This window comes from Morganella sp. BCCO 40_0007 (assembly GCF_032989665.1).
GTDB lineage: Bacteria > Pseudomonadota > Gammaproteobacteria > Enterobacterales > Enterobacteriaceae > Morganella > Morganella sibonii.
Genome location: NZ_JAVBIN010000003.1, coordinates 115,344 through 173,014, shown reverse-complemented (window position 1 = coordinate 173,014; position 57,671 = coordinate 115,344). Strand labels below are relative to the sequence as shown.

Here is a 57,671-nt window from a genome sequence, read left to right as displayed (position 1 = left end):
ACCCGCACATTCGACATCAGGCTGACCACCACCAGGCCGAGAGACAGCGCACTGTGCGCCATAATACCCAGCAGTGTATCCACCGCCAGCTGCGGACGGCGCTCCAGCCAGACCAGCAGCATCGCCAGAATCAGCGTCACGGCAATCACCGCATAAAACGGACTGATATTCAGCAGCAGACCAAATGCGACCCCGAGCAGCGAGGCGTGAGCCAGGGTATCCCCGAAGTAGGACATCCGCCGCCAGACCACAAAAGAGCCGAGCGGACCGGCCGCTATCGCCAGCAGTATCCCGGCAAGCCAGCCCGGTAACAGTAATTCAATCATGGCGGCACTCCGGGGCGGATTTTACAGAGGTATCTGCCGGGGTATGATTCCCGCAGCAGGGGGCAGACGGCGACAATACCGCACTGCCGTTTTCATGGCTGTGATTGTGATGATGACGATACACGCCGATCTGTGTCGCGGCACGGGTGCCGAACATGGCCGTGAATTCCGGATGGGCGGCCACGATATCCGGCTCACCGGAGCAGCAGATATGGCGGTTGATACACAGCACGGTATCTGTTTTTGCCATCACCAGATGCAGATCATGGGAAACCATCAGTACCGCACAGTTAAGCTCATCGCGCAGCCGGGTGATCAAATCATACAGTGCCACCTGACCGTTGACATCCACGCCCTGAGTCGGTTCATCCAACACCAGCAACTGTGGCCGGACGAGCAGGGCACGGGCCAGCAGCACGCGCTGCATTTCGCCGCCGGACAGGCGCTGCATCGGTTTTGCGGTCAGATGTGCGGCATTGACCCGCTCAAGTGCTGCCAGACACTCATCTTTGCCGGCACCGCGTTTCAGCTGCAGAAAACGGATGACCGTCAGCGGCATTGTCGGGTCAAGATAGAGTTTTTGCGGCACATAACCAACCGTCAGCCCCGGCGCGCGGGTGACGGTGCCGGAAGTCGGTTCGGTAAGGCCGAGAACCACGCGGACAATAGTGGATTTTCCCGCGCCGTTCGGCCCGAGAAGGGTGATAATTTTGCCCGGGGACAGTGTAAATGAAATGTCCTCCAGTACCGTATTAGTACCGAAAGTGACAGAAACATCATTTACCGCGATAAGTGTTGACATAACAAATTATTATCTTGCAGAATGAATGAAACGTTATAATATAACATTCTCACCATCATGTCACGGAGTTTCCATTATGTCGCACCCATCACGGCACGGAATAAAAACAGCGTTTGTTGCTACTTTTTTGAGTCTGGCCGCACAAACCGCCAGCGCAGATGTGTTAACATCAGTACGTCCTGTCGGGTTAATTACCGCTGCAATTGCAGACGGTGTCACGGACACACAGATTTTACTGCCGGATGGCGCTTCTCCGCATGATTATGCACTCAAACCCTCTGATCTGAAAAAAATCCGGTCAGCGGATTTGGTTGTCTGGGTCGGGCCGGAGCTGGAAACCTTCCTGCAAAAGCCGCTTTCAGCTGTTCCGGAGCAAAAACAGGTTGTTATCAGTGAACTTGAGTCGGTCAGACCATTATTGCTGAAAAACGATGAAGATGATGCTCACGATGAGGACGGTCATCACCACCACGGAGAGTACAATATGCACCTGTGGATGTCGCCGGATATTGCCCGGCAGACCGCTCAGGCAGTGTATAATAAACTCCTGGTGAGTTATCCGGATAAAAAATCTGTGCTGGACGTAAACCTGCGTAAATTCAATGGACAACTTACTGAAACTGAGAAGAATATTGCTCAGCAGCTGGCACCGCTGAAAACACACGGGTATTTTGTTTTTCATGACGCCTATGGTTATTTTGAAAAACGTTTTGATCTTTCGCCTTCCGGGCACTTTACGGTCAACCCTGAAATTCAGCCGGGTGCGCAGACACTCAATAACATCAGATTAAAGCTGGCTGAGCAAAACGCCTTGTGTGTGTTTGCTGAGCCGCAGTTCAGGCCGGCAGTCATAAAAGCGGTGGCCAAGGGGACGAACGCGAAAATGGGCGTCCTTGACCCGCTGGGCAGCGGAATTGCAGTGGATCGTGACGGTTATACTAATTTCCTGTCACGGTTATCAGCACAGTACGCATCCTGCCTGGAGTAATAAATAAGGAACAGAACGCGTGCAATTGCAGCAACTGGCAAAATCCGCCGTTCTGGTATACAACCAGTTACCCAAAGCACATCGGATGATGCTGGGGATGTTAACTGCCGCAACACTGGGTGTCGCTGTCTGGCACCCGTTTGCTGTATACCATGAGCGGACTGCTGATACTGAACAATATATAGAACTCGATTATGCGCCGCCGGCGGATACTGCTGTCACGCAGACAGAAACCGGCACGGACACTGATACCGACGATATTATCACCGACAGCAGTGATCAGCTGCCGGATGAAGGTCTTGCCAAAGAATCTGATGATATCGATGAATCCTCCCCGACCGATACCGTTATCCCGACCTCACTTGAATACACGGTTGCCAGTGGCGACAGCCTGTCTGCTATCCTGACCCAATACGGGATAGACGCTTCTGATGTGGCATTATTATCCAATCAGTACAAAGGGTTACGTAACCTGCAAATCGGACAGACCCTTGCCTGGGAACTGAATGAAGACGGCGAACTGAAATCCCTGAGCTGGGCGGTAAACCGCCGTGAAACCCGCACTTATGCCCGCAGCGGCAACGGCTTCAAAGAAACCAAAGAGATGCGCGAAGGGGAATGGCAGACTAAACGCCTGACCGGCAAAGTCAGCGGCAGCCTGAATGCCAGTGCGTCAAAAGCGGGACTGACCCGCAGTGAAGTCCGTGATATTTCCAAGGCGTTACAGTGGCAGGTTGATGTCCGTAAAGTGAAAAACGGTGATCGTTTCACGGTACTGACGTCCCGTGAAATGCTGGACGGTAAACAGGAACAGAGCCAGATGCTGGCGGTTCGCCTGCATACTAACGGACGTGATTATTATGCATTCCGTGCAGAAGACGGCCGTTTTTATGATGCCAAAGGTGATGGCCTGGAGCGCGGTTTCCTGCGTTTCCCGACAACAAGACAATTTCGTGTGTCCTCACACTTTAATCCGCGTCGTGTAAACCCGGTTACCGGGCGTGTTGCGCCGCATAAAGGGGTTGATTTCGCGATGCCGGTCGGCACACCGGTACTGGCTGTCGGTGACGGCGAAGTGGTTGTGGCGAAATACAGCGGTGCTGCGGGAAATTTCGTGGCTATCCGTCACGGACGCCAGTTTACCACCCGCTATATGCACATGCGCAAACTGCTGGTCAAACCGGGTCAGAAAGTGAAACGCGGTGATAAAGTCGGGTTATCCGGTAACACCGGCCGTTCAACCGGACCGCATCTGCACTTTGAGGTCTGGAACGGACAACAGGCGGTGAACCCGCTGACCGCAAAACTGCCGCGTTCAGGCGGTCTGACCGGCAAAGATCGCACCGGTTATCTGGCGCTGGTCAAACAGTACCGTCCTCAGCTGACACTTGATTAATCCTCTCATTTCGCCGGACGGGTATGAAGAAACCCGCCCGGCGCATTTTCAGAATGCAGAATTTTAATGTACTTCTGAGTTCAGATAATCAATAATAATAGATCACGATATCTATAATATCATGATAAATAAGCTTAATTTAATACGGGTATCCCTCTGTGTATAAAGAAAATGATACAGACAGCAAAGCGGGCTATATCCCGACATTTCACCGCCATTACCTGCACCCGAAATACTGGGGTATGTGGGTTGCGGCAGGCGCACTGGCCGGTCTGAGCTACCTGCCGGTTAAATTACGTGATCCGATGCTGGCCGGTGTGGGCCGGATTGCCGGACGTTTTGCCAAAGGTGGACGCCGCCGGGCACTGATCAATCTGTATTACTGTTTCCCGGATATGCCGAAAGCGGAGCGGGAAAGGATCACGGATGAGATGTTTGCCAGTGCACCGCACGCTTTTGTGATGCTGGCGGAATTGTGTCTGCGCAATCCGCAGCGGGTGATTTCCCGCACGCAGGTTCACGGGCAGGACATTATTGACGGGTTACAGGCAGAAGGGCGCAATATCATCTTTATGGTGCCGCACGGCTGGGCGATTGATTTACCGGCGATGCTGTTTGCTGCGCAGGGAAATAAAGTGGCGGGCATGTTCCATCACCAGAAAAATCCGGTGGCGGATTACCTGTGGAATAAAGCGCGGGTTCACTTCGGCGGCCGCCTGCACTCCCGCGAGGCCGGTATCAAACCGTTTATCGCCAGCGTACGTAATGGTTACAGCGGCTACTATCTGCCGGATCAGGATCACGGTGAAGAGCACAGTGAATTTGTCCCGTTTTTCAGTACCTATAAAGCCACACTGCCTGCTATCGGCCGGCTGATGAAAGTCTGCAAAGCGGCAATTGTCCCGCTGTTTCCGGTGTACGATCATAAAAATCACCAGTTCCATATCCACGTCCGCCCGCCGATGGATGACATTGACGGACAGGATGACACGTATATCGCCCGCCGCATGAACGAAGAAGTGGAAGCGCTGGTGCGCCCGAATATAGAACAATACACCTGGATTCTGAAACTGCTGAAAACCCGCAAAGACGGCGAAGAAGAGCCGTATAAAATCTATAAACACAAAGAATTGCCCTGAGACGGGGCAATTCTTTGGCCTGAGTACATCAGGGTTTATAATAAAATCATAATGGATAGGCAATGATAATTATAAGTGCTTGCATGTTGTTATATTAATTTCTTATCGCAATAATTAAAGCAGAGTTATTTAGCAATAGCTCTGCTTAAAATGTTCTTTAATATTCATATAAAATACATATGCTTTTATTTGCATAAATCAATTAGAAGGTTTATTGATGTTCTTAAATCTTCTTCAGTAAATGTATTTCCTGAATCAGGATGGTGAATAGCGTTTCGGATGTAAGTACTAAGTGTGTCATATGTCGTACTGCCGAAGGATGAGTATTTTCTATGTATTGAATGATTGTATTAAGTGAAAGTATTCATTTTTGGCTTAATCCAATCAGTCTGGTTTGAACCAATACATTCATATCTTCATCGGTTGCATGTCCATCAAGTTTCCGAACTCCATATCAGCCAGCCGCTCTCGTAAATCCTCGCTAGCTTTCATCAGGGAAATACTGAATTGTGTGGGCGGAAATAAACACCTTAACATTCAGGTGAATCACCTGAGCCGTAAGTACAGGCGTTAGGGGCATTCCATTCGTTATTTTTACGGAAAAAATAGATAGTCTTTTTATCAGCGGTAGTGACATAACCCAGTCCGCTTGACTGGACTGTCCATCTTCCTGTTATTCCGTCATTAAATTTGATATGACCGGTTGATATGCAGGCAGAGTAGTATTCATGCATCCACTTATTTTCTACCGATTCTTCGGCAGTGTTAAAATAAGTTATCAACTGTGTTTGGCTTGGTTTAAATTGTTTGCATGCCTTTATTTCATTGATATTTGTACTGTCAGAATATGCAATACCAACCTTATTAACCTTAATTTTGGTAACTGTTTTAGCGTGTATAAAATTCGGAAGTAAGCAGAGTATAACCGGAACAATAACGGATTTATTGACCATGATGCTGTACTCGCTTCGGTTAAGTTCTTTCTTCCGATATCAGGATGCAGGTATACGGGATATTTTTCTGTAGCAATGTCAGCGGAAATTCCTGCAATTTCAATACCTTGATACGGTTTAATTTAACGATTCCGATGTCATCAATATAGAGCATATATCTCATCCATTAATTGCTATATTAATTTTTTATAACATACGGGGGCAGCAGGGGCTATAAGATTAGTATGAACATAAGGAGTATGTAAGATATTATTTTTAATAAAAATTACTTAACTACTCTCGCAATATCACAATTAAAATATCGGGCAATATAAGTCCTGAAACGAGACATAAAAAAAACCGCCTGTCATCAGACAGGCGGTTTCATTTTTTATCTGAAGAAAATCACTTCACTTCAAGAATACGGCTGGTATTGGTACTGCCGACCAGGCCCATCTGGTCGCCCTGGGTGACCATAACCAGGTCGCCGGTGCACAGATAGCCTTTTTCTTTCAGGCGGCTGATCGCTTCAGTGACCGCAGCCAGACCATCGGTGTGGGTGCTGCAGAATACCGGGGTGACACCACGGTACAGTGAGCACTGGTTCAGAGTTTTTTCATGGCGGGACATGGCGAAGATCGGCAGGCCGGAGCTGATGCGGGACATCATACGCGCGGTACGGCCGGATTCGGTCATGGCAATAATCGCTTTCACGCCGTTAAGGTGGTTTGCCGCGTACATGGTGGACATCGCAATCGCTTCTTCCGGATTGTCGAAGGTCATATCCAGGCGGTGTTTGGAGATATTCACATTCGGCATTTTCTCCGCACCCAGACAAACCCGCGCCATGGCTTCCACCGTTTCAGCAGGATACTGACCGGCTGCGGTTTCCGCAGAGAGCATCACCGCATCGGTACCGTCGAGCACGGCGTTTGCCACGTCCATGACTTCCGCACGGGTCGGCATCGGATTAGTAATCATCGATTCCATCATCTGGGTTGCTGTGATCACGACACGATTCAGTTGACGACTACGACGAATCAGCTTTTTCTGGACGCCGACCAGCTCCGGATCACCGATTTCCACACCGAGATCACCACGTGCAACCATCACCACATCAGATGCGAGAATGATTTCATCCATGACCTGGTCAGTGGCGACGGCTTCTGCGCGTTCCACTTTGGAGACAATCATTGCCTCACAACCGGCATCGCGGGCGAGACGGCGGGCGTAGTGCAGATCTTCCGCGCTGCGCGGGAAGGAAACAGCAAGGTAATCAACATTAATACGGGCGGCTGTTTTGATATCTTCTTTATCTTTTTCTGTCAGCGCGTCGGCAGATAACCCGCCGCCGAGTTTGTTGATACCTTTATTATTAGAAAGCAAACCACCGACGGTGACTTCCGTCATGATTTTAGAGCCTTTAACATCCAGGACTTTCAGCTGCACGCGGCCATCATCGAGTAACAGGATGTCATCTGCCACCACATCTTCCGGCAGCTTTTTGTAATCAATCCCGACGTGTTCACTGGTGCCTTCGCCTTTGCCCAGTCCCGCATCCAGAACAAATTTATCACCGACATTCAGCAGGACTTTATTATCTTTAAAGGTGGACACACGGATTTTCGGTCCCTGGAGATCACCCAGGATAGCGACCTGAACGCCGAGGCGGGCAGCGATTTCACGGACTTTATTCGCACGTTCAACGTGATCTTCCGGGCTGCCGTGAGAAAAGTTCATACGAACCACATTGGCACCGGCACGGATGATTTTTTCAAGGTTGTTATCGCGATCGGTGGCGGGACCCAGGGTCGTTACGATTTTCGTTCTTCTGAGGCGTATTGACATAAATTACTCCGTTGACCTGAATAAGGTGAAATGGTGTTGATAAAAAACTCCCCGCCGGGAAAATTCGTCCCGGCAGGAAAGTGTAAAATCGATTCACTCCTGTCTGATTATCGCGTATTTAAAATAAAAATCGAGTCAGCAAACGCAAAACAGTGAGTCAGACGTTATCCTACCATCCGTTATGTTACTAATTCGTGATGGTCATTACACCCGGCAGCAGTAAATGTGTCAAATTGACACAAATGGTTAAAAATCAACGGAGTTTGTCGATGCGGGAGTCTTTCAGGGCTTCTTTGACCCGGCGCAGGTTATCGCGGAATTTAGGGCCGCGGCGCAGAGTAAAACCGGTGGCAAGCACATCAATAATGGTCAGCTGCGCCAGGCGGGAGATCATCGGCATATAAATATCCGTGTCTTCCGGCACATTGAGAATGATGGTCAGTGAGGCTTCCGCTGCGAGCGGGGAGTTCTCGGAGGTGATGGCGATCACTGTGGCATCGTTTTCGCGGGCGATACGGGCTATCTCAACCAGGTTTTTGGTCCGGCCGGTATGAGAAATTAATACCACCACATCACCCTCGGTACTGTTGATACAGCTCATGCGCTGCATCACCACGTCGTCAGAATAAATCACCGGGATATTGAAACGGAAAAATTTATTCATCGCGTCATGCGCTACTGCTGCAGAGGCACCCAGGCCGAAAAAAGCGATTTTCCGGGCCTGAGTCAGGCAATCCACGGCACGGTTGATGGTCAGCATATCGAGGGTGCTTCTGACCGCATCCAGGCCGGCCATAGCGGATTCAAAGATTTTACCGGTGTATGCCTCAACCGAATCATTTTCGTCCACATTGCGGCTGACATACGGTGTGCCGTTTGCCAGGCTTTGTGCCAGCAGCAGTTTAAAATCAGGAAAGCCTTTGGTATCCAGGCGGCGGCAGAACCGGTTAACGGTCGGTTCGCTGACATCCGCCATTTTGGCCAGTGTGGCTATGCTGGAATGAATAGCTATCTGCGGTGCGCCGAGGATCGTCTCTGCAACTTTTTTTTCCGATTTACTCAGGTAATCCAGACTGTTACGGAGCCGGTCTAAAATATTCATGCCATCGTGCCTTTTATATTGATCTGTGTGACACACCGGCCACCTTCATTTTTTGAAAATATACTACGTAAGTCACGGTGGTACAGAGGGGAAATTCCCCTGAAAGCGGCTTTTTTTTGAAAGTTTGACCGGTGTCTGATTTTCATTTCAGTAAGTTTGCATCAAAAAAGTAATTAAATTACAAAATTGCACCCGGAAAGCGCTGCCGCACAAGCCTGTCAGAATGTGCGGTGGCCCGCATTTATGTTTACTGGCCGGGCGCAAACGAGTACATTATTCGTTATCTCTGTAACAAAATTACAATCCCACAGCCACGAGGAGAGGTTTTCTATGGCGCTGACAGCAACGGCTCCCGCTTGTGATTTGGTCATTTTCGGTACCAAAGGCGACCTAGCACGCCGCAAGTTACTCCCGTCTTTATATCAGCTTGAAAAAGCAGGTAATATTCATCCGGACACCCGGATTATCGGTGCAGGCCGGGCGGACTGGTCCCGTGAGGAGTATCAGAAATTTGTTGAAGATGCGTTCAATACCTTCCTCAACGAAGAATTAGACCCGGAGTTATGGGATCGATTCAGTGCACGTCTGCTGTTCTGTAATCTCGATGTGAATGAGACATCTCATTTCAAAAGCCTCGCCAATATTATTGCGGAAAACAAAAATACCGCTGTCTATTATTTCGCCATGCCGCCGGGAACGTTCAGCGCCATGTGCAAAGGGCTGGGCGAAGCGCATCTGAACAAAGAGCCGAGCCGCGTGGTGATGGAGAAACCGCTGGGTAATGATCTGGCCTCATCGCAGGCGATCAATACCGAAGTGGCGAAATATTTTAAAGAGAGCCAGATTTACCGTATCGACCATTATCTCGGCAAAGAAACCGTCCTGAACCTGCTGGCGCTGCGTTTTGCCAACTCCCTGTTTGTGAATAACTGGGATAACCGCACCATCGACCATGTCCAGATAACCGTGGCGGAAGAAGTGGGGATTGAGGGGCGCTGGGGCTACTTTGATAAAGCGGGGCAGATGCGGGATATGGTGCAGAGCCATCTGCTGCAAATCCTGACCATGATTGCCATGTCACCGCCGGATGATCTGACCAGCGACCGTATCCGCGATGAGAAAGTCAAAGTGCTGCGCTCGCTGCGGACCATTGATATTACGAATGTCCGCGAGAAAACAGTGCGCGGGCAGTATACCGGCGGGTTTGTTCACGGTGAAAAAGTGCCGGGTTATCTGGATGAAGAGGGTGCAAATACCGTCAGCCAGACAGAAACCTTCGTTGCTATCCGCGCGGATATCGACGACTGGCGCTGGTCCGGCGTGCCGTTCTATCTGCGTACCGGAAAGCGGATGCCGTCAAAATGTTCGGAAGTGGTGGTTTATTTCAAACAGCCGTCCCTGAATATTTTCAATGAAACCTATCAGCACCTGCCGCCGAATAAGCTGACTATCCGTCTGCAGCCGGATGAAGGTATTGATATCGAAGTGCTGAATAAAGCACCGGGTCTGGATCATAAACACCGCCTGCAAACCACCAAGCTGGATCTGAGTTTCTCGGAGACGTTTAACCAGACGCATATTGCGGATGCTTATGAGCGTCTGCTGCTGGAAGCCATGCGCGGTATTCAGGCGCTGTTTGTCCGTCGTGATGAGGTGGAGGAAGCCTGGAAATGGGTGGATTCTATTATGCACGCATGGGCGCTGGATAATGAACCACCGAAACCGTATCAGGCAGGCAGCTGGGGGCCAATCGCGTCTATCGCTATGATGGCCCGTGACGGTCACGCCTGGAACGAAGTGGAATAATTATCCATCTGCGGTATCAATAAAGGTAGTTAACCGGTTCAATATTTGCGTAATTATGACCATCTTCTGAATAAGAAGGTGGTCATTTTTTATAACTGTCTAAAAAATAAAATTATTTACTTAAAAATACCTCACGGCACCATTGCTGAAAACGGTTACTTGTGCTAAAAATAATATGAATATTAATAACCGGAGGATTCTTTCATTGTTGTCACCCGCCCGGGGACAGACAAAAGAATAAGACATCATGCAAAGCGACAGTAGTAGCAGGATTAAAATCCGACGTTCTACCCATGTACTTTTCCTTTCCGCTATCGTATCAAGCGAACACTACTGGTACGGCGAGTTATAGCTATTTCTCTTTTCGTCTGACGAACCAAACGCACCTGCGTTTTTGGTCACATCGTTACATTTAACGTTTTCGTTTCGCGATAAACGCACTCAGTCACGCAAACTTTCTGTTTTGTGCTGATGACCTGTATGCGTTGTCCATCAGGAGAAATAACTATGATTTACTGGATGTTTTTAGGCTTAGCCATTATTACCGAGGTGATCGGTACCTTGTCGATGAAATACGCGAGTGTTTCCGGCGGCAGCGCGGGAATGATTGTGATGTATATCATGATTGCCTCCTCTTATATTCTGCTCTCCATGGCGGTGAAAAAAGTTGCTCTCGGAGTGGCTTATGCGCTGTGGGAAGGGATTGGTATCCTCTTCATCACCGCTTTCAGTGTAATGTGGTTCCATGAATCACTGTCACCACTGAAACTGGGCGGTCTGACGCTGTTAATTGCCGGGATCACGCTGATTAAATACGGCACCAAAAAAGTGCAGAAAAAGCAGCCTGCTGCCAAACCGGTTCGTGCGCCACTGAATGAGATGCTGAAAGGGGCGTAATATGTTACCGACATTTGAATGGTGGCACGGGGCATTTTTGCTGCTGGCCGTGGTACTGGAAATTCTGGCGAATATCCTGCTCAAAATGTCAAACGGCTTTAAACGTCCGTGGCTGGGTATTTTATCGCTGCTGGCGGTATTAGGCGCGTTCAGTTGTCTGGCACTGGCTGTCCGCGGTATCGAACTTTCTGTTGCGTATGCGCTGTGGGGGGCATTCGGTATTGTGGCAACCGTGGCCGCAGGCTGGATTTTGTTTAACCAGCGCCTGAATTACAAAGGCTGGGGCGGGATTATTCTGCTTCTGCTGGGAATGGTGATGATTAAGTTTGCCTGATTGTCACCGGCAATTAAGGATCCGCACGGCGATCCTGTTGTTATCTGAATCCGGAAATACATCTGTATTTCCGGATTTTTTATGTCAGTAAAAAATTACACCTTTTCAGACATCTTCAGTCATACTGTCAGATACGTATAATCACGTATTTGCATCCTCATAACCAGATATACAGATTAATTTTCATTTCACTATTTATTTTACGGTTAAATTGTCAGGCTCTGATAAAACGGACAGCAAATTGTCCGAATCCGGACAATAAACGTGACAGTGCAGACAGAATTATCGGGAGAAAACACTAATCTAAAAAAATGAGGAACTGTATGAAGAAAAAAAACAGTCTTGCCTTTATCCGGAATAAATTAATTAAAGATAATGTTGTTTATGTAAAAGAACTCAGTGCGCTGCTGCATGTTTCAGAAAGAACAATAAGGCGCTATATCGGTGAATTACAATTATCAGGTGTGGCAACCAAGTTTCATGGCGGTGTTAAATTACAGAAAAACAATCCGGAAGAGGTTATAAACAGAACAGTTAATGAAGCCAGGGTTTTTAATGTTGAATCTGTGAGTCAGGATAAGAGGAAGACAAATGAAAATAAATGTCTGTTATATATCCTCGGATCATTTAATTTAGATGTGGTTACTGAAGTTGAACGATTTCCGTCTGTCGGTGAGACAGTCAGGGCAATATCAACCCGTTTTTATCCGGGAGGTAAAGGGGCTAATCAGGCTATTGCAGCATCAGAACTAAACAGTCATGTACATCTTTTTGTTAAAGTGGGCGATGATGCATTCGGTACGGATGCGGAAAAATACTTCAGTTCCACCAAGATAGGATCATATACCTTAATTAAGGATATTAAGGCAAAAACCGGCAGTGCATTGGTGATGGTTGAAAACCTTACCGGTAATAACAGCATTATTATTGATCAGGGGGCCAATGCCACGATAACGAAATCAGAAATATTATCAGATATTAACAATCTAAAATCTGCGAAGATATTTCTTACTCAGCTTGAGAATAATATGGATATTACCCTTTTTGCTGTTGAGATGGCAAAAATGTGTGGCTGCTATGTCATTCTTAATCCGGCGCCGTATTCACAGGATATTACTCCGTATTTATCCTCAGTGGATTTGTTAATACCTAACGTGACAGAAGCAGAACTTATATCAGGTATTAAAATCAGTAATCTGCATTCTGCGGAACAGGCTATAAGAGTAATACATGCTCTGGGCGTGAAAGAGATCATTATGACGCTTGGTGATAACGGCGCGCTGTATTTTAACGGTTTGGTGATGAAACATTACAACGCGATAAATGCGTCTGTGGTTGATACCAGCGGCGCCGGTGATGCCTTCACGGGGGCGCTGGCAGCCAGACTGGTCGAAGGCCGGAATATGGATGAGGCGGTGAAATTTGCGGTCGCGTACGCATCGCTGGCGGTTGAAAAAAAAGGTGCGTCGTCTATGCCGTCCGGGAGCAGTGTTGAAGTCAGACTGAAAAAGGAATGCATGTAAAGGAATATCACATAAATAATCCATACAACTAATATAAAAGATGACCGGGGTTTTTATGAAGTATTTAATTTTCATTATCAGCCTTATCGTAATTTTTATTACAGCGGCTTCTGTCAGTTTTAAGGCCGGAGATATCAAACGAAAATGTGTTCCGATAATCGTATTGTTATTACTGGAAGGCGCGGTGGCTTATGCACTTCTGCATACCTCTGCCGGACTGGCAATACTTCATACTGCATCAGGTGGTATTGAGTATTTGATTTACCATGCTAACAAGGGGATAGATTTTGTATTCGGTGATATTACGGCTAAAAAACCCATAATATTTGTTATTGCCGCACTGATGCCGCTGGTATTTATTTGTGCAGTTATCGGGATCTTAAAATATTTTGGTATTCTCAGGTTAATTATTATCACTATCGGCTATCTTATTAATAAAATAGCGAAAGTCGGCAAGCTTGAGTCCTTTTCCGCTGTCAGTGCTGTTGCGGTAGGTATGATGGCAGTTTATGTATCGATAAAAGAATATATACCCAATCTGACAAAACCGCAGATGTATACCATTGCGGCGTGTTCTTTATCAACAGTTGATATCGCAATATTGGGGGCTTATACACAAATGATATCACCGCAGTTTGTTATTATCGGTGTGTGCCTGAATTTTTTCAGTACGTTTGTTATTGTTTCTGTTATTAATCCCGGTGACCCGGTCGATATTCCGGAGAATTTTTCCGGTGTGAACGATGAACGGCACAGTTTTTTTGAGGTGATAACCGAACATATGCAGGATGGTTTTAAACTTATCCTGGCGATAGTTCCTATTATTCTGGGATTTATTGCGTTAATCAGCTTATTAAATGATGTGTTTTTACACATTGCAGGGATAAGTTTTCAGGGTATCCTCGGTTATATTTTTTCACCGCTTGCTTTTGTGCTGGGAGTACCGTGGGAGGACAGCATCCGGCTCGGGCAGATTATTGCCACAAAGGTGCTGGCCAATGAATTTGTGGCAATGATTGACTATATAAAAATAGACGATCTCAGCCTGAGAACAGAAACTATTATGTCCGTTTTTCTGATTTCATTTGCGAATTTCGGCTCTGTGGGAATGATTATCGGCTGCGTTTCCGCGATTAGCAAAAAACACGGAAAAATAATAGCGGCAAATACGTTCCGGCTGATTATCGGCTCAACACTGGTCAGTTGCCTGTCAGCGACAATGGCCGGTATTTTTGCAGGACAGAGTTAAGCCTGTATTGTGATTAAGTACATCATATGAGTGATCAGAGGAGAGGTTATATGACGAAAATTATTATGGATTGTGATCCGGGTGTGGATGATGCTATTGCGATTCTGCTTGCACTGGCTTCTCCTGAAATTGAGGTTCTGGGGATCACGACAGTGGCCGGTAACGTTGAGCCGGATAAGGTTTATGAAAACGCCCGCAGGATACTCGCACTTGTGTCGCGTCCGGATATACCGCTGGCCAAAGGCTGCGGGCGTCCTCTGCTGGCACGGCGGGGAAACAAAACAGCCGTACACGGCAGCGACGGCCTGGCGGGCGTAACATTACCTGAATCCCCTTACCGTTATCCGGAAAAACACGCGGTGGATTTTATTATTGATACCGTGATGTCCAATCCCGGTGAAGTCACACTGTGCCCGACAGCTCCGCTGACCAATATTGCAATGGCAATGCTGAAAGAGCCGGGGCTCAGAGATAATGTGAAAGATATTGTACTGATGGGGGGCGCAGCATTTCGCCGCGGAAATATCACACCGGCCGCGGAATTTAATTTCTATGTCGACCCGCATGCGGCACATATCGTTTTTGACAGCGCAGAGCATATTACCATGCTGGGGCTGGATGTGACCCACAAAGCGGATATCCGGGCGGGGTTATGCCGGGAATTAGAGCAGGGCGGCGCTATTGCCGGAATCGCAGCAAAAATGGCGCGCGGATATGCGGAATTTGATCCTTTCCTGCATGATCCCTGTGTGATTGCGTATTTAATCCGGCCTGATATTTTTTCAGGGGTCAGCGGACATGTTGATATTGAATATGAGTCACGCAGGCTCTTTGGCTTCAGCCATGCAATTGTGCCGGATGTGCAGAGCGGTGCTGAAAAACAGTGCCGTATCGATGAGCCTCATATTAATACCACGATCATCACTGATGTGCAGGCAGATGTGCTGATGTCGCTGATAGCGGAACGGATTTTGACATTATAAATTAAGATAACGGATCTGAGGTGCCACGTACAGGCGTGGCACTGGTCTGCTGTTTTTTTATGTCCGGAATTAAAATACACTGATGCAGGATGTACCAGACAAAATTCCGGATTATAAAAATGAAAATATTACTGATTGAAGATCATGAAAAGACCGGCAGCTGGGTTAAAAAGGGATTAGAGGAAGCCGGGTTTATTGTTGATATCATTGCGGATGGCAGGGATGGATTGTATCTCGCTCTGGAAAATAATTACCGGCTGGTTATTCTTGATATTATGTTGCCCGGTATGGATGGCTGGGAAGTGCTGAGAATATTGAGAACCTCCAAAATGGTACCGGTTATTTGTCTGACGGCCAGGGATGCGGTTGCTGACCGGGTAAAAGGACTGGAACTGGGGGCGAATGATTATCTGGTTAAACCGTTTTCATTCTCCGAATTACTGGCAAGAGTCCGGAATCAGCTGCGTACCTGTCAGCCAGATTCCGGGGTAATTGAAATTGCCGATCTCAGCATTGATCTTACCCGTCATGACGTACAGCGGGCTGGACTGAAAATACCGCTGACACGTCAGGAATATTCTCTGTTGCTCTTTTTTGCGCAGCATTCCGGGGAGATCCTGCCCAGAACTCTGATTGCCGGTGAGGTGTGGGGAATGGATTTTGAGAGTGATACCAATATTGTCGATGTGGCTGTCCGGCGGCTCAGAAAAAAAATAGATGACGGTCATGATCGTAAATTAATTGAAACTGTCCGTGGTATGGGATACCGCCTGAACGGATCTGAATGATGAAAATACGCTCACTGAGATTTAAAATTGTCTCATTATTTATGTTGCTGATGGTGGCAAACGCCGGGTTTGTCACACTGATCCTTTATCACTCTCTGAAAAATGAACTTGCCTCAAAAGATGATGACATCCTGATTAACCGGGCCGATCAACTGGCTAAACTGATTGTCAGTGGTATTGATATTAAATCGTTGCCTGTTTATTTCCGGCGGATGATGGATATGCGGCAGGACGTTATTAAGATAACGGATGCTGATAATCGTGTGATTGTGGATACCAACCCGGAGATTACCCTGAATACACGGGACAAACTTAATTATCCGGATAATCAGGAAACGCCTTCAATCTCATACCAAAATACCGATGATAACATGCCGGTTTCCGTGATTAATTTTGAGACTGAGGCCCCCGAAGGTAAGTTGTATGTCACGTTGGCAAAGCGTTCTGTTGATCGCAGCAGTGTTTTACGCGGATATTTACAGCAAAGCCTGATTGTTTCGGTTATCGCTATCCTCCTGATGGTCGTCTTCAGTATATGGCTTATCCGCCGGGGATTGCAGGATATTGCCCATCTCAGCCGGATCACTGCGAAAACAGATCTGCACTCTCTGGGACAGACAGTGGATATCAGCCGGTTACCGGATGAACTGAAAAGTCTGGGCGATTCACTGAATATCATGCGCTCACGGCTGAAAAATGATTTTGCCCGGCTGACACAACTTGCGGATGATTTAGCGCATGAATTAAGAACACCCATTAATGCCATTAAAATTCAGAATGAAATCACATTGCAAAAAACACGCACTGCGGATGAGTATGAAGCGATTATCGCCAGTAATACAGAAGAACTGGATAAACTGGCAAAAATAATACAAAACATTCTGTTTATCGCCAGGGCAGAGAATAAAAATATTATTCTGAAGCGGGAGCCTGTCGTTGTTTCTGAGCTGGTTGAGGATATTTATGAATTACTGGCATTTTATGCGGATGAGAAAAATATCCGGTTAATTAATAAAATACCGGATGTGACGGTGTCAGCCGACAGGGTCTTGCTGATGCAGATTATGATTAACGTGGTATCAAACGCGATTAAATACTCATATAACAATACAGAGGTTATTACCCTTGCGGAAAAAACTCATGGCAGCACCGTCATTTCAGTGATGAATGAAGGTGATGTTATTGAAAACAGTGAACAGGTCTTTACCCGTTTCTGGCGCGGAGATAATGCGAGAACGTCAGAAGGAAGCGGGTTGGGCTTATCGATTGTTCAGGCAATAACAGAACTGCATTCAGGTGAGGTGAGATTTGAGCGTACCGGCTCATATAATACGGTAACCTTAATTTTCCCGGATGTTCAGTCCCTTTCATGACAAATTTGTCATCGTCCTGTCAGCTTTAAATTCAGATTATGCGGTATAACAGTTACGGAATGTTATTACTGTGATTGTTGAATACAAGGACTCATCATGAAAAAAATAATACGATCATCTGAGATTACACCGGAATCTGTATTTATGATGAAGCGCAGGAATCTGCTTAAGTTATTAGGTGCCGGTACTGCCGGATTAATGGCCAGCCCGTCAGTCAGCGCCGGTCTGTTTTCGTGGTTTTCCGGCGATGATAAGCCCGGAGTTCCGGAGACAATCTTAAAAGACCTCAGTTATACAAAACCTGAACAGTATCAGTCCGGCCTGGTATTAACGCCGGAAGATAAAGTGACCGGTTATAATAATTTTTATGAATTCGGCCTGAATAAATCGGACCCGGCTGAAAACGCACATACCCTGAAAACGGATGAATGGACACTGACAGTTGAGGGGGAAGTTAACCGGCCTCTGGTATTAAATGCCGATGAGATCCGCCATAAATTTCAGGCCGAAGAGCGTATTTACCGGATGCGCTGTGTGGAAGCATGGTCAATGGTTATTCCGTGGGTCGGTTTTCCTCTGAGAGATTTATTATTATCAGCGGAACCGAACAGCAAAGCGAAATATGTTGCTTTTGAGACGGTGTACGCCCCGGAACAAATGCCCGGCCAAAAGAGCCGCTTTACCGGGGGCGGGCTTCAGTATCCGTATATTGAAGGGTTACGCCTGGATGAAGCGCTTCATCCTCTGACACTGATGGCAACAGGTGTTTACGGAAAAGAACTGCCGAAACAAAATGGTGCGCCTGTCCGGCTGGTGGTGCCGTGGAAATATGGTTTTAAAGGCATAAAATCCATTGTTAAAATCCACCTGACAGAATCTGTGCCGCCGACCACATGGAATCTTTCAGCGCCTCGTGAATATGGTTTTTATGCCAATGTAAACCCGCAGGTTGATCATCCGCGCTGGTCGCAGGCCACAGAACGTTTTATCGGCTCCGGAGGGTTAGGCCGGACAACACGGCAACCGACATTACTGTTTAACGGTTATGCAGAAGACGTGGCAGAATTATATAAAGGGATGGATCTGCGGAGATATTTCTGATGATGAAATTATTCCGTTACCCGGTGGTTAAACTCTTTTTTCATCTGACGGCAATATTGCCGCTGGTATGGCTTATTTATGCTGTTAATTATGGGGCGCTGGGAGCTGACCCTGCAAAAGATATTCAGCATTTTACCGGTATTACGGCACTTCGTTTAGTGATTATTATCGCAGTGATACCGGCGATCGCTTTTTATTTTAAGATGAACAGTTTATATCAGGTGAGAAAATTACTCGGATTATGGTGTTTTTTCTGGGCAACGCTGCATCTGGCCAGTTATTTTTTTCTTGAAATCGGCGCAGAAAATACAGCACTCTTTTTCAGTGAGATAGTGTCCCGTTTTTATCTTAATCTCGGTGCGGCGGGCTGGTTAATTCTCTGTCTGATGACGGTGACATCGTCTGACCGGATACGCAGGATATCAGGCCGGTGGTGGAAACGGATCCATAATCTGCTGTATCCGCTGCTGTTCATTGTAATTACGCACTATATTCTGGCAGCGAAGACTGATACACCGGAACCGGCCATTTACCTGGTACTGGTTATTCTGGCGTACTGTCACCGCCGGCAGCAGCGAAGTAAAGAACAGGCATTACCCGATAAAATCGGGTAATGCAATTAACATAATCGTATTCTGCTGTTATTTATTACTGTAATACTCATAAGTGGTACGGAAAGGGACTTCACCGGCAGGTTCGCCGTTAATATGCCGGAGCCAGACACCGGCGGTACAGTTCTGGTACGTATCCCACTCAGTACACTGAATATCATTACCGGTTACGATTCCGGTGGATTCCGTTCTTTCTGTTCCTTTATCCAGACCACCTTTCTCATTGTAGGTGAAATTAAAGTCACTGAGAGGAATTGGTGTGGTGTAAATACGGGTCAGCCGGTCTGCTTTATCATAATCAAAATTCAGATTGTAGGATTTGGCGAGAATTTCACTGTTTATCAGAACCGAATGTATATTGCCATCGCGGTATTCCACGGTGCCTTTCTCGGTCATGATGGTACTGTTACCCTCGATAAAATTTTCTGTCCGGTAGCCGGTGATAACCTGTTGTGCATCTTTGGACAGAAAAATCCGGCTGATAGTCGGGCGCGTTTTTTTCTTACCGATATAATCGGCAGAAAAGCGGTATTCCATACTGATCTCATCAGTAGTTTCCGCCCCGGTCACCCGTAAATCAAAGATCATATCGTATTGCATACTTCTGCGGGTGAAATCATAGTGAGTGATCTGCCCGCAGGGTGACAGTGTTATATTGCTGGCAGAAAAAATCTGAGTACCGCTGTCCTGCTGCCCGGCTGTTGTCACCATGGAGGTCGATTTTACCGGGCCGTTCAGATAAGAAAGCCCCATCATCCTCATATGATTAAGCCGGGTCTGTTCAGACATCGGTTTACAGTCCGTCTCTGCCGCATAAGACGGCAGGGCGAAAACAGCGGAAAATAGCGCCAAAGGCAGAACTGAACTGGTTACAGTGAGTTTTTTCACGATTTCTCCGGCTGATAACAGCACTTAATTGATTTGTGAGGGAAACGGAATCAGATAACCCGCAGTTTACCCCGGCAGGGCAATAAAAAAACCTGCCGCAGCAGGTTTTTCAGATAACAGGAAAGGATTATTTCACTTCCGGCATCAGACCGATAAATACCGTTTTCTTACGCGGGCCGGTCATCAGGTCTTCCAGCTTTTCCACACACTGTAAATAGTGCGGGGTTTTCTTATGTGCCGCCACGGCCGCATCGTCGGCATAGGCTTCATAGATATAAAAGCGGGTTTCCACTTCCGGGTCCTGTAACACATCAAAACGCAGGTTACCGGGCTCTTTTACCGATCCCAGATGGTTTTCACGGAAAACGGCAATAAACTCGTCCACTTTGCCGGGTTTCACATTAATTTCCACTAATGTTACGTTCAAAATTTACCCCTTGTTCTTTTCGCTCAGGAACAGCTGATAAGCCTGTGCGGCACTTTCACCGCCATGCACAACGGCACGGATTGCTTTCATCATGGCAACCGGGTCTTCGGACTGGAAGATATTCCGGCCCATATCCACCCCGGATGCGCCCTGGTCAATGGCGCGGAAACACATATCGAGTGCTTCGTTTTCCGGCAGTTTTTTACCGCCCGCAATGACAATCGGCACCGGACAACCGGCAGTGATACGCTCAAAACCTTCCTCAACAAAGTAGGTTTTGATGATATTGGCGCCCATCTCAGCAGCAATACGGCTGGCGAGAGAGAAATAACGCTGGTCACGCGCCATATCTTTACCCACCCCGGTCACTGCCATTACCGGCATACCCACACGCATCCCCGCATCCACCATTTTGATGATGTTTTTGATGGACTGGTGCTCATGCTCTGTTCCGATATACACCTGAGCTGCAACAGCGGACACATTCAGGCGAACCGCATCATCCATCGCTACCGCAACGGCTTCGTTGGAGAGTTCTGTCAGGATGGAGTTAGCGCCGGATGCCCGCAGAACAACCGGTTTATTGGTTGCGACCGGCACTTGTGCGCGCAGTATGCCGCGGGTACACATCAGCACATCAGTGTGTTCAAAGAGCGGGGCGATATTAATATCAATCCGCTCAAGGCCGGTGGTCGGCCCCTGGAAATAGCCGTGGTCAAAGGCCAGCATGACCGTTTTATTGTCCTGCGGATTAAAAATACGGGCCAGACGCGACTGCATACCCCAATCCAGCGAACCGCAGCCTTTGAGGGTATAAAGGGTATTTTTTTGCGGCGTGTTAAGCCCGAAGTCTTTGCCGTCACGGATATCATCTAAATCAGCCATGGAATTCTCCCCTGGTTAAACAGGCGCGGAGGGGGTCCGCGCCACTGGTTAAATCAGCAACTACATCAGAAATCATAGTTGTTAATATTTTCTTTGGTGAAGATTACGCGCTCAGGCAGTACCACAATCCCGTTGCCTTTTGCTTCGTAGTCATAACCCTGAACACTGTTCGGGGAGACTTCGACTTCACCCACACCGTCGACGGTGATCTTATCGCCGACATTCAGTTCGCCTTTCTTCATCAGTGCATCAGCCACGGCGACAGAAATTTCGCCTTGTTTGACCACATCCCATAACGCGAACTGGTTAACTGTGCCGCGTTCCACATACGGACGCATCACGTTCGGGGTACTGAACCCGACAACCGCCACATCATTGCGTTTCAGGTTCTCTTTGGCCTGTGCCGCCGCCGGCAGGGCGTTGGCGTCCGGTGCGATAATCACATCCAGATCACTCCAGGCATTGAGAATGCCTTCTGCTGTCTGTAAGGATTTGGTGGCATCGTTATAACCATACTGGGTGGTAACCACTTCCCAGCCCGGATGTTCGGCTTCGATTTTCGCTTTTGCTTCTTTAACCCACTGGTTCTGATCTGTCACCGTCGGGCTGGAATAGAAGAAGGCCACTTTGGCTTTCTCTTTTTTCACCTGATCCGCGGCCATATCCACCAGAATGCTGCCGAGCTGTTTTGGTGTGCCCTGGTCAATATAGATGGAACGGCATTCCGGGTTGGTATCGGAATCCCAGGTCAGCACTTTCACGCCGCGCTGCATTGCGCGTTTCAGGGACGGGCATAATCCGTCCGGCGAGACAGCGGAAACAATAATTGCGTCATAACCGCGGTTAACAAAGTTGTTGATCAGCTGTACCTGACCGGACACACTCGGCTCGGTCGGGCCGTCATAGGTGACATCGATACCGAGTTTTTTCCCGGCTTCCACAGCACCCTGGCCGCCGCTGGTAAAGAAGCCGACACCGACAAGTTTAGGAATAAAGGCGACTTTTTCTGCTGCATTCGCCCAGGAAACACATGCGAGACTTAATGCAGTGGCGAGCGCCAGTTTTTTCATGATGGGTTTCATGGTTTTCTCCATTTCGTCAAATCTGTGATAACAAACGTGTTTTACTCTGATACGAATTGCCTGTTGCGTTTACGCGCCCACCAGCCAAGGATGTGATGTCGGTGTAAAGAAACGGAACGACCAACAACGGCAACAATAAGCAGCGCACCCGAGAGTGCACTGGAGACCTGATTCGGTACGCCGATCATCTGCAATCCCTGCTGTAAAAAGCCGATCAGCAAAACAGCCAGCGCGGTGCCTAATACAGAGCCGGAACCGCCGTAAATATTGGCGCCACCCAGAACAACAGCGGTGATCGCAGGCATCAGGAAGGACGCACCGAGATCCGCGCGGGCAGAGCCGAAATAGGACACTAAAATGACGGACGCGAGTGCAGCGGAGACGCCGACCATCGCATACAGCAGACAAATAGTGCGTGTCACCGGGAAAGCGCTGTAACGGGCGACACGGGCGTTCTGTCCGATTAAAAAGACATTGCGGCCCGGATGGGTGCGGTGCAGATAAAACCAGAATACCAGCACACACAGGGCAAAAATAATCAGCGGCAGCGGAATACCGAGTAAGTCGAGGTTGGCAAAATCGGTAAAGGCCATCGGGAAGCCGCCGATGCCTTCAAAACCGGTCGCGCCGGATAACCCGGAGAGCAGCAGGGCGCAGCCGCCGAACAAATACATGGTGCCGAGTGTAATCACCAGCGGGTTAACACCGGTAAACAGGATCAGCAGCGCGTTAATCAGACCGCACAATGCGCCGGTCAGCAGCGTCAGCGGGATCGCGGCAATCATCGGTACACCCGCCTGATTGAGTATGCCGAGCACAATGGCCGTCAGTCCGATGGTGGAGCCGAAGGAGATATCCATACCGCCGCTGACAATTACCAGCGTCAGCGGCAGTGCGACCAGGCCGATACAGATAAAGTCACTGGTACTGAACAGCAGTACATTGACATCCAGCAGACGCGGGTTACCCATACCGAATAACAGGATTTCCAGAACTATCAGCAGCGCGAGGGCAATTTCCCAGCCGTAACGTTTGGTGATACTCATTTTTTCGCCTCCTGCTGCGCGGAAGGATTAAGGAACCGTGCATAACGCTGGGCGCGGAGGTTTTTCTCCAGTGCCACACGCAGACGACCGTCAAAGACCAGAACAGCGAGTAATACAAATCCGGCGATAAAGTCATTCCACCAGGCCGGCAGTTTAAGCAGCACCAGCACGCTGTCGATTTGAGTCATAAAGTAAGCACCGAGGATAGCACCCACAATCGTTCCGGTTCCGCCGAGCAGGCTGATCCCGCCCAGCACACAGGCGGCGATGGCTTTCATTTCCAGGCCGTTACCGGTCTGATTCGGAATAAAGCCGATTTGTGAGGCGAACACAATTCCCGCGAGCGCCGCCATCATACCGTTTACCGAGAAGGCAATGATGCGGGTACGGTCAACCGGAACACCCAACTGGCGTGCACCCTGCAAGTTATCGCCGGTGGCATAGAAACCGCGTCCGGCAGTGGTACGGGACAGGAACAGGGTCATCAGAATAATCAGCAGAATAATAAACCAGCCAATCGGTGACAGTCCGAGGAAGACCGGTTTTGACAGATCTTTCAGTTCTGCGGGTAAACCTTCAATCCATTTACCGCCGGTGAGTAACAGCATAATGCCGCGATACAGACCGAGAGTACCAAGGGTGGCAACAATGGCGGGTATCCGCAGCCAGGTGACCAGGATACCGTTGAACAACCCGGCCAGCAGCCCGGCGGCAACGGTCAGCAGGATCGCCACAGTGAGGGGCAGTCCGGCATTCAGTGAGATCCCGACAATCACCGCACATAACCCGGTGGTGGAGCCGACAGATACGTCAATATTACGGGTCAGCATCACCAGTGTGGCACCGATAGCCAGCAGCATCTGGATCTGGGCACTGCCGAAAATCATGGTGACGGTTTGCAGGCTGAAGTAGCGGGTTTCCATACCGCCGAGCAGCACAAACAGACAGAGGATAGCCAGCAGTGCGGTGACTTCACGGTTATTCTGAACATATTTCAGCATGATGCGGCCTCCTGTAACGGGCTGCTTTCTGTTTCTTTTTGCGGGCGGTGCTCACCGAACGCCATATGCATAATGGTGTCGGTATCCAGCTCGTCGTGCTGCAATTCCCCGGAGAACTCGCCCTGATGCATGACCAGTACGCGGTCAGCCAGAGCGACGACTTCATCGAGGTCAGAGGAAATCAGTAAAATCGCCACATTTTGCTGTGCGATGCTTTGTATCAGCTGATAAATATCATTACGGGCACCGACATCGACTCCGCGTGTCGGTTCGTCAATAATCAGCAGTGACGGATTGGCTTCCAGGCATTTGGCAATCAGAATCTTTTGCTGATTACCGCCGGACAGCGTACGCACGATCTGTTGTCCGTCACTGAATTTGATATTGAGCGCGCGGCGGTAACGTTCGAGCAATGCATCATCACGCGAGCGGTTTACCAGCAGCCCCTGGTGATTGTGTACCAGCGCACCGATATTCCAGGTGAGCGGGGCGTCAAGGAAAAGTCCGGAGGCCTGACGGTCTTCAGGTAAACAGACCAGCCCCCGGGTGAGGCGTTTTTCACTGCTGACACCGCGCAGATTTTCACCGTTGAGGAAAACCTCTCCGGCGATCAGCGGGCGCAGCCCGTATAATGTTTCAGCGAGTTCGGTCCGGCCGGCGCCGACGACGCCGGCCAGTCCGACCACTTCCCCCGGGTTGACAACAAAACTGATATGACGGAATCCTTCGCCGCAGGCATTGCGGACGTCCAGCACCGGCGTATCATCCTGCGGATTATTACGGGTGGCAGACAGATCCAGCCAGAGCTTCTGTGTCTCTGACAGCGGCTTTTTCTTCGCTTCCGGCGTGATCGCCTGAATAATTTCATCCGTGGAAAATTGTTTTGCCGGACCGGCCAGGGCGATATTACCGTCGCGCATCACACTGAGATAATCCGCAATAGCATGGATTTCCGGCAATTTATGAGAGATAAAGACAATCCCGACACCCAGTTGCTGTAATTCCCGTACCCGATCAAACAGGCGTTCGGTTTCAGCCGGGGTCAGCGAGGCGGTGGGTTCATCCAGGATCAGAATCCGGGAGTCACGCATCAGGCCGCGCATGATCTCCACCAGTTGCTGATCCGCCACATTCAGGCTGCCCGCCCGGGCACTGAGATCAAAATTGCAGCGCAGTGATGTCAGCATCTGCTGTAATTTGGCTTTGCCCGCCTGATGTTTCGGCAGGCGGAACAAAATATTTTCCTGTACTGACAGATTCGGGTACAGCAGCGGCTCCTGCGGTACCAGATACAGTCCGAGCTGATGAGCTTTCGCCGGTGTCAGGTGCGATACCTCCTGACCTTCCAGCATCAGAGTGCCGGCATCAGGCTGTTCAATCCCTGCAATAATTTTCATCAGCGTGGATTTTCCCGCGCCGTTACCGCCCAGCAATGCGTGAACCTGTCCCGGCAACAGTGTGAAATCGATGTGTTTAAGGACAACCACACCGGAGAACTGTTTGGCTATGCCGCGGGCGGTGAGCAGCGGCTGAATCGGGTGTTGCTTCTCTGACATAACGGCACCTCTGGTGTTATGGGTATTGCTGCCGGATGTTATGTGATGAAGAAAACATCAAAAATGAACATTTATAATTTATAAACACATTTGTTCATAAATGTAAGCCATAAAAATCAAATAAGACAATATTTCGGCCATATTTTGTGAAAAAATCAGATCTGCGTTAGAATTTGTTCAAAATTTTGGCCCGCACCTCTGGCAGATTTCTGTAAAAGGTGCTTATCTGTAAAAACGGAAAACAAAAGTTCACATGACAACAGTTTCAAAAAACACGAAAGCAGCCCCGGTAAGCTCCGTTTCTTCGATGGACTATGACGCCTCAGGACTTAGTATGAATGAAGAAGAGTTATTGGCCCGTATTGCCTGGTTTTATTACCACGATGGTCTCACGCAGGGAGATATCGGGGATCTGCTCGGTCTGACACGGCTGAAAGTTTCGCGTTTGCTCGAAAAAGGACGTCAGTCCGGCGTCATCCGGGTACAGATAAATTCCCGGTTTGAAGGCTGCCTTGAACTTGAAGATATCCTGAAAAAAAGATTTTCGTTAAAACAAATTCGCATTCTCCCGGCGCTGAACGGCCCGGAGATCCACACCCGTCTCGGCGTGGCCGGTGCACATCTGCTGATGTCACAGCTTTCGCCCGGCCAGTTGCTGGCTGTCGGGTTCGGGGAAGCGGCAATGGCGACATTGCAGCATCTGAGCGGGTTTGTCTCTTCACAGCAGATCCGTCTGGTGACACTCTCCGGCGGTGTCGGACAGTATATGACCGGTATCGGCCAGCTGGATGCCAATTGTCCGGTCAGCATTATCCCGGCACCGCTGCGGGCATCGAATGCCGCGGTAGCCGCGACATTCCGGCAGGAACGCAGCGTGCAGGATGTGCTGATGGCGGCCAGCGCGGCGGATATCGCGGTGGTCGGCCTGGGCGCGGTGAATCAGAAACAGGATGCCACCATTATGCGTTCCGGCTATATCAGCAGTGGTGAACAGCTGATGCTGGCACGGCGGGGAGCGGTCGGGGATATTCTCGGCTACTTTATCGGCCGCGAAGGGGAACTGACAGAAGAGGTTGAGATGCACCGCGAACTTATCGGTATCACACCCGCAGAGCTGAAAAACATTCCGACAGTGGTCGGGGTGGCGGGCGGTGAGGAAAAAGCCGAGGTGATTGTGGCGGCACTGCTGGGGGGGTATATCAATTCCCTGGTAACGGACGAGCAGACGGCGCGGGTAATGCTGACATTATTAACCTGATGCATTATTAACCTTATGCACTGACTGCCCCGCAGACGAAAAATCACGCTGTATTTCATGGTGTAACGGTATCGGTCCAATTTAATTTGTGAGGATGGCGACATGAATCAGATTACGGGCAGCGGCTCATCAGAAAAATACCTGATGGCGCTGGATGCGGGAACAGGCAGTATCAGGGCCGTTATTTTTGATCTTCACGGTAACCAGATAGCGGTCGGACAGGCGGAGTGGCGTCACAATGAGCTGCCGGATGTGCCGGGTTCGATGGAGTTTGATCTGCCGGTTAACTGGCAACTGGCGTGCCACTGTATTGCGCTGGCACTGAAAAATGCCGGATTACCCGCCTCCGCGATCGCCGGTGTGGCAGCCTGCTCGATGCGTGAGGGGATTGTGCTGTATGACCGCAACGGCGAACCGATCTGGGCCTGTGCCAACGTGGATGCGCGCTCAAGCCATGAAGTCAGTGAATTAAAAGAACTGTACGATAACACTTTTGAATATGATGTTTACCAGTGCTCAGGTCAGACGTTAGCGCTGGGCGCGATGCCGCGTCTGCTGTGGCTGGCACATCACCGGCCGGATATCTACCGGCAGGCGGGCACGCTTACGATGATCAGCGACTGGCTGGCCTGCAAGCTGACCGGTGAGCTGGCCGTTGATCCCTCCAATGCCGGCACAACCGGGATGCTTGATCTGAAAACCCGCGACTGGCGGCCGGGGCTGCTGGAAATGGCCGGACTACGCGCGGATATTCTTTCACCGGTCAAAGAAACCGGTACGGTTCTGGGCTATATCACGGCGAATGCCGCGAAAGAGTCCGGTCTGGCAGAAGGCACGCCGGTGGTGATGGGCGGCGGGGATGTTCAGCTGGGCTGCCTCGGGCTGGGCGTGGTCAGAGCCGGACAGACGGCAGTACTCGGCGGCACGTTCTGGCAGCAGGTGGTGAATTTACCTGCACCGGTCACTGATCCGGATATGAATACCCGTATCAACCCGCATGTCATCCCGGGGATGGTACAGGCAGAATCCATCAGTTTCTTTACCGGTCTGACTATGCGCTGGTTCCGTGATGCGTTCTGCGCGGAAGAAAAAATTATTGCCGAACGCCTCGGTGTGGACACTTACTCGCTGCTGGAAGATATGGCGGCCCGTGTTCCCGCCGGTTCACACGGTATTATGCCGATTTTTTCCGATGTGATGCGCTTTAAATCCTGGTATCACGCCGCGCCTTCCTTTATTAACCTCTCTATTGATGCGGAAAAGAGTAATAAGGCTTCGCTGTTCCGCGCACTTGAGGAGAACGCCGCGATCGTTTCCTCCCTGAACCTCGATCTGATTGCCAAATTCAGCGGCGTGAAAGCGGATTCACTGGTATTTGCCGGTGGTGGTTCGAAAGGCAAATTATGGAGTCAGATCCTGGCGGATGTTACCGGTGTGCCGGTACGGGTGCCGGTGGTCAAAGAGGCCACGGCGCTGGGCTGTGCGATTGCCGCCGGAGCGGGTGTCGGGTTATATGATGATATGGTGACGGCAGGTGAGCGTCTGGTGCAGTGGCAGCATGAGTATCAGCCAAATCCGGCGCACCGTGAGGTTTATGATAAGGCAAAACAGAACTGGCAGAAGGTGTATGCGGATCAGCTTACGCTGGTGGATTCCGGCCTGACAACATCGATGTGGAAGGCTCCGGGACTAAAGTAACCCCTATCAGTAAAAAGCAGAGATACAGGATGTCCGGGGAAACCTGCAATGACGGGCAAAGGAAACGAAAAGCATGCGCGTCATGGATGACGCGCCTGAGCGCACAGGGATGTGTTTACAGCGACTTTTCGTTTTTGCCCGTCATCAGCAGAGACACTGAATTAACAGAGATCTCTGCTTTCTCAGCACTCAGACTGCTGCTATAACTTTAATTTCGACTTTATAATCCGGGTGCATCAGCGCAGCTTCCACGGTGCAGCGCACCGGTGCACTGCCTTTGGCGACCCATGCATCCCAGGCGGTATTCATACCGGCAAAATCCGCTTTATCTGCGAGGAAAATGGTCGCATCGAGGATTTTGCTTTTATCTGAACCGGCGCGGGCCAGAATTTTATCAATTGCGTGCAGGGCACTGGTGGTCTGGGCAGTGATATCGCCGCTCAGATCTTCCGGAACACTGGTGTAATAAACGGTGTTGTTGTGTACTACCGCTTCAGACCAGCGGTCTTCCGGATCAATTCGCTGAATTGTCATTCTCTCTCCTGTAAATATATCCAGTTTCTTACACAGCAAGGTGGTGCTATTGCTCAAGCCTTGGCATAATTACCGCCTATTTTGTCAGAAGAGAACGCGCGTGTCAGACGATTTTGCAAAAAACGGCCGCTTAGCCCGTGTCATTCCCGGTTTTCAGCCGAGGGAAGCTCAGGTGACGATGTCGGCAACGATCAGCCGGATAATTGAAACGCAGGGGCAACTGGTGGCGGAAGCAGGAACCGGGACCGGCAAAACCTTCGCCTATCTGGTACCTGCATTGCGTGCCGGAAAGAAAACGATTATCTCCACCGGTTCCAAGGCGTTGCAGGATCAGCTCTATAACCGCGATCTCCCCACAATTGTTCAGGCGCTGGACTATGACGGTAAAGTGGCGCTGCTTAAAGGGCGTTCAAACTATCTCTGTCTCGAGCGGCTGGAGCAGCAGACCCTCGGCGATATTAATATGGAGCCGGAAACACTCACGCAGATAGTGGCCGCACGGCGCTGGGCAAGTGTGACTGAGCTGGGGGATATCACCACCTGTCATGATATTCCGGAAGACAGCCCGGTCTGGCCGCTGATCACCAGTACCAACGATAACTGTCTCGGCAGCGACTGCCCGCAGTATAAAGAGTGCTTTGTACTGAAAGCCCGGCGCAAGGCGCTGGACGCGGATGTGGTGGTGGTAAACCATCACCTGTTTATGGCCGATCGCGTGGTAAAAGATACCGGTTTCGGGGAACTTATCCCCGAAGCGGATGTGATCATTTTCGATGAGGCACATCAGATCCCGGATATTGCCAGTCAGTATTTCGGCCAGCAGCTCAGCAGCCGTCAGTTATTTGATCTCACCCGTGATATCACGCTGGCGTACCGCAGTGAACTGCGTGACCAGGCGCAGTTACAGAAATGTGCCGACCGCCTGACCATGAGTGTTCAGGATTTCCGGCTGGCACTCGGTGATACCGGTTTTCGCGGTAATCTGCGCGAACTGCTGGCACAGCCGCAGTTTCAGAGGGCACTCACGCTGCTCGATGATGCACTGGAACTCTGTTATGACGTGATGAAACTCTCCCTCGGCCGCTCCGCGATGCTGGATGCCGCATTCGAACGGGCGACCCTGTACCGCAACCGCCTCAAACGGCTGAAAGATGTTTCCATCCCCGGTTACAGTTACTGGTTTGAAAGTTATGGCCGCCATTTTCTGCTGGCGCTGACACCACTGACCGTGGAAGACAAATTCCGCGAAATGATGAGCAGTCAGAAGATGGCATGGGTGTTCACCTCGGCCACATTGTCGGTGAATGACGATTTGCACCATTTTACCCGCCGCCTCGGGCTTGATCATGCCGAAATGCTGATCCTGCCGAGCCCGTTTAATTATCAGGAACAGACGCTGCTCTGTGTGCCGCGTTTTCTGCCGTCCCCGAATCAGTACGGCGCGGCAAAACAGCTGGCGGAACAGTTGCGGCCGCTGATCAACCATAACCGTGGCCGCTGTTTCTTTTTATGCACCTCACACCAGATGATGCGCGATCTGGCCGCCGAATTCCGCCAGTCACTGACACTGCCGGTTCTGGTGCAGGGGGAAACCAGCAAAACGCAACTGCTCAGTGAGTTTATCTCCTCCGGTAATGCACTGCTGGTGGCCACCGCCAGTTTCTGGGAAGGGGTGGATGTGCGGGGCGATGCGCTGACCTGCGTTATCATCGATAAACTGCCGTTTACCGCGCCGGATGATCCGCTGCTGAAAGCACGGATGGAGGATTGTCAGGTGCGCGGCGGTGACCCGTTCCGTGATGTTCAGATCCCGGATGCGGTGATCAGCCTCAAACAGGGGGTCGGGCGGCTTATCCGTGACACGGAGGATTACGGCGTAATTGTGATCTGCGACAACCGGATAGTTATGCGGCCTTACGGGGAAATATTCCTGAAAAGTCTGCCGCCGTCGCCGCGGACACGCTCACTGACCAAAGCGGCGGAATTCCTGGCAGCCCGGCAGTCACAGCGCCGCACAGCAGACTAAAACTGAATCCGTTTTGCAATAAAAGTCACTGTTACGATGATTTTTTTGTTACCATAAACCTTATTTATTTGCCGGAGTTATGGCATGTCCAGCCGAATTTTAGCCTTAGATACGGCAACAGAAGCCTGTTCTGTTGCGCTTTACAACAATGGTGAGATCACTGCCGATTTCGCCGTCACCCCCCGCGAACACACACAGCGTATCCTGCCGATGGTGCAGGCGGTACTGGCTGCGCAGAATCTCACTCTCCGTGATCTTGATGCGCTGGCTTTTGGTCAGGGGCCGGGCAGTTTTACCGGTGTCCGGATTGGTGTCGGGATTGCTCATGGACTGGCGCTGGGCGCTGAACTGCCGATGATCGGTGTCTCATCACTGGAAACCATGGCGGAAGGCGTTTTTCGTACCACCGGGCTTTCCCGGGTACTGGTCGCCATCGATGCCCGTATGGATGAAGTCTACTGTGCCGCCTATGTCCGGGATGAGCAGGGTATTTTCCGGCAGGAACTGGCGGAAGCGGTGCTGAAACCGGCTGATTTTGTCACGCGCTGTGCTGAACTTTCCGGGGAATGGGGACTGGCCGGTACCGGCTGGGCCGCATATCCGCAGATGCAGGAAGCACTGACCATTAAGACGCTGATGACAGAGATTACCCTGCCGCATGCACAGGATATGCTGCCGCCGGCACTGAACGCACTGCGTCGCGGGGAAACATCAGCCCCCGAATCCGCCGAGCCGGTATATCTGCGCAACGAAGTGACCTGGAAGAAATTACCGGGCCGGGAATAACGTAAAAAACAGGTTGATCGCAATTCCGCCTTAATCCGCAGAAAGCGGCAGCCGGAGCGTTCAGGTTTGTGTCAGTGAAAGCGAATTCTTCAGTGGCGGGTCAGGTCTGATGTATCCCTCAGTGTCAGCATAGTTGCCACTGAGGGATTCAGGAAACAGTATTAAAAGGTCTGATTTCAGTACAGAAATCAGACCCCGGCTAATATCTGTTATCAGGCAACTAACGCAAAGTGCTGATTATCCTGGTTAAAGAGGTTGTTGATAAGATCGCTGTGGCTGGCTTCAGTGACATCAGTTTCTGCAGAAACAGAACTGAATGCAACCTGCTCAGCCGGCCCTAACAATTCAGTTGAAATATGACCATTATCAATGACCAGATCGCTGTCTGACAACATATCAGGCATTGCATTATCTGCTGAAGATACATGATCTGCTGTCGTTTCAGTTAAGTCAGACATTGCTGATTTATCCTGAACAGCTTTATCCGCTAACAGCTTGCCGAGCAGGGTATCTTCGTGTGTTTCACCAAAGGCTGCTTTTTCTGCGAAAGATTTAACCATCTCATTATCATGATGCTTCTCTTCGATCGCTGCTTTTTCCATTGGTGCAGAAGATTTTCCGCCCGGTAAGAATGGTTTGATTAAAGGTAATAACTCTTTGACCATATCAATGATTTTTTTGATACCTTCAATCGGGTTAGCGAGTTTAAACAGCCCTTTAATTGCATCGTCAATTAAGGTGATTGAAGTACCGATAATCGGAATATCTTTGACTGTTTCAATGGTACCGGCGACAACTTTCATCACATCATCAAATGTCTTCACACCTTTACTGATAACATCAATAACGCTTTGTGTACCGGTGATAATTTTAGTAAAGGCATTACTCAGTGTATTGACCAGGCCATCAATACCGCCGGTCAGTTTACCAAATCCGTCACTAAACGAATTCACAACACTGTTAATCCCTTCGACAAATTTACTGAAACCATTACTTGTTGAATTAACGATACTGTCAATGCCGGTTGTTACTTTAGTAACAATATCACTGATCAGATTGGTAATTTTGCCCACGTTTGTTGTGGCACTTTCTGTCATGTTGTCAAAGAAGTTTTTAATACCCGTCGTGATGAAAGATGTACTTTCACCAATTCCTTTAATGACATTAAATACGGTTTCATGAAGGCTGCTGAAGAATGTACCGATATTACCAAAAAGACTTTTAATGACATTATCAATCGAACCACCAATGGTTGATACGAACTCATTAAAATTACCTACTGTGCCTTTCAGAAGTGCAGAGGTAATATTGTGAGCAGTATTTGCCATGGAATCAGCAATGGTTTTAATGTTATTTTCAATATTACCGATAACTTTACTGATTAAACCTGAGGTTTTGTCACTGATTGAACCAATTGATTTCGGGATATCACTGATAAACTTAACAATTGTCTTCGGCAGTTCAAGTACTTTACCAAATGCAGATTTAACAATATCAATAATTTTTGTTGGTAATTTTAAGATACCGCCATCGAAAACAGATTTGATTTTTTCGGTGACAGATGAAATCAGTTTTTTCGGTAATTCAAATAATTTTCCGAAATTTGTTTTAGCAAATTCAATGATTTTTGATGGTAACTTGAAGATGCCGCCATCGAAAATGGATTTAATTTTTTCGGTAACCGATGTGAGCAGTTTTTTTGGTAATTCAAATAACTTACCGAAATTTGTTTTAATAAATTCGATAATTTTTGATGGTGATTTTTCAATGCCGCCGTCGGAAGCAGGTTTAATTTTGTCAGTGACAGATGAAATCAGTTTTTTTGGTAATTCAAATAACTTACCAAAATTTTCTTTTACAAATTCGATAATTTTTGATGGTAACTTGAAGATACCGCCATCAAAAACAGACTTGATTTTTTCAATAACAGATGAGATCAGTTTTTTCGGTAATTCAAATAACTTACCAAAATTTTCTTTTGCAAATTCGATAATTTTTGATGGTAACTTGAAGATGCCGCCATCGAAAATGGATTTGATTTTTTCGGTGACAGATGTAAGCAGTTTTTTAGGCAGCTCAAATAACTTACCAAAATTAGTTTTGATAAATTCTAAAATTTTCGCCGGAAGCTTCAGCGGGCTGTTTTCTTCAGCTGCGGCTTTTGCCATACCGAATGCAGCAGGTTTATCTGAAGTGTCAGTAAACTTACCTGTTATAGATTTAATAAATTCGATAATTTTTGATGGTAATTTAAAAATACCATCATCAAAAACAGATTTTATTTTTTCAGTAACAGATGAAATCAGTTTTTTCGGTAATTCAAACAGTTTGTCAAAGTTGCTTTTAACAAATTCAATGATTTTTGATGGTAATTTTAAAATACTCCCATCCAGAACAGGCTTGAGTTTATCTGAAATGAATTTCAGTATATTTTTAGGAAGCTCAAGGATTTTACTAAAATCACTCTTAAAGAATTCCAGTATTTTTGCAGGCAGTTTAAAGATGCCACCATCAAGAATACCTTTTAATTTTTCACTAATGTTACCAATAAAGTCCTTAACCGGTTTAATAATATTAACCGCATTTGATAGCAGGGCTTTTAAATTGGAAAGGAATGAACCATCAAGGCCGGATAATAAATTTTTAATACCATTGATGATATCAGAAAGAGAGGTCGATGCAGGTTCTGTTTTTTCTGGTGTGACAGTTGCTTCTGAAGCGCCTGACTGAGCGGTATCGCTATTTACTTCAGAACCGGATAATACCTCTGTCGTGGATACGGGATCATTTGAATTCGTATTGACGGCGGCCATATCCGGTATTGTGGTACCAGCCAGATTATCAGGCGTGACGGAGCTTGTTGCATCCTGGACGAAATCAGCTGAAATATTTGCATGGTTGCTTTTTACAGAATCATAAATAAATACCGGTTCAGTCACTGCTGATTCTGATTCACTGAAATTACTGATATCGGTATTTTTAGCTGAATCGGTCTCTGTTTTACCAGCAGGTTTAATTTCTTCAGCTGGTGAAGATGAGCGTGCAGTATTGGCAGTATCTGTATTTCCGGTTGACGGAAATGCATTTTTCAGTGATGAACGGGTGTTTGTCAGTGCGGATTTGTTTTCATCTTCAGCAATGATTTTCTTGGCAAGATTGCTGATGTTATCAATAGATGAATTCGCGCTCTTATCCGACGCTATTCCGTTTTCATCATAGTCTCCCACTTTTTTATTTTTGTTTACTTTATTTTCGCCATCAGACGAATTGGCTGAGTAGCCATCTATACTTAGGATGTTGGTCATGGTAAAGGCCCTTTGAAATATATGTTTTATAAGATAAAAAATAGAAACAGATACAGCAAATTAAATTATACGATAACAGCTTAACGTTAGTAAACGTCGTGTAATTGAATACATGATATATGCTATATTAGAGCATCATAATTATTAAATGTTTTTTATTCAGCTCAAAGTGCTGATAATGTCATTGGGTCTGGTTTTATTGTATGCATTAGTAAAACTAAAAAATATATCACTTATAACGAAACTGGTTGTTTTGAACGGACTTTGTTTTTCAGAGGGAAGGGGGTATTTAAAATGCAGATAAATAATAAAATCCCGGCAGAGGTTTTCTCTGCCGGGATTTTTATTTATGACGATTTTGTCTTAGCTTTAGTCTGTTCTTAGCCTTCAGCCAGTGTCGGAGATTGTTTGAAATTACTAAATAAGTCAGTAACCCCTTCAAGGTTAAACATAATCGCGTCTTTCATTAACATCAGAATATCTATCGGGTTAGTGAAAAAATCATTCAGCTCAACAAAAGCCAGCTTCGCTTTCTTTTCATCATCCCGTAAGTAGATAACAAGACCTTCATTTAAGATACGTTTTGTCCATTTTTCAATGGTGCTGCCATCGATAACACCAGATAATGATGTAATAACAGACATAAAGTCAAAGTCTGCAGCATTGCTGTTATTTAACATACCACTTATTTTTTCTTCACCGATACTGTTGATGACAGGAATCAGAAAGTCTTTCTGGAAATCAGCAATAAAAGTTAAACGTCTCCACGGATCAAGTTTAATGATGAAGAATTTCTTTTCAGCTACAGTGATTTCTTTGAACTCAGTGTTTTTATTATTACTCATGATATTTACCTGTTACCGCTCTCTGAGAGCTTCATTTATTTTATTGAATGGTTTAATTAAGTATTGCAAAACTGTTTTATTTCCGGTTCGGATATCGACACTGGCTACCATTCCGGGTGTAATAAAATACTGTTTTGCACTATCTGTTATCAGATAATCCTTATCAGTTTTTATATAAACACGGTAATAAACAAGATCCGGTTTTTGTTCATCTTTAATCGTGTCTGGTGAAATAGTAACTACTTCGCCATCCAGTCCTCCATAAATTGAATAATCATACGCAGTAATTTTTACTTTTGCAGCTTGTCCGGGATGAATGAATGCAATATCCCGTGGTGATATCTGGGCTTCTATTAACAGATTATCATCCAGAGGAACAATATTCATTAACTCGCCATTTGGTGGCACAACACCGCCAATAGTATTAATTTCAATATTTTTGACAACGCCCCGGACAGGAGAGCGGATAGTTGATTTCGATAACATATCCTTACGTCCGAGTATAATCTGAGACAATGAACCTATCTCAGCGGAAACCTTGGACAGTTCTTCCCGTGATCTGACATAGTAATCAGAAAGGAGTTCAGACTCTTTCATGCTTAAATCAACAAGCTGTTTTTTTAAGCGGATAACATCTACGGTACTTGATGCGCCTTCTTTTGCCAGCCTGGAATTGATCGCTAACTCACGGTTCAGCAATGATTTTGAATCCCTGATATTTTTCATCGACGTTTCAAACTGCTGCCGGCGCGAATCATAAAGCCGTTTTTCCGCACCGGTTAATTCAGTAAATTCATCCAATTCTGACGGAAATACTAACGGAACTTTATTTACTTCGGCATACAGCCGGGATTGCTGGGCCAGTAATGCACGATATTTTGATTCTGACTCTGCAACCGTAGATTGTGTCCGTGTAATATCAAGCTGAACTAAAATCTGACCGGCATCAACAATTTGTCCTTCTTTTACATGAATACTCTCGAGAATCCCGCCATCCATTGACTGGATAATTTTCTCTTTTGAGCTTGGAATGACCTTACCATTGCCTTTTGAAACTTCATCTATATTAAATAAGGCACTCCAGATTAAAAAAACGGATAAAAAACCCATAATGGAAAATAATATAGTTGCCGCACGGCTTGCAGTAACATCTTTACCTTCATCATGTGAAAATTCATCAACACCGTCATAACTGTGAGATGTACTATTTTTCATAAAAACATCTCTTATAAATGACGATATGTTTTTGAATAATGATTTTTTCATATTGTCACCTGTTAAATCGAAGCTGCAACATCACTTTTATGTTTATCCATAAGGATTTCTCCTTGCGAGACGACTATTACACGATCAACTAATTCAAGGATTTTTCTGCGATGTGTAGCAATAATAACTGTTTTGCCACTCAGCCAGGATTTCATATTATCTGTGAATTCTTTTTCAGTAACTTCATCTAAAGCTGCTGTTGGTTCATCCAGTAAAATAATATTAGGGTTACGTAACACTAATCTTGTTAATAAAAGTGTCTGCTGTTGTCCGCCTGATAATCCGCTGCCACCTTCCTGAATAACATAATCTAAACCATCAGGAAGCTGATTAATAAAGTTAATAGCACCAGTCAGGCGGATAGCATCAATAATTTCACTATCTTCAGCAACCGGCATGCCTAATGTAATGTTTTCCCGGATAGTACCGTAAAACAAGCGCGAATTTTGTGTTAAATAACCAATGTCTCTGCGTAAGTCGGCAGGGTCAATATTGCTGATATTCAGGTGATCAAGTGTAATTTCACCATCCAGCTGGATCATCATACCCGCCAGAGCACTGAGTAAAGATGATTTGCCTGAACCGTTACGACCGAGCAGCGCAATTTTTTCACCCGGTGAGATATCCAGTTTTGTCACTTTAATCGCAATGCGCTTACTTTCCTGATTGTGAACAAAGGAAGCATCACGGACAGAATACTGACCGGTTAATGAAGGGCGATGCACCATCTTTGTATTTTCAGGATGATCAACCGGTAACTGCATAATACTGTCCAGGCCTGACATCGCGACTTTTGTTTGTTGCCAGCGGGTCAGAATACCGGCGATCTGAGAAATAGGCGCCATCATACGTGAACTCAGGATAGATGAAGCAACCAGTGCCCCCGTTGACAATTCACCATCCATAACCAGTGGTGTGCCTACCAGAACCACGCAGACAAACACGGCATTTTGTATCAGATATGACCATGATGTCAGCTTGTGCGTCAGGTGTTTCAGCTCAAGGCTATTTTCAGCCGTTGTTTTGGTGTAATGCAGCCACTGCTGCTGGAAACGGTGTTCTGCCTGTAAGAATTTAATATCATCCAGTCCCTGTACGGTTTCCACCAGCATCGCGTTGCGCAGGCTGGATTCACGCATTGCTGAGTTAGCCAGTACTGCCAGTTTTTTCTGTGCGAAAAAGCCGGGTAATACCATCAGGATCATGCCGGCCAGCGGAACGACGAAAACTATTCCGCCGAGGGAATAAATGACAGCCAGAAATAAGAAGAAGAAGGGCAGGTCAGCGATGGCAACAACGGTTGACGATGTCATCATCTCGCGGACTTGTTCTAATTCCCGCAACTGGGAAATAAATGTTCCTGTCGATTTCGGGCGGAATCCGTTTTTAATCCGTAATGAACGACCGAATACGCGGTCAGAAATCACTAAATCAGCGCGTTTGCCCAGAATATCGACAACGCTGTAACGCAGCAGCCTTAAGGTAAAATCAAAAATAAAGGCAAGTACAACACCCGAAAACAGAACCCACATGGTCGGATATGATTGCGCGGGTATGATCCGGTCATACGTCTGCATAGAATAAGTAATACCGGCCAAACCGAGTATATTGACAAACAAGGAGCCCAGAATCACAAAGTAATAAGGCTTCATATCCGCAAAGATTATTTTCCAAACCCAGTATTTTTCAGTTGGTTTTACATAATCATCAATACGCGGATCTGCAGCATTTTTCACCGGTCTTAATGTCACTATCCGTGAAGCTTTTTCTTCCAGCTCACTGCGGGACAGGACAGATATTAATCCGTCATCCTCGACATAAGAGATAACCAGATTACCGTTATTATCAATATTTTTTAATAACGCCAGCTGACCGTCATTAAATTCAATTACCTGAGGAAAGAGCCAGGTGTTAAATTTATATTTTTTGACAGCGTTAAATTTATATGATAATCCGGCTTGTTTGGTCATCATACGGATTACCGCTGTTTCCTGCATGTCTTTACTCCATAAAGACGTAATCAGGATATTTTGTTCAGATATGTTTAAGCGGTAATAGTGCGCTATCTGAATAATGGCTTTACGCCAGCTTTCATAATAATGTTGTTTTTCAGCTTGTTCATTGTCAATGACATCATCAAGAAAATCGACACTCACAGTTTAATCCTTCATTAGAATTTAGAGAAATTTTGTGCCAATGTACCTGTCTGGTATAAACATTCGACAGAAAAACTGGCAATGTTGTATTCACTGTTAATAATGTCCATTTTTGTTTGATGGATTTCTGATTCCGCACTGATTAAATCCGTAAAAGAGCGGGTTCCTAATTGTTCATATTGCATCATATATAAATCACGCGTGCGTATAGATTCGGTTGCCCGGTTTAATTTGGCCTGTAAACTCAGTTTGGCATTTTCAACCTGACTGGATGATTCAGATATTTTTAACCGTGAGTTAGTATATTCATTTTCTAAATTGTTATTGGCAGCATATAATGCCTGTTCTGCTTGCCGGACACGGGATGATATTGCGCCTCCCTGATATAACGGTGCTTTTACATTAAGATAAACACCAAATTTATCTTTATTTCGGTTGGAGTAACTATTGCTGTTCCTGTCTTCTATTTCATATTCATAGAATGGATTCAGTGAAATTGTCGGGTAATGTTCAGATTTTGCTAATTCGATTTGTTTTCTGGCAACACTTACCTGAGATTCCGCAATACGAATCATCGGAGATGAAAATGCTTCATCCATACGCATTGTGCAGGACGATTGTAATTCATCAGGAAAGCGGATAACTATTTTGTCTGAAATACTTTTGTTAACCATGTTATTCAGGGTGGCACTCCAGCGGTTATACTGGGATTTATAGTCATTCAGCTGTGATACCGAAGAGGCCAGTCTGACTTTTGATTGTGAGTAGTCTGACTCTGCACTGGCACCCAGGGCCGTTCGTTTTTTGGCGATTTCATTAATTTTAGCAAAGCCGGATAATTGCTCATCAGCAATTTCAATAAGTTGTTTGTATTTTACTACCTGCAAATAGGCATTTACCGTCTGATATGCAATGTCATTAATTTCTTTTTCCAGTTCGTATTCTGAGTAAACTGTATTTAATTCATTTAATGATACTTTTGTTTTAGTTTTTCCGAAGTCATAGATCATCTGCTCAGCGGCAACAGTAATTTTATTCGAACGATCATTTCCGTTACCATAATCGTTTTGTTCCAGTCCGGTTTTTACCCCCATATTTAATGACGGGTAATAAGCTGAATTAGCTTCTTCAATCGCTTCTTTGGCTCTTTCCACTTCGCGGCCTGAACGTTTAATTGCAGGGTGCCAGGAAATGGCCATATCCACAATTGAACGGATATCAACATTTCCGTAATTACCTGTCGGTCCGGTATTTTTTAGTGTGGGTATCTGCTGATATCCCGGCAGGGATGCCACGTCAATTTCACTATTTTGTTCAGATTCATCAGGATTTGCATTCTGATTCAAATAACGCGGACTATTTAACATGCCGGGAGACGTGTTTAATTTTGTATTTACAGAGAGATTATTATTTTCATCTGAGTTTAAATTTGAATTTGAGTCTGAATCGGACTTAGAAAAAACACCAAATACCAGTGCTGTCTTTTTTCCGTTAGCATCAAATGTTACCGGATAAAAAGTATCATTGTTACCAAAAGACTGACTATGAAATATTATTGTGACTAAAGCAGACAGATAGCGAACTTTACAAAATTTCATACGTTTCATCAGATTGAGCTGGGTTTATAATACCCTGCATATTCCTTATGCAGGGTATTATCTGATATTACATTAAGCAACCATACTCACGAGGTTAGCCTGATCATCAATCATTGGCTGATTCACAAATACTTGTGTTTCTGCCTGTGCTTCAGAAGGTACTGAAACATTTACGGTCTCTTCTTTAGGTGCAATTGCATCCAGGTTGATACCGGTATTGTTTTCAGACAGCAGTTCGTTTAATTCGAATGCCGGTTCTTTAACTTCATCAGCAGCTTTAACTTCATCAGTCACTTTGATTTCATCAGCTGCTTTACCATCACTGACTTTAGCAACTTCATCAGTGTGGGTTTCCAGAGCATCTGTGATTTCTTTCAGGAATGCCTTAATTTCATTTCCGTCACCTTCAGAGACTTTATCGCCTTTGGAGGAGCCCAGAATATCACTGATCATATCTTTAATAATTTCAATACCTTTACCCGGAATATCTTTAAGCGATTTCAGGATATCAATACCATCTTTAATGGACTCAATAATAATTGAACCCCATTTCGGAATAGCCTTGAACGGGTTAAGCGCATCAATGACAGGCTTAACGAAGGTATCGATCGGATTTTTAATAAAAGCAGTGTGTAAAATTTTGACAATTTCCTGTACAGAATCTTTCACAGTGCCAAACTGAGTTGAAACATGATCACTAATCAGTTTTGCGCCGTCTTTTATTTTCTGAACAACAAATTCGAATCCTTTGCCGGGAATTGCTTTAACTGCATCCCAGGTAGCTTTGATGCCTGCTTTAATACCGCTGATAACGATGTCTTTACCTAAACCAATTACTTTTATCGGATTAATCCAATCAGTAAATTTCATATCTTTGATTGCATCAAGAGCCGTTTTCTTCACTGCCTGATAAACATCAGAGATGCCATCTTTGAAAATTTTAAATCCGCCGGAAATGGCTTCTTTCACAGCATCAATACCAAATTTGATACCAGATTTGATAATGTTGCCGGTTTCTGAAATAAAGTCTTTTACACCTTTAAAACCTGCTTTAAAGGCTTCAACTGGTGCTTTAATTGCGGTCCAGATAGTGCTGCCGATATTAGAAATAGCATCTTTTGCACCCTGAATCATGTCTTTGATAACTTCAACAGGTTTGGATGCAAGAACTTTATCAACAAATTCTTTGAATTCGCTGTTTGCCAAATCTTTGAGTGAAGCCAGGCCATCTTTGATTGCCTCAAAAATACCTTTTGCTTCTTTAACAATGATACCTTTCTCAATCGGTTCTGAAGGCGTTACACTAACGTCTTTCAGATTATCAGTATTCGGTTTATGGCTGGCAGCAACATCCGGGCTGATTTTCTCAATCGCTTTGATTGCATCTTCACGGGCTGTCGTCAGCTCATTAAGTGCCTGCTTGGCATTGATGAGATCGTTGTTAGCCGCTTTGATTTGCGCATTGATTTCATCAACTTTATCAAGGCTGTTTGATTTAATCGCCTGTTCTTTGGCATTTTTCGCCGCTTCAACAGCAAGGTTAGCTTCTTTAACTTTGTTTTCAGCAGCTAATACTTTCTCGTTATAAGCAGTCACTTTGGCAAATGCATCATTGACGGCAGCCAGATTAGCTTCTGCAATTTCCAGGTTAGAAGTGATCGTCCCGATTTCACTTTCAACCTTACTAAGAGCAGCATCAGCCTGTGCTTTTAACGTATCTGTCGCAATTCCTTTTTCAGCTGCCGCTTTCAGGCTGATTTCCAGTCCTGCTTTAAGTTCAGCCAGTTTGCTCTGCAATGCAGTCAGTGCTTCCCGCACAGACTGTACATTTGTATCAGAAGGCTGAGTTTTAGCAGCTTCAGATGCAGCAAGAACGTCTTTCATGGTAGTGAAAGCAGTATCCAGACCACTAACATAATCCAGCAGATCTGATACTACTTTTGCAATAGTATCGGCATTCTCTGATACTGTTGTCGCATCACCCATTTCTGAAGCAATTTTTTCCAGCAGTGCTTTCGCTTCAGTGGTATTCAGTTTATTTTCTGCTGCTGCTTTGGTTAATACTTCAAAAGCAGTGACTTTCGTCTGAAGAGCAGCTAATTCTTCGGCTAACGCTGCTTTAGCATTCTGAACTTTTGCAAGATTTTCTGCCGTAGGTTCAGCTTTCAATGCTTCAACAGCGGCTTTCAGGGCATCCAGTTTAGTGACAGTCAACTCAGCTTTAGTTTTAGCGACTTGCTCGTCAAATTTTGCCTGGCTCTTATCATCCGGATTGACAGGAGTTACAGGTTTTGTGCTGCCGCCGCCGCCACCACCGCCGCCGCCGCTGTTACTGGCTGCAATCGCAATTCCGGCAACACCGGCAACAACTAAAGGAACGATCCATACTGCAGGGTTTAACCCCTGATCGGTACCTTCACCGCTGATAACCTCATCCATGCTGCTGACAGCTGAGAATTCAAGCCCGGAGAAATTATCTGAATCATAATTAGCCTGATACAGGTATTCACCATCAGCAATAACTAATTTAGTCGGCTCAGCATTTCCGCCAGCCGGGAAAAAATCTTCAAGAGTGATTTTTTCACCATTTTTTTGAAGAATGACTAAGTTATTACCTGATTTTACTGCTCCGGAAATTGAATTCGTAGGTATATTTACCTTTACGATTGCGCCGGGCTGCGGAACTTTGATGACATTAGCATTGCTGTATGTCAGTTCCTTTCCTGCTTTTGAAAAAACATCGATTTTATTCATCGTTTCTACCTAATACAGTTATTCGTTGTTTAGAGTCAATAAAAACGTATGGCGATGTGGTACCGCCGGCTCTGTTAGTGAAAATAAACAAACGACAAAATATTCAAATCATGGATTAGTAATACTACGCACGTAATTCATAATTACTACAGGAATCAACTTGATGCTGATAATTATTATGAAGTGTGAATTATTGTAAATGAAGAAATTAAATATATCCATATGGCGTTATAAGCATCAAATAAAAACCAAATAGAACACATATAATTACAGGTATTTTGCCCGCCATCGCCAGAGATACGACCCGAAACAAACCAAATAGCCGGCATTCCAAATCAGTTCGGTGAACATGGCTTGTTACTTTTCAGGTGTTTATTTTTTTTATGAGAAACGTCCTAATTATCTTGTGCTATCTTGTGTTTACTGAATATCATCAGTGCATCTATGTATATACACCTATTATAATTTCAATGTGTTATTTTAATGTGAGATGTATTTTCATCGTGTGTAATGCTATTTATCTTGTCATTTGTGAACATTTTATTTGTATATATTGGTGGGTGTGCTCATATTTTATTACGTAATAATTACTATGGTTTCCATCTTTACTTTAATTAATTGCAGCGGTGGTGGTTATCCCGAAAAAAAGGATTAGAAATGCTGGGGCAGGGCTTTTATAAATAGTGCTCACGGCTCAGTAAAATGGATGCATCCATGATAGCCGGTTGCTGAAAATATATACAGAAGAAGAGAAAGGAAAAAGAAATATTCGCTCTGCATTGTATATCTGCATTGTATAACTGACGTAATCAGGCTGAGTAAGAAGGAAAATCCATGCCGGTACAGACAGAACAGGGAATAGCAGCAGATTGATACAACAACTGTCCTGCGGGAGGATTACCGGCATCAGTCGTTGGTGCTGAATATGGATAACGGGGCAGCCATGATTTTATATTGTTTAGGATGTTATTCTGCTGTGTTTATTTTATCTGTCTGCCACATGAGAATAATCTGCATTTAATCATCACTGAATTTATGTTCCACCAAAAAATAGTTAAGTTTAATTTCATTTTCGGCATTCTTTTTTTCCGGAAGGTAAGGTTTTTCAATCATTGGATACTCATTGTGACTTGTTTTAGCCTGGTAAACTGGTTGGCAACTATGACTTTTTATTTTAAATTAATATTTACATGCTGGTTACTATCACGCATGTTACTTCTTGCTGCTATGTGTTTTTAACAGATATCACAGAAATATATATAAAGAATGCGTGTGCGTCATTTTGTAATTAATTGAATAATAATGTTATTTACAGGTCTCCAGGATGTTAACTTCAAACAAAAGAAAAAATCATGTTCAACCCGAACTCCCTCTGTAGGTATATTAACTCATATTTTATTCTTATGAGGATAATCTAAAATCAGTGACACCATTATTACATCTGAGCAGAAAACAATCATCAGACTATATCTCTGACATTCAATATTGCGACATGGCAATAATAAACAGATGGTTATGCACCATTCTGATGATTTTTATTATTCCTGTGAGATTAGTAGTGTGTTTTTAAACTATCTATTATTAAATCATCCGTTTACCTGCATCTTTTGCAACAAATAACTCATCAGGAAGCTGATAAAACACAATAGCAAGTTTACATTTTCATTACAAATAAATGTGCAAAATAATATCAGTATTACCCTTTTTCTGTACTGCCCGTTTTTTTTAAAGTCACATCATTTACTACAAGGATTATCATGAAAGGAAATTTAGCTTATTCAGCAACACTTGTTTTTTTATTATCCGGCTTCAACGCGTTTGCTTTTGACTCCTTTATCGTCATCGGTGACAGTATGAGTGACGGAGGGAACAGAGGTAATGACAGCAGATACCTGGCTGGCTCTCACAGTAAATTATACAATGAAATATTGTCTGAATATTATCTGAATAAACCATTCATACCCTCTAATTTTGGCGGCGATAATTATGCTGAAGGCGGTGCCACAGCAGATAAATTATCTCCGGCATCTATTCGCACCAGTGAACAGCAGATCGATTTCTATCTGAGCAGAAACAACGGACGTGCGGACAAAAATGGCCTGTATGTTGTATGGATTGGCGCCAATGATATTTCGTATAATATTGTTAACAGCGTTAAAAAATTAGATTTTCATGGTTTACTGCATAAAGGTGAGGATTATTTAATTTCACCATCGCCGGACCTTGCTGTTGCCAGTGTCAAAAAATTATTAGATGCAGGGGCAGGGTATGTTATTGCACCTAACATTCCAAAAGCCGGTTTATCTCCGTGGACATCAGTTTCGCTGTTCAGCTTTGCTGAGGATGCTTTGGGTGACAAATTCAACGCTCAAAAATTCTACAAACAAATGAATGATGAACTAAAAAACAAAGGTGAAATCAGCAGTGAAAAACAACGCAGAGAATATATTGTTGATGCCTTTAAAGCCGTATTAGACAAAAACGGATTACCAATTCCGCGTTCTGTTGTTAATGTGTATCAGCAGCTGGTAACCGATGTTGAAAACAGAATTACCGGACAATTTAACCATAGTATGGAAAAAGGATTGTCCAAATTACATGGTAATATTATATGGGCTGATGTTGAAACACTATTTGACGAGATTATTCTGTCAGGAAAAGAATATGGCTTTGATGATGTTCTGGTTCCTGTGTGTCAAATCGGTATCCGTTCTTTTCATTGTAAGGAAGGTGCAGAGACTTATCATGATGATAAGGTATATTTATTCTCTGACTGGTTTCACCCCAGCCCTGAAGGTCATGCGCTTATCGCACAATATATCGCCTCTATTGTCGATGCCCCTTATTTTGCAACTTCCTTATCGAAATCATTAGAGAATCTCAACGCCACTCACCAATCGTTCCTGGATGGACAGTTACAAAATTTACGTAATAACCCCGGAAATAATAAACTTAATGTGTTTGGCGGGTTCAGCGGAAGCGCTAAATCAGCACAGGGAAACAGGATGGATCTGAGTGGCCGGGAAACCGCTAATGATCTTAACGTTGGCCTTTCCGTTCAGGAATCACCTGCACTTGCTTATGGCGGAATGATAAGTGCATCAGACGGCGATTATAAAGTAAATGACCAGTACCGGTATGATTCCCGCGGTATGGTTGCATCGCTGTTTATACAATCCTCTGCGGATAATGGTTTATGGGGTAATATGAGTGCCCGTTTTGGCAGCCTGAGTCTGGATAATATCAAACGTGATATACAGTTAGGTAAAGCAACACGGACAGAAAACGGAAAAACAAACGCTACAGGATTTGGTGTGTCACTCAATGCGGGTTATAACTACAAACTGACGGATAATATCACCACCGGTCCTGTTATTGGTTATCAATACGATAAATACAAAGTTGACGGTTTCCGCGAAAACTCAGGCAGCAGTACCGCAATGCACTTCAGCTCTCAGAAACAGGAACGGCATGTGGTAAGCGGAGGATGGAATATCAGTACTCATTCCCTGCCGGTGAACCCTTATTTTGAAATAAAGTATCACCATCATTTACAGGATGACGCGATGAGTGTCAGCGGAGCGCTTAACGGCACAGAAACATCATTTACCCGTACAGGCAAAAAACCGGAAAAAAACCGGACTTCTGTAAAATTAGGTGCTACTGCAGCATTGACCGATGACCTGAATGTATTCGGGACAATTAATTACAACCATGAAGGTAATAACAATAACGCCATCAATTACACGTTTGGTGCCAACTATTCTTTCTGAGTGTGATAAATCTTATTGTATTCATGGTGATCATCCTGTGGTCACCACACCAAAAAATAGCCTGCATTAATTGTTGAACCGGCAATCATCAGTCATAATTGACGGATACTATCCGTCACAGGAGCTCACATCATGATGAATCGCTTACGGAGCAGTCTGAAATATGGTGTTGTGATTATATCACTGGCGCTGACCGGCTGCGCCACAGTCCCGGAGTCTATTAAAGGCAGCGGTACCACAATGCTGACCGATTTTCAGGCTGTTCAGAAAGCACCACAGGCCTATAAAGGAATGGAGGCACGTTTCGGCGGCCGCGTACTCAGCGTGCAGAATCAGCCGGATATGACACAGCTGGAAATCGCGGTTATGCCGCTGAACAGCACCGGTGCGCCATTCCTCGGTTCAACCATCACCGGGCGGATATATGCCCGGATCAACAGCTTTATGGAGCCGGATAACTTCCGTGATCAGTATGTCACGGTGGTCGGGCTGATGAACGGCACGAAAACCGGTAAAATCGGCGACGTTCCGTACACATTCCCGGTTATTGATGTCACCGGTTTCCAGCGCTGGCACCAGGCCCGGCAGGTGATTATGCCGCCGCCGGTGTACGGGCCGGATCCGTGGCGCTGGCATAACGGTTACTACGGCGGTGGTTACTATGGCGGCGGCTGGTACTATCCGCCGGGACCGGCAGTGGTGCAGGATTATTTAGTCCCTTAATCGCGCAGATTTGCGGGTATGGTAACCTTAAAGTTCAGCATAAAGGCGGATTTGAGTGTATAATCCCGCCGGTAGCGATAAGCCTGAATGATTATTTTCAGCGCGTTACAACTAATAAATTAAGAGGCGGCATTTGCCGCCTCGATTGTTATCTGGCTTTATAAAACAAATTAGTGATGTGACTCTCAACCTGAAACAGAAAAATTACCGGAAAACACCGTTTTATGTAAATACTTTATTTATGTAAATTATTTGTTAACACCAGCGAGTTATGAGATGAGCAGTAATAATCAGGAGTAAAACCTTGGAAAGAGTCTGGCTTAAACACTATCCGGAAGATGTCCCAGCAGATATCAATCCTGACACCTATGCCTCGATGGCAGAGATGCTGGAGAATGCGGTATCGCGCTTTGCGGACCAGCCCGCCTTTATCAATATGGGCGAGGTGATGACCTACCGGAAACTGGAAGAGCGAAGCCGTGCATTTGCCGCTTACCTGCAAAACGGACTGGGGCTGAAAAAAGGGGATCGCATCGCGCTGATGATGCCGAACTTACTGCAATATCCGATAGCGCTGTTCGGTATTCTGCGGGCAGGGATGGTAGTGGTAAATGTCAACCCCCTCTATACACCAAGAGAGTTAGAACATCAGTTAAATGACAGCGGCTGTGCCGCGATTGTGATTGTCTCCAATTTTGCACACACCCTCGAAAAAATTGTTTATAACACCACGGTCCGCCATGTGATCCTGACCCGTATGGGGGATCAGCTTTCACGCCCGAAAGCCACGCTGGTGGACTTTGTTGTCAAATATATCAAACGGCTGGTGCCGAAATATAACCTGCCGGATGCTATCTCGTTCCGCCGCGCTATCCATCAGGGCTACCGTATGCAGTATGTGAAGCCGGAAATCCACCGTGAAGACCTGGCATTTCTGCAATACACCGGTGGTACCACCGGTGTGGCCAAAGGCGCGATGCTGACTCACCGCAATATGCTGGCCAATCTCGAGCAGGCGCGCGCGGCGTATATTCCGGAACTGAAAGTCGGCAAAGAACTGGTTGTCACAGCACTGCCGCTTTATCATGTATTTGCACTGACCGTGAACTGTCTGCTGTTTATTGAAATCGGCGGCCGTAACCTGCTTATCACTAATCCGCGGGATGTCAGCGGGACGATCAAAGAGCTGGCTAAATATCCGTTTACGGCGATCACCGGGGTCAACACGCTGTTTAATGCCTGGGTCAATAATCCGGAGTTTCACAAACTTGATTTTTCCACACTGAACCTCTCTGTCGGCGGCGGTATGCCGGTGCAGAAAGCGGTGGCGGAAAACTGGGAAAAGCTGACCGGTAAACATCTGCTGGAAGGCTACGGGCTGACAGAGTGCTCTCCGCTGGTGGCCGGTAACCCGCATAATCTGAAGAGTTACAGCGGCAGTATCGGTTTCCCGGTGCCGTCCACGGAAATCCGCCTGCTGGATGATGACGGTACGGATGTGCACGAAGGGCAGCCGGGGGAAATGTGGGTCCGGGGGCCTCAGGTCATGAAAGGGTACTGGAACCGTCCGGATGCCACCGCCGAAGTGCTGAAAGATGGCTGGGTTGCTACCGGGGATATCGCACAGTTTGATGAAAATGGTTTTCTGCATATTGTTGATCGCAAAAAAGATATGATTCTGGTTTCCGGTTTCAATGTCTACCCGAACGAAGTTGAAGATGCGGCCATGCTGCATCCGGCTGTGCTGGAGTGTGCCGCTATCGGCGTGGAGAGTGAAAGCTCCGGTGAAGCCGTGAAGATTTTTGTTGTCCGCAAAGATAAATCACTGACAGAAGATGATCTGCGCCTGCACTGCCGTCGCTATCTGACCGGCTATAAAGTCCCGAAAATCATTGAATTTCGTGATGAATTACCGAAATCCAATGTGGGCAAAATTCTGCGTCGCGAGCTTCGTGATGAGGAAAAGCACAAAACGGATGTTCAGCCGGTTGCATGACACGGCATCAGACCGCAGAATAACGACGCCGGTATTTACCGGCGTCGTTATGATCAGTCTTGTTGTGACTATTGATTGAATTATCCTGATCTGATGAATTATTCTGTATCACATCACTTAACCATGTCGTTAAAGACTAAGAGAAGTCGTTTTGAATTATCAGTTGATTACCAGCGATACACACCTGGCTGCCTATTGTGCGCAGGTTACAGGCAAACCTTATCTTGCTCTGGACACTGAGTTTGTCCGGATCCGGACCTATTATCCGCATCTCGGTCTGGTTCAGCTTTATGACGGGGAGCATCTCGCGCTGGTCGATCCGCTGGGGATCACGGACTGGACGCCGCTGAAAACATTACTGACTGCGCCGGAGATGATCAAATATCTCCATGCCGGCAGTGAGGACATCGAAGTCTTTTTTAACAGTATGGCGTGTGTACCGCAACCGCTGGTGGATACCCAGGTACTGGCTGCATTTACCGGTCATCCGCTTTCCTGCGGATTTGCCACGCTGGTGGAAACCTATCTCGGTGTCAGCCTGGATAAAAGTGAGTCCCGGACTGACTGGCTGGCACGTCCGCTGACAGAAAAACAGTGTGAATATGCCGCCGCAGATGTATTTTACCTGCTGCCGCTGGCTGAAAAACTGACAGAAAAAGTCCGTGCAGCCGGTTATCTGGCATCAGCAGAAGAAGAGTGTGCGATGATGGCGCAGCGCCGTATTGCACAGACTGACCCGGCGGAAGCCTACCGTGATTTCAGCGGTGCCGCGCAACTGCGTCCTCAGCAGCTGGCCTGTTTACAGAAACTGGCACAATGGCGGCTGGAACAGGCGCGTCAGCGCGATATGGCGGTAAACTTTGTGGTGCGTGAAGAGCATCTCTGGAAAGTGGCGCGCTACATGCCGACCTCGCTGGGTGAGCTGGACGGACTGGGCCTGACCGGACAGGAAATCCGCTGTCACGGCAGACGCCTGCTGGCATTAACGGAAGAGAGCCGTGCTCTGGATGAAGCAGATTATCCGGCACCGGTAGAAAACGTGTCCGATCATCCGTTATACCGCAAAACCTTTAAGGCGATTAAAGCGCGTATCAACGTGCTGAGTGATGCGGAACAATTCAGCCCGGAACTGCTGGCATCACGCCGTCAGATCAACCAGTATCTGAATAAAATGTGGGGATTCAGAACCTCATCCGAAGTACCGGAGCTGCTGAGCGGCTGGCGTAAACCGTTGCTGGAAAGCGTACTGGCAGATGTGGTTGCCGCTGTTGAGGCAGGGGCCGCCTGCGGGGAATAGACAGCAAAAAACACGGCGGGAGATACCCGCCGTGTTATCAGTCACAGTAACGATTCTTTATTTTACCGTCTCGTCTTTTTTCGTGCCTTCTTCGCCCTCAGGCAACGTGACGTTCAGTTCCAGAACAGAAATATCATCGCCTTTCTGCTCAAACTGGACAGACAGCATCTCCGGATCGACCTGAACATACTTGCAGATAACTGCCAGTAAGTCGCGTTTCAGATCCGGAAGGTAATTCGGTTCAGATTCACCGCGGCGACGCTCTGCAACAATGATTTGCAAACGTTCTTTTGCAATATTAGCTGTCGGTTTTTTTCTCGACAGGAAGAAGTCTAACAGCGCCATGGTTTACCCCCCGAATAAGCGTTTTAAGAAACCTTTTTTCTCTTCCTCAATGAAACGGAAAGGACGATCTTCACCCAGAATACGGGCAACGGTATCGTCATACGCCTTACCGGCGTCAGACTCCTGATCCAGAATAACCGGCTCACCCTGGTTGGATGAACGCAGGACAGACTGATCTTCCGGAATCACACCGATGAGCGGAATGCACAGGATCTCCAGCACATCTTCCATACTCAGCATATCACCACGGCTGACACGGCCCGGATTATAACGGGTAAGCAGCAGATGCTCTTTAATCGGCTCCTGTCCCTGTTCTGCACGACGGGATTTGGATGACAGAATTCCGAGAATACGGTCAGAGTCGCGGACAGATGAAACTTCAGGGTTGGTGGTAATGATTGCCTCATCAGCAAAATAGAGCGCCATCAGTGCGCCGCTCTCAATACCTGCCGGTGAGTCACAGAGGATGAAATCAAAATTCATCTCACCTAACTCATTCAGTACTTTTTCCACGCCTTCACGGGTCAGAGCATCTTTATCACGGGTCTGCGACGCAGGCAGGATAAATAAATTCTCAGTCCGCTTATCTTTGATAAGCGCCTGATTCAGTGTGGCATCGCCCTGAATAACGTTCACGAAGTCATACACGACGCGACGCTCACACCCCATGATTAAGTCAAGGTTACGCAGACCGATATCGAAATCGATCACAACGGTTTTCTTTCCTTTCTGGGCAAGGCCGGTCGCTATGGCCGCGCTGGAAGTGGTTTTGCCTACGCCACCTTTACCTGAAGTAACAACTAAAATGCGTGCCATGGAATTATTCCTTGTTAAAGGTCTATATTAGATTGTTGATAGTGAGTTCATTATTAACCAGACTGAGTTTGGCCGCTTTCCCGGCAAATTCGCCCGGGATTTGATCACTCAGCCAATATTGTCCGGCGATAGAAACCAGTTCCGCATGCAGATGGGTACAGAAAACCTGACTTTCTGTATCGCCTGCCGCGCCGGCTAATACGCGTCCGCGCATCAGCCCGTAAATATGAATATTACCGTCTGCAATGAGTTCTGCGCCCGCACTGACATTGGCAGTCACAATAAGATCACTGTTCGGGGCATAAATACGCTGACCGGAGCGGACGGGTACATTAATCAGCCGGGTCTTCCGGCAGGCGGAATCTGCGGCGGCAGGGGATGACACTGCCGGGGTTTCAGGTTCCGGTATTTCCGGTTCAGCAACACGGGCACTCTTACCCTCATTGAGCAGGGGGAACCCGCTGCGGGTTGCTGCTTTACGCATTTTCTCATTCTGACAACCGCTGATCCCGACAATCCGCAAACCGGCGTCGGTAACGGCACGGCAGATAATTTTCAGGTTCGTGCCGGATGAAATCTGACTGACATTCAGCACCACAGGGGCATTTTGGAAAAAAGCCGGCGCCTGGCTGACTTTTTCGCGCACAGCCTGTTCAATAATCTGAGGATCTTCATTATTCAGATGAAGAACCGAAAGTGTGAAGTTACTGCCTTTAAGGTCAATTGGCGACATCTGTCCGACTCAGTATAATTAGCGGCCCGGTATTCAGCCATATATAAATTGCATTGCAGTAACGCAATGCCGGGTAACGATATTATCAAAAACAATAGCATGTTATAGTTAGTGCCATTTACTGGCAAGTCACGATTTGATTTAAACGGGATAATTCCAATGTTGTGTGCAATTTACAGAAGTCCGAACCGCGATCAAACTTATCTTTTCATCGAAAAGAAAGATGATTTTTCCCGTGTACCGGAAGAGTTGCTGAAAAGTTTCGGCAAGCCTGCCTTCAGTATGCTGATCAACCTTGCAAACCGCGATAAACTGGCCAATGCGGATATTGAAAAAGTGAAGCAGGAACTGATCGCCGCCGGTTATTATCTGCAGTTCCCGCCACCGGTGGAAGATCTGCTGTCAGAATACCGGGACACACTGAATATTCAGGATAAATCCTAATAAAAATCCCTGCGGAATAAACAGAAAGGATATCGCTATGCGCCTGACATTATTAAGCGCCGTGATTATTACGGCATCGCTGACGGCATGCAGTGCATCTCAGGACCCGGTATCACCGGCAAAATTACTCACCGCAGAGCCTGCCGCGCAGCAGGCGACGGCGGCGCGTCTGTCCGTGGCGGATTTACAGCGGGAATTTCCGGCTGACTCACGGACAGCAGAACAATTCCCGGCGTATGCTGAACAGCTGAAAGCGATGGCTCGTCAGGAAGGTATTAAAGAATCCACACTGACCCGTGCTTTTGAGAATTTTCATTTTATCGAACGTGTTATAACGTCTGATAAAAACCAGCCGGAGAAAAAAGTCACGCTGGATGATTATCTGTCCCGCCGTGTCACCCGCGGCGCTGTCAGCGCGGCAGTAAAACAGCATGATGCTAATGCAGCGCTGTTATCCGGTATCAGTCAGCGTTACGGCGTACCACAGGAATATATTGTTTCCCTGTGGGGGCTGGAAAGCGGTTTCGGCCGTTATCAGGGCAAAGAGGATGTGATTTCGGCTCTGGCAACCCTGGCGTTTGAAGGCCGCCGTGAAGAGATGTTTGTTAAGCAGTTTATCGCGGCATTACAGATTATCGACCAGGGGCATATTCCGGCGGATCAGCAGCTGAAAGGCTCCTGGGCCGGCGCCATGGGGCAGAACCAGTTTATGCCGTCCAGCTATCTGACTTACGCGGTGGATGGTGACGGCGACGGTATGGTCGATATCTGGAATAACAAAGCGGATGTATTTGCCTCCACCGCCAATTATCTGGCTACAGAAGGCTGGGTAAAAGGGCTGCCGTGGGGATATGAAGTGTCTGTTCCTGCCGGGTTTGACCGCAGCATTGAAGGTACAAAGAAAAACCAGAGCAAAACACTGGCGCAATGGAAAGCACTGGGGGTAACACTCCCGGCACAGGCAAATCTGCCGGAAACTACCCCGATGTGGTTAGTTGTACCGGAAGATAAGCAGGAACGGGTGTATCTGGTCACGCAAAACTTTATTACCATCATGCACTGGAACCGCTCATATTTCTTCGCACTCAGCGTCTCGCTGATGGCGGATAATGTCGGCGCGGAAATCCGCTGATGTCATCAGAATAATAAATTAAAGGGGTAAGACTATGTATCAGCATCGTGACTGGCAGGGGGCTCTCCTGGACTTCCCGGTCGGGAAAGTGGTATGTGTGGGGCTGAATTATGCAAAGCATGTTGCGGAGATGAAATCACAGGCATCCGCGGAACCCCTTCTTTTTATTAAACCTGAAACGGCACTGTGCGACCTGCGTCAGCCGGTCGCCATCCCGAAAGAGTTCGGCGAAGTGCATCATGAAACTGAACTGGCGGTGCTGATCGGTGCGCCGCTGAAACAGGCTAATGAAGATCGCTGCGCCCGTGCTATTGCCGGGTTTGGTGTTGCGCTGGATTTAACGCTGCGTGATGTGCAGATGAAATTAAAAGCAGCAGGGCAGCCGTGGGAAAAAAGTAAGGCATTCGACGGCTCTGCGCCGGTATCCGGGTTTATTCCGGTCAATGAATTCCCTGATCCGCAGAATGTCACCCTGAGCCTGACTATTAATAATGAGTTACGCCAGCAGGGGAATACCCGCGAAATGCTGACACCGGTGATACCGCTGATAAGTTATATGTCCCGCTATTTCACGCTGCGTCCGGGGGATATTATCCTGACCGGCACACCGGACGGTGTCGGACCACTGGTATCGGGCGATATGCTGAAAATCTCGGTAAATGATCACACGCTGACCACGCGGATTATCTGAAACGGTCAGCCACGAAGTTAAAGGAAAAAAGAATATGTCTCAACCATTCTGGACGGTGAAAACCCTCGATGAAATGAGTGACGAAGAGTGGGAATCACTGTGTGATGGCTGCGGACAATGCTGTTTGCAGAAACTGATGGACGCAGACACCGATGAAATCTATTTCACCGACGTGGCCTGCAACCAGCTCGATATTAAAAGCTGTCAGTGCCGTCATTATGAAGATCGTTTCCGTTATGAGCCGGACTGTATCAAACTGACGCGGGAAAACCTGCCGACATTTGACGCCTGGCTGCCGATGACCTGCGCTTACCGCCTGGTCATGGAAGGCAAACCGTTATTACCCTGGCACCCGTTAATCAGCGGCTCCAAATCCCTGATGCACCAGAAAGGAATTACCGTCCGCCATATAGCCGTCACAGAAAGTGTGGTGCAGAACTGGGAAGACCATATTCTGAATAAGCCCGAAGGTGGGTTTTAACGAATTGTTTATCATGCGGAGCATGGATGGGGCACTTTGCGCTGATGTGTTCCATCTGTTCCGCAATAATATGTAGCTAATAGTAGAGAAGGGCATAAGTTTAAGTCACATACACACAATATCATTACTAAGTAATAAATATTGCGTGTAAGGAAATTAAGCAATGTAATTAATTTTATCTGCATAACGCTGATATATTTCATGCATATTTAGATCAAGTTCAGAATTATTGTCCATTAGATTTATGAGCTTTTGTGGATTGGTCAGAGCTAGTACAGCGAAACACATACCATGTGCAGTCCAAATTGGAGGTGAAGTATTAAATAATGAAGCAATGTCTTTTTCTAATTCAGGGAGGTAATTAACACATGCTTTTATTTTTTCTTCGAATGGTTTAACAAGAGTGTCATAGTTTTTAATGTCAGCCAAGAGTTCAGTTAGGTTATCTTTAATCACGTCTCTGTCTGGGAAGTAATTATTTATAAGGGAAAGCAATGTGTCTGAATTTAGTTCTAAATTAGAGTAATTCTCATCACTAGATGAAATATTATTAATATAGTCTAGTTTCATTTCTTTAATTCTTGAGAATTGTTCATCAGCTAGTTCAATGAGTGCACTCAATTGGCTAAATGTTCTTCGCATATGTCGTGGTGCATCTGACTCATGTTTGTAGAGTACTGTATGGCTAATTGCAGCCCATGTATGCATTAACATTGTTCTAATTTGGATTTCAAATTTTAATCCCTCAAGAGTATTGTACATGGGAATATTTAGCCAATCATCTTTAAATTTAACAATAAAATGGTTAGACGAATAACCAAATTTATCGACATCAGTTTCCTGTTTTTTATCTGATGATGATAATACGGTGAAATTTTCGCTGAGTAATTTTTCCAAATTTTCTAAATCGGACTCATAATAACAAATTATT

General features: G+C 46.6%; 48 protein-coding genes (2 of these 48 cut by a window edge). 25 read left to right on the top strand and 23 right to left on the bottom strand.

Going from position 1 to position 57,671, the window contains the following annotated elements; genetic code table 11:
- On the bottom strand, nt 1-326 hold the beginning of the coding sequence (gene znuB / locus R5268_RS05060; protein ID WP_317418873.1) for a zinc ABC transporter permease subunit ZnuB. The gene continues 460 nt to the left of window position 1, outside the view; only the first 326 of its 786 coding nucleotides appear in the window; it begins with the start codon at nt 324-326; its stop codon lies beyond the left edge, outside the window.
- The gene (gene znuC, locus R5268_RS05055; protein ID WP_317418872.1) at nt 319-1,128 is read right to left on the bottom strand and encodes a zinc ABC transporter ATP-binding protein ZnuC; all 810 of its coding nucleotides are present in this window, start codon (nt 1,126-1,128) and stop codon (nt 319-321) included. The genes znuB and znuC overlap by 8 nt, the downstream gene beginning before the upstream one ends.
- A gap of 76 nt (nt 1,129-1,204) precedes the next feature.
- Between znuC and znuA the strand changes: the two genes are divergently transcribed.
- The 3 genes from znuA to lpxM all read left to right on the top strand — a co-directional run bounded on the left by znuA (nt 1,205) and on the right by lpxM (nt 4,651).
- Nucleotides 1,205-2,116 (top strand): zinc ABC transporter substrate-binding protein ZnuA, encoded by a 912-nt coding sequence (znuA, locus tag R5268_RS05050; RefSeq protein WP_317418871.1) that lies wholly within the window; start codon nt 1,205-1,207, stop codon nt 2,114-2,116.
- Between the two features lie 25 nt (nt 2,117-2,141).
- Nucleotides 2,142-3,512, top strand: a complete 1,371-nt coding sequence (gene mepM, locus R5268_RS05045; RefSeq protein ID WP_182107935.1) for a murein DD-endopeptidase MepM — start codon at nt 2,142-2,144, stop codon at nt 3,510-3,512.
- Between the two features lie 158 nt (nt 3,513-3,670).
- Nucleotides 3,671-4,651, top strand: a complete 981-nt coding sequence (gene lpxM, locus R5268_RS05040; protein WP_317418870.1) for a lauroyl-Kdo(2)-lipid IV(A) myristoyltransferase — start codon at nt 3,671-3,673, stop codon at nt 4,649-4,651.
- A gap of 530 nt (nt 4,652-5,181) precedes the next feature.
- Here lpxM and R5268_RS05035 read toward each other — a convergent pair.
- The 3 genes from R5268_RS05035 to R5268_RS05025 all read right to left on the bottom strand — a co-directional run bounded on the left by R5268_RS05035 (nt 5,182) and on the right by R5268_RS05025 (nt 8,533).
- Complete coding sequence (locus R5268_RS05035; RefSeq protein ID WP_317418869.1) at nt 5,182-5,604, bottom strand: hypothetical protein; 423 nt, start codon at nt 5,602-5,604, stop codon at nt 5,182-5,184.
- A 384-nt stretch (nt 5,605-5,988) separates the two neighbouring features.
- Nucleotides 5,989-7,431: a pyruvate kinase gene (pyk, locus tag R5268_RS05030; protein ID WP_317418868.1), complete on the bottom strand. Its 1,443-nt coding sequence runs from the start codon at nt 7,429-7,431 to the stop codon at nt 5,989-5,991.
- A 253-nt stretch (nt 7,432-7,684) separates the two neighbouring features.
- A complete protein-coding gene (locus R5268_RS05025) occupies nt 7,685-8,533 on the bottom strand; it encodes a MurR/RpiR family transcriptional regulator (protein ID WP_046892205.1) in 849 nt (282 codons plus the stop codon).
- Nucleotides 8,534-8,863: 330 nt separating this feature from the next.
- Between R5268_RS05025 and zwf the strand changes: the two genes are divergently transcribed.
- From zwf to R5268_RS04975, 10 genes are all read left to right on the top strand, one after another.
- Entirely contained in the window at nt 8,864-10,339 is a 1,476-nt protein-coding gene (gene zwf / locus R5268_RS05020; RefSeq protein WP_046892204.1) for a glucose-6-phosphate dehydrogenase, read from the top strand.
- Nucleotides 10,340-10,846: 507 nt separating this feature from the next.
- Complete coding sequence (gene mdtJ, locus R5268_RS05015; protein ID WP_317418867.1) at nt 10,847-11,236, top strand: multidrug/spermidine efflux SMR transporter subunit MdtJ; 390 nt, start codon at nt 10,847-10,849, stop codon at nt 11,234-11,236.
- Nucleotide 11,237: 1 nt separating this feature from the next.
- Nucleotides 11,238-11,570 carry a multidrug/spermidine efflux SMR transporter subunit MdtI gene (gene mdtI, locus R5268_RS05010; RefSeq protein ID WP_166707718.1) on the top strand — a complete coding sequence of 111 codons (333 nt, stop codon included), beginning with the start codon at nt 11,238-11,240 and terminating at the stop codon, nt 11,568-11,570.
- A 323-nt stretch (nt 11,571-11,893) separates the two neighbouring features.
- On the top strand, nt 11,894-13,093 hold the full coding sequence (locus R5268_RS05005; protein WP_317418866.1) for a PfkB family carbohydrate kinase: 1,200 nt from the start codon (nt 11,894-11,896) through the stop codon (nt 13,091-13,093).
- 55 nt (nt 13,094-13,148) lie between these two features.
- Nucleotides 13,149-14,342, top strand: a complete 1,194-nt coding sequence (locus R5268_RS05000) for a NupC/NupG family nucleoside CNT transporter (protein WP_317418864.1) — start codon at nt 13,149-13,151, stop codon at nt 14,340-14,342.
- 50 nt (nt 14,343-14,392) lie between these two features.
- The gene (locus tag R5268_RS04995; RefSeq protein ID WP_218455528.1) at nt 14,393-15,325 is read left to right on the top strand and encodes a nucleoside hydrolase; all 933 of its coding nucleotides are present in this window, start codon (nt 14,393-14,395) and stop codon (nt 15,323-15,325) included.
- Nucleotides 15,326-15,444: 119 nt separating this feature from the next.
- Entirely contained in the window at nt 15,445-16,113 is a 669-nt protein-coding gene (locus tag R5268_RS04990; protein WP_218455529.1) for a heavy metal response regulator transcription factor, read from the top strand.
- Nucleotides 16,110-17,486 carry an ATP-binding protein gene (locus R5268_RS04985; RefSeq protein WP_317418863.1) on the top strand — a complete coding sequence of 459 codons (1,377 nt, stop codon included), beginning with the start codon at nt 16,110-16,112 and terminating at the stop codon, nt 17,484-17,486. The genes R5268_RS04990 and R5268_RS04985 overlap by 4 nt, the downstream gene beginning before the upstream one ends.
- Before the next feature lie 96 nt (nt 17,487-17,582).
- Nucleotides 17,583-18,587 carry a protein-methionine-sulfoxide reductase catalytic subunit MsrP gene (gene msrP, locus R5268_RS04980; protein ID WP_317418862.1) on the top strand — a complete coding sequence of 335 codons (1,005 nt, stop codon included), beginning with the start codon at nt 17,583-17,585 and terminating at the stop codon, nt 18,585-18,587.
- The gene (locus R5268_RS04975) at nt 18,587-19,201 is read left to right on the top strand and encodes a protein-methionine-sulfoxide reductase heme-binding subunit MsrQ (RefSeq protein ID WP_317418861.1); all 615 of its coding nucleotides are present in this window, start codon (nt 18,587-18,589) and stop codon (nt 19,199-19,201) included. Before msrP ends, R5268_RS04975 begins: the two co-directional genes overlap by 1 nt.
- A gap of 27 nt (nt 19,202-19,228) precedes the next feature.
- On the opposite strand, the gene R5268_RS04970 is transcribed toward R5268_RS04975, so the two are convergent.
- The 7 genes from R5268_RS04970 to lsrA all read right to left on the bottom strand — a co-directional run bounded on the left by R5268_RS04970 (nt 19,229) and on the right by lsrA (nt 26,083).
- The gene (locus R5268_RS04970; protein WP_317418860.1) at nt 19,229-20,086 is read right to left on the bottom strand and encodes a hypothetical protein; all 858 of its coding nucleotides are present in this window, start codon (nt 20,084-20,086) and stop codon (nt 19,229-19,231) included.
- A gap of 127 nt (nt 20,087-20,213) precedes the next feature.
- Nucleotides 20,214-20,513, bottom strand: a complete 300-nt coding sequence (gene lsrG / locus R5268_RS04965; RefSeq protein WP_004239424.1) for a (4S)-4-hydroxy-5-phosphonooxypentane-2,3-dione isomerase — start codon at nt 20,511-20,513, stop codon at nt 20,214-20,216.
- 3 nt (nt 20,514-20,516) lie between these two features.
- Nucleotides 20,517-21,398 carry a 3-hydroxy-5-phosphonooxypentane-2,4-dione thiolase gene (gene lsrF / locus R5268_RS04960; protein WP_046892194.1) on the bottom strand — a complete coding sequence of 294 codons (882 nt, stop codon included), beginning with the start codon at nt 21,396-21,398 and terminating at the stop codon, nt 20,517-20,519.
- A gap of 65 nt (nt 21,399-21,463) precedes the next feature.
- The gene (lsrB, locus tag R5268_RS04955; RefSeq protein ID WP_107679167.1) at nt 21,464-22,480 is read right to left on the bottom strand and encodes an autoinducer 2 ABC transporter substrate-binding protein LsrB; all 1,017 of its coding nucleotides are present in this window, start codon (nt 22,478-22,480) and stop codon (nt 21,464-21,466) included.
- 41 nt (nt 22,481-22,521) lie between these two features.
- Nucleotides 22,522-23,526: an autoinducer 2 ABC transporter permease LsrD gene (lsrD, locus tag R5268_RS04950; RefSeq protein WP_107679076.1), complete on the bottom strand. Its 1,005-nt coding sequence runs from the start codon at nt 23,524-23,526 to the stop codon at nt 22,522-22,524.
- Nucleotides 23,523-24,527, bottom strand: coding sequence for an autoinducer 2 ABC transporter permease LsrC (gene lsrC / locus R5268_RS04945; protein ID WP_218455533.1), 1,005 nt, complete (start codon nt 24,525-24,527; stop codon nt 23,523-23,525). The genes lsrD and lsrC overlap by 4 nt, the downstream gene beginning before the upstream one ends.
- Nucleotides 24,521-26,083, bottom strand: coding sequence for an autoinducer 2 ABC transporter ATP-binding protein LsrA (lsrA, locus tag R5268_RS04940; RefSeq protein ID WP_317418859.1), 1,563 nt, complete (start codon nt 26,081-26,083; stop codon nt 24,521-24,523). The genes lsrC and lsrA overlap by 7 nt, the downstream gene beginning before the upstream one ends.
- 307 nt (nt 26,084-26,390) lie before the next feature.
- Between lsrA and lsrR the strand changes: the two genes are divergently transcribed.
- Nucleotides 26,391-27,341 (top strand): transcriptional regulator LsrR, encoded by a 951-nt coding sequence (gene lsrR / locus R5268_RS04935; RefSeq protein WP_046892655.1) that lies wholly within the window; start codon nt 26,391-26,393, stop codon nt 27,339-27,341.
- Nucleotides 27,342-27,443: 102 nt separating this feature from the next.
- On the top strand, nt 27,444-29,039 hold the full coding sequence (lsrK, locus tag R5268_RS04930) for an autoinducer-2 kinase (protein WP_260249118.1): 1,596 nt from the start codon (nt 27,444-27,446) through the stop codon (nt 29,037-29,039).
- A 189-nt stretch (nt 29,040-29,228) separates the two neighbouring features.
- Here lsrK and R5268_RS04925 read toward each other — a convergent pair whose 3' ends face one another.
- Nucleotides 29,229-29,573 (bottom strand): RidA family protein, encoded by a 345-nt coding sequence (locus tag R5268_RS04925; RefSeq protein WP_004237501.1) that lies wholly within the window; start codon nt 29,571-29,573, stop codon nt 29,229-29,231.
- 100 nt (nt 29,574-29,673) lie between these two features.
- On the opposite strand from R5268_RS04925, the gene R5268_RS04920 reads away from it, so the two are divergent.
- Nucleotides 29,674-31,599 (top strand): ATP-dependent DNA helicase, encoded by a 1,926-nt coding sequence (locus tag R5268_RS04920; protein ID WP_317418858.1) that lies wholly within the window; start codon nt 29,674-29,676, stop codon nt 31,597-31,599.
- Between the two features lie 84 nt (nt 31,600-31,683).
- On the top strand, nt 31,684-32,385 hold the full coding sequence (gene tsaB, locus R5268_RS04915) for a tRNA (adenosine(37)-N6)-threonylcarbamoyltransferase complex dimerization subunit type 1 TsaB (protein WP_317418857.1): 702 nt from the start codon (nt 31,684-31,686) through the stop codon (nt 32,383-32,385).
- Between the two features lie 212 nt (nt 32,386-32,597).
- Here tsaB and R5268_RS04910 read toward each other — a convergent pair whose 3' ends face one another.
- The 6 genes from R5268_RS04910 to R5268_RS04885 all read right to left on the bottom strand — a co-directional run bounded on the left by R5268_RS04910 (nt 32,598) and on the right by R5268_RS04885 (nt 44,309).
- Nucleotides 32,598-35,690: a hypothetical protein gene (locus tag R5268_RS04910; protein ID WP_317418856.1), complete on the bottom strand. Its 3,093-nt coding sequence runs from the start codon at nt 35,688-35,690 to the stop codon at nt 32,598-32,600.
- A gap of 380 nt (nt 35,691-36,070) precedes the next feature.
- Nucleotides 36,071-36,535, bottom strand: a complete 465-nt coding sequence (locus R5268_RS04905; protein ID WP_218455538.1) for a phage tail assembly chaperone — start codon at nt 36,533-36,535, stop codon at nt 36,071-36,073.
- Between the two features lie 12 nt (nt 36,536-36,547).
- Nucleotides 36,548-37,801: an HlyD family type I secretion periplasmic adaptor subunit gene (locus tag R5268_RS04900; RefSeq protein WP_218455539.1), complete on the bottom strand. Its 1,254-nt coding sequence runs from the start codon at nt 37,799-37,801 to the stop codon at nt 36,548-36,550.
- 11 nt (nt 37,802-37,812) lie between these two features.
- On the bottom strand, nt 37,813-39,957 hold the full coding sequence (locus R5268_RS04895; RefSeq protein WP_247719198.1) for a type I secretion system permease/ATPase: 2,145 nt from the start codon (nt 39,955-39,957) through the stop codon (nt 37,813-37,815).
- Nucleotides 39,958-39,971: 14 nt separating this feature from the next.
- On the bottom strand, nt 39,972-41,564 hold the full coding sequence (locus R5268_RS04890; RefSeq protein ID WP_317418855.1) for a TolC family outer membrane protein: 1,593 nt from the start codon (nt 41,562-41,564) through the stop codon (nt 39,972-39,974).
- A gap of 63 nt (nt 41,565-41,627) precedes the next feature.
- Nucleotides 41,628-44,309: a BapA/Bap/LapF family prefix-like domain-containing protein gene (locus tag R5268_RS04885; RefSeq protein WP_218455541.1), complete on the bottom strand. Its 2,682-nt coding sequence runs from the start codon at nt 44,307-44,309 to the stop codon at nt 41,628-41,630.
- 1,757 nt (nt 44,310-46,066) lie between these two features.
- Here R5268_RS04885 and R5268_RS04880 point away from each other — a divergent pair.
- The 4 genes from R5268_RS04880 (at nt 46,067) to rnd (ending at nt 52,098) form a co-directional block, all read left to right on the top strand.
- A complete protein-coding gene (locus R5268_RS04880; protein ID WP_317418854.1) occupies nt 46,067-48,082 on the top strand; it encodes an autotransporter domain-containing protein in 2,016 nt (671 codons plus the stop codon).
- Nucleotides 48,083-48,214: 132 nt separating this feature from the next.
- Nucleotides 48,215-48,805 carry a Slp family lipoprotein gene (locus tag R5268_RS04875; RefSeq protein WP_046892180.1) on the top strand — a complete coding sequence of 197 codons (591 nt, stop codon included), beginning with the start codon at nt 48,215-48,217 and terminating at the stop codon, nt 48,803-48,805.
- Nucleotides 48,806-49,109: 304 nt separating this feature from the next.
- Nucleotides 49,110-50,801: a long-chain-fatty-acid--CoA ligase FadD gene (gene fadD / locus R5268_RS04870; RefSeq protein WP_046892179.1), complete on the top strand. Its 1,692-nt coding sequence runs from the start codon at nt 49,110-49,112 to the stop codon at nt 50,799-50,801.
- Between the two features lie 151 nt (nt 50,802-50,952).
- A complete protein-coding gene (gene rnd / locus R5268_RS04865) occupies nt 50,953-52,098 on the top strand; it encodes a ribonuclease D (RefSeq protein WP_317418853.1) in 1,146 nt (381 codons plus the stop codon).
- Between the two features lie 57 nt (nt 52,099-52,155).
- Here the strand turns inward: rnd and minE are convergent, their stop codons facing one another.
- The 3 genes from minE to minC are packed head-to-tail and all read right to left on the bottom strand — an operon-like array spanning nt 52,156 to nt 53,992.
- Entirely contained in the window at nt 52,156-52,443 is a 288-nt protein-coding gene (gene minE, locus R5268_RS04860) for a cell division topological specificity factor MinE (protein WP_046892177.1), read from the bottom strand.
- A gap of 3 nt (nt 52,444-52,446) precedes the next feature.
- Nucleotides 52,447-53,259 carry a septum site-determining protein MinD gene (minD, locus tag R5268_RS04855; RefSeq protein WP_046892176.1) on the bottom strand — a complete coding sequence of 271 codons (813 nt, stop codon included), beginning with the start codon at nt 53,257-53,259 and terminating at the stop codon, nt 52,447-52,449.
- 22 nt (nt 53,260-53,281) lie between these two features.
- The gene (minC, locus tag R5268_RS04850; protein ID WP_046892175.1) at nt 53,282-53,992 is read right to left on the bottom strand and encodes a septum site-determining protein MinC; all 711 of its coding nucleotides are present in this window, start codon (nt 53,990-53,992) and stop codon (nt 53,282-53,284) included.
- 159 nt (nt 53,993-54,151) lie between these two features.
- Here minC and R5268_RS04845 point away from each other — a divergent pair, with 159 nt between their 5' ends.
- The 4 genes from R5268_RS04845 to R5268_RS04830 are packed head-to-tail and all read left to right on the top strand — an operon-like array spanning nt 54,152 to nt 56,740.
- Nucleotides 54,152-54,436 carry a YcgL domain-containing protein gene (locus R5268_RS04845; RefSeq protein WP_046892174.1) on the top strand — a complete coding sequence of 95 codons (285 nt, stop codon included), beginning with the start codon at nt 54,152-54,154 and terminating at the stop codon, nt 54,434-54,436.
- A gap of 37 nt (nt 54,437-54,473) precedes the next feature.
- A complete protein-coding gene (locus R5268_RS04840; RefSeq protein WP_317418852.1) occupies nt 54,474-55,568 on the top strand; it encodes a lytic murein transglycosylase in 1,095 nt (364 codons plus the stop codon).
- 34 nt (nt 55,569-55,602) lie between these two features.
- Nucleotides 55,603-56,259, top strand: coding sequence for a fumarylacetoacetate hydrolase family protein (locus tag R5268_RS04835; protein WP_046892172.1), 657 nt, complete (start codon nt 55,603-55,605; stop codon nt 56,257-56,259).
- A gap of 34 nt (nt 56,260-56,293) precedes the next feature.
- Entirely contained in the window at nt 56,294-56,740 is a 447-nt protein-coding gene (locus tag R5268_RS04830; RefSeq protein WP_024473000.1) for a YcgN family cysteine cluster protein, read from the top strand.
- 156 nt (nt 56,741-56,896) lie between these two features.
- Here R5268_RS04830 and R5268_RS04825 read toward each other — a convergent pair whose 3' ends face one another.
- Nucleotides 56,897-57,671: the 3' portion of a hypothetical protein gene (locus R5268_RS04825; RefSeq protein WP_317418851.1), read on the bottom strand. The gene runs 218 nt beyond the window's last position; only the last 775 of its 993 coding nucleotides appear in the window; the start codon falls outside the window, past its right edge; the stop codon is at nt 56,897-56,899.

Coding starts and splice junctions, on each gene's coding strand:
- lsrD (WP_107679076.1), bottom strand. CDS start 23,526: ATGAGTATCACCAAACGTTACGGCTGGGAAATTGCCCTCGCGCTGCTG.
- tsaB (WP_317418857.1), top strand. CDS start 31,684: ATGTCCAGCCGAATTTTAGCCTTAGATACGGCAACAGAAGCCTGTTCT.
- R5268_RS04910 (WP_317418856.1), bottom strand. CDS start 35,690: ATGACCAACATCCTAAGTATAGATGGCTACTCAGCCAATTCGTCTGAT.
- R5268_RS05025 (WP_046892205.1), bottom strand. CDS start 8,533: ATGAATATTTTAGACCGGCTCCGTAACAGTCTGGATTACCTGAGTAAA.
- lsrB (WP_107679167.1), bottom strand. CDS start 22,480: ATGAAACCCATCATGAAAAAACTGGCGCTCGCCACTGCATTAAGTCTC.
- R5268_RS05005 (WP_317418866.1), top strand. CDS start 11,894: ATGAAGAAAAAAAACAGTCTTGCCTTTATCCGGAATAAATTAATTAAA.
- lsrA (WP_317418859.1), bottom strand. CDS start 26,083: ATGTCAGAGAAGCAACACCCGATTCAGCCGCTGCTCACCGCCCGCGGC.
- zwf (WP_046892204.1), top strand. CDS start 8,864: ATGGCGCTGACAGCAACGGCTCCCGCTTGTGATTTGGTCATTTTCGGT.
- R5268_RS04880 (WP_317418854.1), top strand. CDS start 46,067: ATGAAAGGAAATTTAGCTTATTCAGCAACACTTGTTTTTTTATTATCC.
- minE (WP_046892177.1), bottom strand. CDS start 52,443: ATGGCGCTGTTAGACTTCTTCCTGTCGAGAAAAAAACCGACAGCTAAT.
- lsrK (WP_260249118.1), top strand. CDS start 27,444: ATGAATCAGATTACGGGCAGCGGCTCATCAGAAAAATACCTGATGGCG.
- mdtJ (WP_317418867.1), top strand. CDS start 10,847: ATGATTTACTGGATGTTTTTAGGCTTAGCCATTATTACCGAGGTGATC.
- R5268_RS04890 (WP_317418855.1), bottom strand. CDS start 41,564: ATGAAACGTATGAAATTTTGTAAAGTTCGCTATCTGTCTGCTTTAGTC.
- R5268_RS04845 (WP_046892174.1), top strand. CDS start 54,152: ATGTTGTGTGCAATTTACAGAAGTCCGAACCGCGATCAAACTTATCTT.
- R5268_RS05035 (WP_317418869.1), bottom strand. CDS start 5,604: ATGGTCAATAAATCCGTTATTGTTCCGGTTATACTCTGCTTACTTCCG.
- R5268_RS04900 (WP_218455539.1), bottom strand. CDS start 37,801: ATGAAAAAATCATTATTCAAAAACATATCGTCATTTATAAGAGATGTT.
- minC (WP_046892175.1), bottom strand. CDS start 53,992: ATGTCGCCAATTGACCTTAAAGGCAGTAACTTCACACTTTCGGTTCTT.
- znuC (WP_317418872.1), bottom strand. CDS start 1,128: ATGTCAACACTTATCGCGGTAAATGATGTTTCTGTCACTTTCGGTACT.
- R5268_RS04990 (WP_218455529.1), top strand. CDS start 15,445: ATGAAAATATTACTGATTGAAGATCATGAAAAGACCGGCAGCTGGGTT.
- lsrR (WP_046892655.1), top strand. CDS start 26,391: ATGGACTATGACGCCTCAGGACTTAGTATGAATGAAGAAGAGTTATTG.
- lsrF (WP_046892194.1), bottom strand. CDS start 21,398: ATGGCTGATTTAGATGATATCCGTGACGGCAAAGACTTCGGGCTTAAC.
- pyk (WP_317418868.1), bottom strand. CDS start 7,431: ATGTCAATACGCCTCAGAAGAACGAAAATCGTAACGACCCTGGGTCCC.
- znuA (WP_317418871.1), top strand. CDS start 1,205: ATGTCGCACCCATCACGGCACGGAATAAAAACAGCGTTTGTTGCTACT.
- lsrC (WP_218455533.1), bottom strand. CDS start 24,527: ATGCTGAAATATGTTCAGAATAACCGTGAAGTCACCGCACTGCTGGCT.
- R5268_RS04985 (WP_317418863.1), top strand. CDS start 16,110: ATGATGAAAATACGCTCACTGAGATTTAAAATTGTCTCATTATTTATG.
- R5268_RS04885 (WP_218455541.1), bottom strand. CDS start 44,309: ATGAATAAAATCGATGTTTTTTCAAAAGCAGGAAAGGAACTGACATAC.
- R5268_RS04835 (WP_046892172.1), top strand. CDS start 55,603: ATGTATCAGCATCGTGACTGGCAGGGGGCTCTCCTGGACTTCCCGGTC.
- mdtI (WP_166707718.1), top strand. CDS start 11,238: ATGTTACCGACATTTGAATGGTGGCACGGGGCATTTTTGCTGCTGGCC.
- R5268_RS05000 (WP_317418864.1), top strand. CDS start 13,149: ATGAAGTATTTAATTTTCATTATCAGCCTTATCGTAATTTTTATTACA.
- R5268_RS04830 (WP_024473000.1), top strand. CDS start 56,294: ATGTCTCAACCATTCTGGACGGTGAAAACCCTCGATGAAATGAGTGAC.
- R5268_RS04905 (WP_218455538.1), bottom strand. CDS start 36,535: ATGAGTAATAATAAAAACACTGAGTTCAAAGAAATCACTGTAGCTGAA.
- R5268_RS04925 (WP_004237501.1), bottom strand. CDS start 29,573: ATGACAATTCAGCGAATTGATCCGGAAGACCGCTGGTCTGAAGCGGTA.
- R5268_RS04975 (WP_317418861.1), top strand. CDS start 18,587: ATGATGAAATTATTCCGTTACCCGGTGGTTAAACTCTTTTTTCATCTG.
- msrP (WP_317418862.1), top strand. CDS start 17,583: ATGAAAAAAATAATACGATCATCTGAGATTACACCGGAATCTGTATTT.
- R5268_RS04875 (WP_046892180.1), top strand. CDS start 48,215: ATGATGAATCGCTTACGGAGCAGTCTGAAATATGGTGTTGTGATTATA.
- R5268_RS04840 (WP_317418852.1), top strand. CDS start 54,474: ATGCGCCTGACATTATTAAGCGCCGTGATTATTACGGCATCGCTGACG.
- minD (WP_046892176.1), bottom strand. CDS start 53,259: ATGGCACGCATTTTAGTTGTTACTTCAGGTAAAGGTGGCGTAGGCAAA.
- R5268_RS04995 (WP_218455528.1), top strand. CDS start 14,393: ATGACGAAAATTATTATGGATTGTGATCCGGGTGTGGATGATGCTATT.